General features: G+C 58.0%; 60 protein-coding genes (1 of these 60 cut by a window edge). 21 read left to right on the forward strand and 39 right to left on the reverse strand.

Going from position 1 to position 55684, the window contains the following annotated elements:
- Window positions 1–115: 115 nt before the first annotated feature.
- From fusA to fkpA, 8 genes are all read right to left on the reverse strand, one after another.
- The gene (gene fusA / locus EV102420_RS14520; RefSeq protein ID WP_042393029.1) at window positions 116–2230 is read right to left on the reverse strand and encodes an elongation factor G; all 2115 of its coding nucleotides are present in this window, start codon (window positions 2228–2230) and stop codon (window positions 116–118) included.
- Between the two features lie 93 nt (window positions 2231–2323).
- Complete coding sequence (gene rpsG / locus EV102420_RS14525) at window positions 2324–2794, reverse strand: 30S ribosomal protein S7 (protein ID WP_004106370.1); 471 nt, start codon at window positions 2792–2794, stop codon at window positions 2324–2326.
- A 95-nt stretch (window positions 2795–2889) separates the two neighbouring features.
- Entirely contained in the window at window positions 2890–3264 is a 375-nt protein-coding gene (gene rpsL / locus EV102420_RS14530; RefSeq protein WP_000246815.1) for a 30S ribosomal protein S12, read from the reverse strand.
- Between the two features lie 125 nt (window positions 3265–3389).
- Window positions 3390–3677, reverse strand: coding sequence for a sulfurtransferase complex subunit TusB (gene tusB / locus EV102420_RS14535; protein WP_042393032.1), 288 nt, complete (start codon window positions 3675–3677; stop codon window positions 3390–3392).
- 7 nt (window positions 3678–3684) lie between these two features.
- Window positions 3685–4044, reverse strand: coding sequence for a sulfurtransferase complex subunit TusC (tusC, locus tag EV102420_RS14540; protein WP_042393035.1), 360 nt, complete (start codon window positions 4042–4044; stop codon window positions 3685–3687).
- Entirely contained in the window at window positions 4044–4430 is a 387-nt protein-coding gene (tusD, locus tag EV102420_RS14545) for a sulfurtransferase complex subunit TusD (protein ID WP_042393039.1), read from the reverse strand. The genes tusC and tusD overlap by 1 nt, the downstream gene beginning before the upstream one ends.
- Window positions 4430–5152: a helix-turn-helix transcriptional regulator gene (locus EV102420_RS14550; RefSeq protein WP_042393043.1), complete on the reverse strand. Its 723-nt coding sequence runs from the start codon at window positions 5150–5152 to the stop codon at window positions 4430–4432. The genes tusD and EV102420_RS14550 overlap by 1 nt, the downstream gene beginning before the upstream one ends.
- A gap of 165 nt (window positions 5153–5317) precedes the next feature.
- Window positions 5318–6148, reverse strand: a complete 831-nt coding sequence (gene fkpA, locus EV102420_RS14555) for an FKBP-type peptidyl-prolyl cis-trans isomerase (protein WP_042393044.1) — start codon at window positions 6146–6148, stop codon at window positions 5318–5320.
- A 214-nt stretch (window positions 6149–6362) separates the two neighbouring features.
- Here fkpA and EV102420_RS14560 point away from each other — a divergent pair, with 214 nt between their 5' ends.
- Window positions 6363–6581: a protein SlyX gene (locus EV102420_RS14560; protein ID WP_042393046.1), complete on the forward strand. Its 219-nt coding sequence runs from the start codon at window positions 6363–6365 to the stop codon at window positions 6579–6581.
- Between the two features lie 144 nt (window positions 6582–6725).
- Here the strand turns inward: EV102420_RS14560 and slyD are convergent, their stop codons facing one another.
- From slyD to kefG, 4 genes are all read right to left on the reverse strand, one after another.
- Window positions 6726–7313: a peptidylprolyl isomerase gene (gene slyD / locus EV102420_RS14565; RefSeq protein WP_042393048.1), complete on the reverse strand. Its 588-nt coding sequence runs from the start codon at window positions 7311–7313 to the stop codon at window positions 6726–6728.
- A 94-nt stretch (window positions 7314–7407) separates the two neighbouring features.
- Window positions 7408–7608, reverse strand: a complete 201-nt coding sequence (locus EV102420_RS14570) for a YheV family putative zinc ribbon protein (protein ID WP_042393050.1) — start codon at window positions 7606–7608, stop codon at window positions 7408–7410.
- 12 nt (window positions 7609–7620) lie between these two features.
- A complete protein-coding gene (gene kefB, locus EV102420_RS14575; RefSeq protein ID WP_042393052.1) occupies window positions 7621–9429 on the reverse strand; it encodes a glutathione-regulated potassium-efflux system protein KefB in 1809 nt (602 codons plus the stop codon).
- Window positions 9429–9980: a glutathione-regulated potassium-efflux system ancillary protein KefG gene (gene kefG / locus EV102420_RS14580; protein WP_042393053.1), complete on the reverse strand. Its 552-nt coding sequence runs from the start codon at window positions 9978–9980 to the stop codon at window positions 9429–9431. Before kefG ends, kefB begins: the two co-directional genes overlap by 1 nt.
- 139 nt (window positions 9981–10119) lie before the next feature.
- Between kefG and EV102420_RS14585 the strand changes: the two genes are divergently transcribed.
- Together EV102420_RS14585 and EV102420_RS14590 are read left to right on the forward strand one after the other, a co-directional pair.
- Window positions 10120–12024: an ABC transporter ATP-binding protein gene (locus EV102420_RS14585; protein ID WP_042393054.1), complete on the forward strand. Its 1905-nt coding sequence runs from the start codon at window positions 10120–10122 to the stop codon at window positions 12022–12024.
- Window positions 12025–12028: 4 nt separating this feature from the next.
- Window positions 12029–12961: a LysR family transcriptional regulator gene (locus EV102420_RS14590; RefSeq protein WP_042393055.1), complete on the forward strand. Its 933-nt coding sequence runs from the start codon at window positions 12029–12031 to the stop codon at window positions 12959–12961.
- Here the strand turns inward: EV102420_RS14590 and mdcH are convergent.
- The 8 genes from mdcH to mdcA all read right to left on the reverse strand — a co-directional run bounded on the left by mdcH (window position 12951) and on the right by mdcA (window position 19994).
- Window positions 12951–13847, reverse strand: coding sequence for a malonate decarboxylase subunit epsilon (gene mdcH / locus EV102420_RS14595; protein ID WP_042393057.1), 897 nt, complete (start codon window positions 13845–13847; stop codon window positions 12951–12953). The two genes, EV102420_RS14590 and mdcH, sit on opposite strands and share 11 nt — an antisense overlap.
- A complete protein-coding gene (locus tag EV102420_RS14600) occupies window positions 13847–14458 on the reverse strand; it encodes a malonate decarboxylase holo-ACP synthase (RefSeq protein ID WP_042393059.1) in 612 nt (203 codons plus the stop codon). Before EV102420_RS14600 ends, mdcH begins: the two co-directional genes overlap by 1 nt.
- Before the next feature lie 2 nt (window positions 14459–14460).
- A complete protein-coding gene (locus EV102420_RS14605; RefSeq protein ID WP_042393061.1) occupies window positions 14461–15420 on the reverse strand; it encodes an AEC family transporter in 960 nt (319 codons plus the stop codon).
- 126 nt (window positions 15421–15546) lie between these two features.
- On the reverse strand, window positions 15547–16347 hold the full coding sequence (gene mdcE, locus EV102420_RS14610) for a biotin-independent malonate decarboxylase subunit gamma (RefSeq protein WP_042393063.1): 801 nt from the start codon (window positions 16345–16347) through the stop codon (window positions 15547–15549).
- Window positions 16347–17180, reverse strand: a complete 834-nt coding sequence (locus EV102420_RS14615) for a biotin-independent malonate decarboxylase subunit beta (RefSeq protein WP_042393065.1) — start codon at window positions 17178–17180, stop codon at window positions 16347–16349. The genes mdcE and EV102420_RS14615 overlap by 1 nt, the downstream gene beginning before the upstream one ends.
- Entirely contained in the window at window positions 17173–17472 is a 300-nt protein-coding gene (gene mdcC / locus EV102420_RS14620) for a malonate decarboxylase acyl carrier protein (RefSeq protein WP_042393066.1), read from the reverse strand. The genes EV102420_RS14615 and mdcC overlap by 8 nt, the downstream gene beginning before the upstream one ends.
- Window positions 17473–17481: 9 nt before the next feature.
- Window positions 17482–18339: a triphosphoribosyl-dephospho-CoA synthase gene (locus EV102420_RS14625; protein ID WP_042393067.1), complete on the reverse strand. Its 858-nt coding sequence runs from the start codon at window positions 18337–18339 to the stop codon at window positions 17482–17484.
- Window positions 18339–19994, reverse strand: coding sequence for a malonate decarboxylase subunit alpha (gene mdcA / locus EV102420_RS14630; RefSeq protein ID WP_042393068.1), 1656 nt, complete (start codon window positions 19992–19994; stop codon window positions 18339–18341). Before mdcA ends, EV102420_RS14625 begins: the two co-directional genes overlap by 1 nt.
- Before the next feature lie 268 nt (window positions 19995–20262).
- Between mdcA and EV102420_RS14635 the strand changes: the two genes are divergently transcribed.
- The 3 genes from EV102420_RS14635 to EV102420_RS14645 are packed head-to-tail and all read left to right on the forward strand — an operon-like array spanning window position 20263 to window position 22421.
- Window positions 20263–21279: a hydrolase gene (locus tag EV102420_RS14635; RefSeq protein WP_042393070.1), complete on the forward strand. Its 1017-nt coding sequence runs from the start codon at window positions 20263–20265 to the stop codon at window positions 21277–21279.
- A complete protein-coding gene (locus EV102420_RS14640) occupies window positions 21280–21498 on the forward strand; it encodes a YheU family protein (protein ID WP_042393072.1) in 219 nt (72 codons plus the stop codon). It abuts the gene before it with no gap.
- Between the two features lie 53 nt (window positions 21499–21551).
- A complete protein-coding gene (locus EV102420_RS14645) occupies window positions 21552–22421 on the forward strand; it encodes a phosphoribulokinase (protein WP_042393074.1) in 870 nt (289 codons plus the stop codon).
- Between the two features lie 51 nt (window positions 22422–22472).
- Here EV102420_RS14645 and EV102420_RS14650 read toward each other — a convergent pair whose 3' ends face one another.
- Window positions 22473–22877, reverse strand: coding sequence for an OsmC family protein (locus EV102420_RS14650; protein WP_042393076.1), 405 nt, complete (start codon window positions 22875–22877; stop codon window positions 22473–22475).
- A gap of 308 nt (window positions 22878–23185) precedes the next feature.
- On the opposite strand from EV102420_RS14650, the gene crp reads away from it, so the two are divergent.
- Entirely contained in the window at window positions 23186–23818 is a 633-nt protein-coding gene (crp, locus tag EV102420_RS14655; protein ID WP_000242758.1) for a cAMP-activated global transcriptional regulator CRP, read from the forward strand.
- Between the two features lie 52 nt (window positions 23819–23870).
- Window positions 23871–25952 (forward strand): YccS/YhfK family putative transporter, encoded by a 2082-nt coding sequence (locus tag EV102420_RS14660; RefSeq protein WP_042393078.1) that lies wholly within the window; start codon window positions 23871–23873, stop codon window positions 25950–25952.
- On the opposite strand, the gene argD is transcribed toward EV102420_RS14660, so the two are convergent.
- Window positions 25949–27169 (reverse strand): bifunctional acetylornithine/succinyldiaminopimelate transaminase, encoded by a 1221-nt coding sequence (argD, locus tag EV102420_RS14665; RefSeq protein WP_042393080.1) that lies wholly within the window; start codon window positions 27167–27169, stop codon window positions 25949–25951. The two genes, EV102420_RS14660 and argD, sit on opposite strands and share 4 nt — an antisense overlap.
- A 92-nt stretch (window positions 27170–27261) precedes the next feature.
- Window positions 27262–27834 carry an aminodeoxychorismate synthase component 2 gene (gene pabA / locus EV102420_RS14670; protein WP_042393082.1) on the reverse strand — a complete coding sequence of 191 codons (573 nt, stop codon included), beginning with the start codon at window positions 27832–27834 and terminating at the stop codon, window positions 27262–27264.
- A 128-nt stretch (window positions 27835–27962) separates the two neighbouring features.
- On the opposite strand from pabA, the gene EV102420_RS14675 reads away from it, so the two are divergent.
- Together EV102420_RS14675 and EV102420_RS14680 are read left to right on the forward strand one after the other, a co-directional pair.
- Window positions 27963–28328 carry a type II toxin-antitoxin system RelE/ParE family toxin gene (locus EV102420_RS14675; RefSeq protein WP_042393084.1) on the forward strand — a complete coding sequence of 122 codons (366 nt, stop codon included), beginning with the start codon at window positions 27963–27965 and terminating at the stop codon, window positions 28326–28328.
- Window positions 28306–28629, forward strand: a complete 324-nt coding sequence (locus tag EV102420_RS14680; RefSeq protein ID WP_042393086.1) for a helix-turn-helix domain-containing protein — start codon at window positions 28306–28308, stop codon at window positions 28627–28629. Before EV102420_RS14675 ends, EV102420_RS14680 begins: the two co-directional genes overlap by 23 nt.
- A 52-nt stretch (window positions 28630–28681) precedes the next feature.
- On the opposite strand, the gene EV102420_RS14685 is transcribed toward EV102420_RS14680, so the two are convergent.
- The 3 genes from EV102420_RS14685 to ppiA all read right to left on the reverse strand — a co-directional run bounded on the left by EV102420_RS14685 (window position 28682) and on the right by ppiA (window position 30116).
- The gene (locus EV102420_RS14685) at window positions 28682–29275 is read right to left on the reverse strand and encodes a putative adenosine monophosphate-protein transferase Fic (protein WP_042393087.1); all 594 of its coding nucleotides are present in this window, start codon (window positions 29273–29275) and stop codon (window positions 28682–28684) included.
- Window positions 29265–29435, reverse strand: coding sequence for a FicA/YhfG family antitoxin (gene ficA / locus EV102420_RS21515; protein ID WP_072015277.1), 171 nt, complete (start codon window positions 29433–29435; stop codon window positions 29265–29267). Before ficA ends, EV102420_RS14685 begins: the two co-directional genes overlap by 11 nt.
- Before the next feature lie 108 nt (window positions 29436–29543).
- Window positions 29544–30116, reverse strand: a complete 573-nt coding sequence (gene ppiA / locus EV102420_RS14690) for a peptidylprolyl isomerase A (protein ID WP_042393089.1) — start codon at window positions 30114–30116, stop codon at window positions 29544–29546.
- Between the two features lie 282 nt (window positions 30117–30398).
- Here ppiA and tsgA point away from each other — a divergent pair, with 282 nt between their 5' ends.
- From tsgA to cysG, 5 genes are all read left to right on the forward strand, one after another.
- Window positions 30399–31583 carry an MFS transporter TsgA gene (gene tsgA / locus EV102420_RS14695; protein WP_042393092.1) on the forward strand — a complete coding sequence of 395 codons (1185 nt, stop codon included), beginning with the start codon at window positions 30399–30401 and terminating at the stop codon, window positions 31581–31583.
- Between the two features lie 283 nt (window positions 31584–31866).
- Window positions 31867–34410 carry a nitrite reductase large subunit NirB gene (nirB, locus tag EV102420_RS14700; RefSeq protein ID WP_042393094.1) on the forward strand — a complete coding sequence of 848 codons (2544 nt, stop codon included), beginning with the start codon at window positions 31867–31869 and terminating at the stop codon, window positions 34408–34410.
- Window positions 34407–34733: a nitrite reductase small subunit NirD gene (nirD, locus tag EV102420_RS14705; RefSeq protein ID WP_042393096.1), complete on the forward strand. Its 327-nt coding sequence runs from the start codon at window positions 34407–34409 to the stop codon at window positions 34731–34733. Before nirB ends, nirD begins: the two co-directional genes overlap by 4 nt.
- A gap of 210 nt (window positions 34734–34943) precedes the next feature.
- The gene (nirC, locus tag EV102420_RS14710) at window positions 34944–35750 is read left to right on the forward strand and encodes a nitrite transporter NirC (protein ID WP_042393098.1); all 807 of its coding nucleotides are present in this window, start codon (window positions 34944–34946) and stop codon (window positions 35748–35750) included.
- 39 nt (window positions 35751–35789) lie between these two features.
- Entirely contained in the window at window positions 35790–37163 is a 1374-nt protein-coding gene (cysG, locus tag EV102420_RS14715; RefSeq protein ID WP_042393100.1) for a siroheme synthase CysG, read from the forward strand.
- 112 nt (window positions 37164–37275) lie between these two features.
- Here cysG and trpS read toward each other — a convergent pair whose 3' ends face one another.
- The 12 genes from trpS to EV102420_RS14775 all read right to left on the reverse strand — a co-directional run bounded on the left by trpS (window position 37276) and on the right by EV102420_RS14775 (window position 47328).
- Window positions 37276–38280: a tryptophan--tRNA ligase gene (gene trpS / locus EV102420_RS14720; protein ID WP_042393101.1), complete on the reverse strand. Its 1005-nt coding sequence runs from the start codon at window positions 38278–38280 to the stop codon at window positions 37276–37278.
- Window positions 38273–39037, reverse strand: a complete 765-nt coding sequence (gph, locus tag EV102420_RS14725; RefSeq protein ID WP_042393103.1) for a phosphoglycolate phosphatase — start codon at window positions 39035–39037, stop codon at window positions 38273–38275. Before gph ends, trpS begins: the two co-directional genes overlap by 8 nt.
- Window positions 39030–39707, reverse strand: a complete 678-nt coding sequence (gene rpe / locus EV102420_RS14730) for a ribulose-phosphate 3-epimerase (RefSeq protein WP_042393104.1) — start codon at window positions 39705–39707, stop codon at window positions 39030–39032. Before rpe ends, gph begins: the two co-directional genes overlap by 8 nt.
- 17 nt (window positions 39708–39724) lie before the next feature.
- Entirely contained in the window at window positions 39725–40549 is an 825-nt protein-coding gene (gene dam, locus EV102420_RS14735) for an adenine-specific DNA-methyltransferase (protein ID WP_042393106.1), read from the reverse strand.
- Between the two features lie 65 nt (window positions 40550–40614).
- Window positions 40615–41946, reverse strand: a complete 1332-nt coding sequence (gene damX, locus EV102420_RS14740; RefSeq protein WP_042393108.1) for a cell division protein DamX — start codon at window positions 41944–41946, stop codon at window positions 40615–40617.
- Window positions 41947–42037: 91 nt separating this feature from the next.
- Complete coding sequence (aroB, locus tag EV102420_RS14745; RefSeq protein ID WP_042393110.1) at window positions 42038–43126, reverse strand: 3-dehydroquinate synthase; 1089 nt, start codon at window positions 43124–43126, stop codon at window positions 42038–42040.
- Window positions 43127–43180: 54 nt separating this feature from the next.
- Complete coding sequence (aroK, locus tag EV102420_RS14750; RefSeq protein ID WP_003861630.1) at window positions 43181–43702, reverse strand: shikimate kinase AroK; 522 nt, start codon at window positions 43700–43702, stop codon at window positions 43181–43183.
- A 306-nt stretch (window positions 43703–44008) separates the two neighbouring features.
- Window positions 44009–45250, reverse strand: coding sequence for a DNA uptake porin HofQ (gene hofQ / locus EV102420_RS14755; protein WP_042393113.1), 1242 nt, complete (start codon window positions 45248–45250; stop codon window positions 44009–44011).
- Window positions 45159–45566: a HofP DNA utilization family protein gene (locus EV102420_RS14760; protein ID WP_042393115.1), complete on the reverse strand. Its 408-nt coding sequence runs from the start codon at window positions 45564–45566 to the stop codon at window positions 45159–45161. The genes hofQ and EV102420_RS14760 overlap by 92 nt, the downstream gene beginning before the upstream one ends.
- The gene (locus EV102420_RS14765; protein ID WP_115084471.1) at window positions 45556–46023 is read right to left on the reverse strand and encodes a HofO family protein; all 468 of its coding nucleotides are present in this window, start codon (window positions 46021–46023) and stop codon (window positions 45556–45558) included. The genes EV102420_RS14760 and EV102420_RS14765 overlap by 11 nt, the downstream gene beginning before the upstream one ends.
- Window positions 46007–46546: a PilN domain-containing protein gene (locus EV102420_RS14770; RefSeq protein ID WP_042393117.1), complete on the reverse strand. Its 540-nt coding sequence runs from the start codon at window positions 46544–46546 to the stop codon at window positions 46007–46009. Before EV102420_RS14770 ends, EV102420_RS14765 begins: the two co-directional genes overlap by 17 nt.
- A complete protein-coding gene (locus EV102420_RS14775; protein WP_042393119.1) occupies window positions 46546–47328 on the reverse strand; it encodes a type IV pilus biogenesis protein PilM in 783 nt (260 codons plus the stop codon). Before EV102420_RS14775 ends, EV102420_RS14770 begins: the two co-directional genes overlap by 1 nt.
- Window positions 47329–47448: 120 nt before the next feature.
- Here EV102420_RS14775 and mrcA point away from each other — a divergent pair, with 120 nt between their 5' ends.
- Complete coding sequence (gene mrcA, locus EV102420_RS14780; protein ID WP_042393121.1) at window positions 47449–50001, forward strand: peptidoglycan glycosyltransferase/peptidoglycan DD-transpeptidase MrcA; 2553 nt, start codon at window positions 47449–47451, stop codon at window positions 49999–50001.
- Between the two features lie 94 nt (window positions 50002–50095).
- Here the strand turns inward: mrcA and nudE are convergent, their stop codons facing one another.
- The gene (gene nudE / locus EV102420_RS14785; RefSeq protein WP_042393123.1) at window positions 50096–50656 is read right to left on the reverse strand and encodes an ADP compounds hydrolase NudE; all 561 of its coding nucleotides are present in this window, start codon (window positions 50654–50656) and stop codon (window positions 50096–50098) included.
- A gap of 268 nt (window positions 50657–50924) precedes the next feature.
- On the opposite strand from nudE, the gene EV102420_RS14790 reads away from it, so the two are divergent.
- The 5 genes from EV102420_RS14790 to pckA form a co-directional block, all read left to right on the forward strand.
- Window positions 50925–53072 carry an intracellular growth attenuator family protein gene (locus tag EV102420_RS14790; protein WP_042393124.1) on the forward strand — a complete coding sequence of 716 codons (2148 nt, stop codon included), beginning with the start codon at window positions 50925–50927 and terminating at the stop codon, window positions 53070–53072.
- A 62-nt stretch (window positions 53073–53134) separates the two neighbouring features.
- Window positions 53135–53803: a GMP/IMP nucleotidase gene (gene yrfG / locus EV102420_RS14795; RefSeq protein WP_042393128.1), complete on the forward strand. Its 669-nt coding sequence runs from the start codon at window positions 53135–53137 to the stop codon at window positions 53801–53803.
- Between the two features lie 10 nt (window positions 53804–53813).
- Complete coding sequence (gene hslR / locus EV102420_RS14800) at window positions 53814–54215, forward strand: ribosome-associated heat shock protein Hsp15 (RefSeq protein WP_042393130.1); 402 nt, start codon at window positions 53814–53816, stop codon at window positions 54213–54215.
- A 23-nt stretch (window positions 54216–54238) separates the two neighbouring features.
- Complete coding sequence (gene hslO, locus EV102420_RS14805) at window positions 54239–55117, forward strand: Hsp33 family molecular chaperone HslO (RefSeq protein WP_042393133.1); 879 nt, start codon at window positions 54239–54241, stop codon at window positions 55115–55117.
- Window positions 55118–55470: 353 nt separating this feature from the next.
- Window positions 55471–55684: the 5' end (the start) of a phosphoenolpyruvate carboxykinase (ATP) gene (pckA, locus tag EV102420_RS14810; protein ID WP_042393135.1), read on the forward strand. Its footprint extends 1406 nt past the window's final position; only the first 214 of its 1620 coding nucleotides appear in the window; it begins with the start codon at window positions 55471–55473; its stop codon lies beyond the right edge, outside the window.

Here is a 55684-nt window from a genome sequence, read left to right on the forward strand (position 1 = left end):
AACGTTAACGTGGGGTTTTGTACGTTCAAATTTTTCTTTAGACACGGCTATATTCCTTACTATAGTGCTCTCCCCTTCTGGAGAGAGCACGGGACTTAGGTTTTAACCCTGCGGCTTATTTACCACGGGCTTCAATTACGGCCTGAGCAACGTTGTTCGGCGCATCATCATACTTCAGGAATTCCATGGAGTAAGATGCACGACCTTTAGTCAGTGAACGCAGCTGAGTTGCATATCCGAACATTTCAGACAGCGGAACTTCAGCGTGGATCTGAACGCCAGTAGCGTTAGATTCCTGACCTTTCAGCTGACCACGACGACGGCTAAGGTCACCGATAACGTCACCGGTGTTCTCTTCCGGCGTCTCTACTTCAACCTTCATGATCGGCTCAAGCAGAACTGGTTTTGCTTTCTTAAAGCCATCTTTAAAGGCGATAGACGCAGCCAGTTTAAACGCCAGCTCAGAGGAGTCAACGTCATGGTAAGAACCGAAGTGCAGACGCACGCCCAGATCCACTACCGGGTAACCCGCCAGCGGGCCAGCTTTCAGCTGTTCCTGGATGCCTTTATCAACGGCAGGGATGTATTCGCCAGGAATTACACCACCCTTGATGTCGTTGATGAACTCGTAACCTTTCGGGTTAGAGCCCGGCTCCAGCGGGTACATGTCGATAACAACATGACCGTACTGACCACGACCACCAGACTGCTTGGCGTGTTTGCCTTCGATATCGGTAACTTTTGCGCGAATCGCTTCACGGTAAGCAACCTGAGGTTTACCGACGTTCGCTTCAACGTTGAATTCACGCTTCATACGGTCAACGATGATGTCGAGGTGCAGCTCACCCATGCCCGCGATGATAGTCTGGTTAGACTCTTCGTCAGTCCAAACGCGGAATGACGGGTCTTCTTTAGCCAGACGGCCCAGAGCCAGACCCATTTTTTCCTGGTCAGCTTTGGTTTTCGGCTCAACGGCGATGGAGATTACCGGCTCAGGGAATTCCATACGCTCCAGAATGATCGGGTGATCCGGGTTACACAGGGTGTCACCGGTGATCACGTCTTTCAGACCGATTGCTGCAGCGATGTCGCCCGCGCGAACTTCTTTGATCTCTTCACGTTTGTTAGCGTGCATCTGAACGATACGACCGAAACGCTCACGTGCAGATTTCACGGAGTTCAGTACGGTATCACCAGAGTTAACCACACCGGAGTACACACGGAAGAAGGTCAGGTTACCTACGAACGGGTCGGTAGCGATTTTGAACGCCAGCGCCGCGAACGGCTCGTCATCACTTGCGTGACGCTCAGCCGGGGTATCTTTACCGTCATCCAGCATGCCGTTGATCGCCGGAACATCTACCGGAGATGGCAGGTAATCAATTACCGCATCCAGCATCGCCTGAACACCTTTGTTCTTAAATGCAGAACCACAGGTTACCAGGATGATTTCGTTGTTCAGAACGCGCTGACGCAGAGCAGTTTTGATCTCTTCTTCAGTCAGTTCTTCACCGCCCAGGTATTTCTCCATCAGCTCTTCAGAAGCTTCAGCAGCGGATTCGATGAGGTTCTGGTGCCATTCTTCAGCCAGATCCTGCATGTCAGCCGGGATATCTTCGTATTCGAAGGTAACGCCCTGGTCGGCATCGTTCCAGTTGATGGCTTTCATTTTCACCAGGTCAACAACACCGGTGAAACCTTCTTCAGCACCAATCGCCAGCTGCAGCGGAACCGGGTTCGCGCCGAGACGGGATTTGATCTGACCAACAACTTTCAGGAAGTTCGCACCCATACGGTCCATTTTGTTAACGAACGCGATACGTGGAACTTTATATTTGTTTGCCTGACGCCATACGGTTTCAGACTGCGGCTGAACACCACCAACTGCGCAGTAAACCATTACCGCACCGTCAAGAACACGCATGGAACGTTCTACTTCGATGGTGAAGTCAACGTGGCCCGGGGTGTCGATGATGTTTACGCGATGCGGTTCATACTGCTTCGCCATACCAGACCAGAATGCAGTGGTCGCTGCGGAGGTGATGGTAATACCACGCTCCTGCTCCTGCTCCATCCAGTCCATAGTTGCCGCGCCGTCGTGTACTTCACCGATTTTGTGGTTTACACCGGTGTAGAACAGGATACGTTCGGTAGTAGTGGTTTTACCGGCGTCGATGTGCGCACTGATACCGATGTTACGGTAGCGTGCAATGGGTGTTGTACGAGCCATTTGATTCCTCTATTGCCTTAGCGTTCATGTTATGTAGCCCAAAGCGGGCAGCTTACATAAAGCGCCCGCTTGGTGACTATTACTCCGAAGGGATTACCAACGGTAGTGTGCGAACGCTTTGTTGGCTTCTGCCATACGGTGAACGTCTTCACGTTTCTTAACTGCAGTACCTTTGTTGTCTGCAGCATCAGAAAGTTCGTTCGCCAGGCGCAGAGCCATGGATTTATCACCGCGTTTACGAGCAGCTTCAACGATCCAACGCATTGCCAGAGCATTACGACGAACCGGACGAACTTCAACTGGAACCTGATAAGTAGAACCACCAACGCGGCGAGACTTAACTTCTACAGTCGGGCGCACGTTGTCGAGAGCGACTTCGAAAGCTTCCAGTTCATTTTTACCAGAGCGCTGAGCCAGGGTCTCAAGAGCACTGTATACGATTGCTTCTGCAGTAGATTTTTTACCATCTACCATCAGGATATTTACAAATTTAGCCAGCAGTTCTGATCCGAACTTAGGATCCGGCAGGATTTTACGCTGACCAATGACGCGACGACGTGGCATGGAAATACTCCGTTGTTAATTCAGGATTGTCCAAAACTCAAAGAGTTTAGTTTGACATTAATTTAAAACGTTTGGCCTTACTTAACGGAGAACCATTAAGCCTTAGGACGCTTCACGCCGTACTTGGAGCGAGCCTGCTTACGGTCTTTAACGCCTGAGCAGTCAAGTGCACCACGAACGGTGTGGTAACGAACACCCGGAAGGTCTTTAACACGACCGCCACGGATCAGGATCACGGAGTGCTCCTGCAGGTTGTGACCTTCACCACCGATGTAGGAGGTAACTTCGAAACCGTTAGTCAGACGCACACGGCAAACTTTACGCAGTGCGGAGTTTGGTTTCTTAGGAGTGGTGGTATATACGCGAGTACATACACCACGTTTCTGCGGGCAGGCTTCCAGTGCAGGCACGTTGCTTTTCGCAACTTTGCGTGCACGTGGTTTGCGTACCAGCTGGTTAACTGTTGCCATTAAATAGCTCCTGGTTTTAGCTTTTGCTTCGTAAACACGTAATAAAACGCCCTCATACAATATGAGGACGCGGAATTTTAGGGCTGTGCTCAAAAGGTGTCAAGAAATATACAGCAGATCTCACACTACCAGGCGATCTGGGCGGCGTGTTTTACCGTCAGGCTAACGAAATCAGTATAGCTAACCAGGACGATTCTGTTCGAAATTTGACCAGAAAGAGCGCGGGCATCAACGTCTTCCTGTAGAGCATGAACAGTTATGGGGGCAGCCAGCAGTAAATCAAGGTAGTGACCTCCTACAACCGCCGCCGTGACGCCATCAGAGAGCAGCAGCAGGTCATCCCCCTCCTGCAACGTGCGCATCAGCGCGGCCATGTCGCACTGCCAGGGAGAGTGACGAAGAGTATGCAGCATAACAGCCTCAAAACGTCATAACGACGTCATAGCGATGTAGACACTCGCGCAGCGCTTCGGGTTCCAGCGGCTGGGCATCGAGAATAAAAGAATTTGAGGCGTTCAGTCCGCGTTCGCGCAGCGAGGCCGCGCACAGCCAGAGCTGTTCGATGTCATAGAGCGGCAGCACCTTAAAGGTGGCGATATAGTCGCGCGCAAGGATATCGCCAGGACGCTGGTTGGCCAGCAGCTGAAAAACGCCGTCGCCAAGGAAAAAGACGCCAATCTCCTCGGTCAGGGCCGACATTGCCAGTAGCGCGTCCAGCCCTTCCCGTCCCGCAGACGAGCCATGCGGTGCGGAGTTAAAAACAAATGCCACACTTTTCATCAGAACTGCACCACGCGATCGCAGGTTAACGCCGCCTCGGCCAGCGCGCCTAAGCCGCTGAGAGAGAAACCCGGTTGAAGATTGGCACTGGCCAGGCCAGCACGCTGCGCTTCGCTCTCATCGGTGACGCCACGCCGCAGCGCTGCCGCCACGCAGATATGCAGTTCAACCTGATGCTCAAGGTGCAGCGTCTGCCAGGCCCGAACCAGATCGAACTCGTCGCTGGCAGGGGCAGTCAGCTGGTTGGCGTTATAGACCCCTTCCCGGTAGAAAAAGATGCTCGCCAGTTCGTGACCCGCAGCCAGCAGTGCCTGGGCAAACTGCCACGCGGTGCTGGCCTGCTGCGTACCGTAGGCAGGCCCCGTCACCATTAAGGCAAAACGCATTACTTATCCTGCCCCTGGAAGTCGCCGCTCTTGAACTGGCGAATGTAGAGGTAGACCGTATGCTTAGAGATATTCAACCGATCGGCCACTTGGTTAATCGCATCTTTGATATCAAAAATGCCCTTTTCGTAGAGGTTCAGCACAATCTGACGGTTCTTCGCGTTGTTAGACACGTTACGATCGGCATTCACCTCTTCAATGGTGAACTCCAGGGTCTGCATCACCAGATCGTCCACCGAGGAAGCAAAGTTCACGGCAGAGCCGACGTCCGGCGTCTCCGGCGGAATAAAGGTGTTCATGATCTGCGAGAAGGGAACATCAAGGTTCATGTTGATGCACAGCAGGCCAATGACCCGGTGCTCGCGATTGCGGATGGCAATGGTGACCGACTTCATCAGCACGCCGCTTTTGGCGCGGGTGAAGTAGCACTTCGAGACGCTGCTGTCTGCGCCCGTCATGTCGTGCAGCATGCGCAGGGCAAGATCGGTGATCGGCGAGCCAATCTTACGCCCGGTGTGTTCACCGTTAGCAATACGAATGGCGGAGCATTTGAGATCCTGCAAGGAGTGCAAGACGATTTCACAGTGGGCACCAATGAGCATCGCTAACCCATCGACCACCGCTTCGTAGGATTTCAGGATATCGAAGTCGGTCTGATCAAAAGGCCGTTGATCCAGCAGATCGAGCTCGCTGGTTTCGTTGGTTAATAGCGACCTGGACATGAAAAAAAACACTCCTTTTCAGGAGCCTGTCGTTATGTTTTCAGGGCAGGCTCATCATTTACAGGGACATCTAAATTAATACAGCGCACAGGGCGCTGCCAGTGTTAATTATACCTGCCCTGTAATAAAAAACCGCCGCCTGGTTAGGCGGCGGCTGTCAGCGTATTACTTTTTATCCGCTGCGGCAGGTTGCTCTGCCGGTGCTGCCGCGTCCGGTTTCGGCTGCGCATCCGCTTTCGGCGCCGGTTTGATATCCAGCAGCTCTACGTCGAAGACCAGCGTAGAGTTAGCCGGGATACCCGGAACGCCGGTTTTACCGTAGGCCAGTGCCGGTGGGATCACCAGCTTGATTTTGCCGCCTTTCTTGATGTTTTTCAGGCCTTCGGTCCAGCCTGGGATCACACCATCGAGGCGGAAGGAGAGCGGTTCGCCACGGGTGTAGGAGTTATCAAACTCTTTACCATCGATCAGCGTACCCTTGTAGTTAACCACCACGGTATCGCTATCTTTCGGTGCATCGCCGGTCCCCTCTTTCTCTACTTTGTAGAGCAGGCCGGTAGAGGAGGTTTTCACGTCCTTCTCTTTAGCAAAGGTGTCGCGGAAGGCTTTGCCTTTGGTTTCGTTCTCAGCCGCGTCCTTCTCCATCTTCTCCTGAGCAGCACCCTTCACGCGTGCTTCAAACGCCTGCAGAGTCTGTTCGATCTCCTGGTCGGAGAGCTTGCTCTTGTTAGCAAAGGCGTCCTGGACGCCAGCGATCAGCTGAGCCTGGTCCAGCTTGATGCCCAGTTTTTCCTGTTCTTTCAGGGAGTTTTCCATATAACGACCCAGTGACGCGCCCAGCGCATAGGCTGATTTTTGGTCGTCGTTTTTGAATGCCGCTTTGCTGTCGGTGGTTGCCGGGGCTTTAGCCGGAGCGTCAGCAGCAAAAGAAAGAGGTGCATTCAGCGCAACGGCCATCGTGGTCGCCAGCAGCGTGACTTTAAACAGTGATTTCATCCATATCTCCAGGGCCGGGGGCAAATTACCCCAGGGTTTGCGTATTTGAAAAACGTACTATAAATCGTTGTGGGAGAAATCTATATAACGACATTCCCGATTGTTGCCTCTTTTGTGACTATTTTTGTTTAAATTAGTTTCTTAAGGATGTCAGGTGGGCTGCGCAGCCACGTAAAGTTGCGTAGAATCCGGGCTAAAACAGATGAGGTGAAACATGCAGAATATGACGCTGGAAGCGCGGCTGGCAGAGCTGGAGAGCCGTCTGGCTTTTCAGGAGATTACGATCGAGGAGCTTAACCAGACGGTCACCGCCCACGAGCTGGAGATGGCGAAGCTGCGGGACCTGATGCGCCTCGTTACCGAGAAGCTGAAAGCCAGCCAGCCTTCCCATATGGCCTCTCAGTCAGAAGAGACGCCGCCGCCCCACTATTGATTTTTAAAACGCGAGACGTAAAAAAAGCGGGAGAATATTCCCGCTTTTTTGTGCCCGGTGGCGCTTCGCTTACCGGGCCTACACGCCAATGCTAAACCGTAGGCCCGGCAAGTTTACGCCGCCGGGCGTGGTTAGCTTAGACGATTAGTGGCAGCCGCAACCGCCGTTACCACAACCGCCTTTACCATGACCGTGGTCATGATCGTGGCCGTGACCACCGCAGCAGCCGTCGCCGTGTTCATGGTCGTGACCATGATCGTGGCCGTGCGGGCCGTGAACGTGGCCGTGGGCCAGCTCTTCTTCGGTCGCTTCACGAATGGCAACGACTTCAACGTTGAACTTCAGGTTCTGGCCAGCCAGCATGTGGTTACCGTCAACCACGACGTGGTCATCTTCCACTTCGGTGATCTCAACCGGTACCGGACCCTGGTCAGTTTCAGCCAGGAAGCGCATGCCTACCTGCAGTTCGTCAACGCCCATGAAGACGTCTTTCGGTACGCGCTGCACCAGGTTCTCGTCGTACTGACCGTAAGCGTCGTTTGCGCCCACCGCCACGTCAAATTTGTCGCCAGGTTCGTGACCTTCCAGCGCGGACTCCAGACCAGAGATCAGGGAGCCGTGACCGTGCAGGTAGTCCAGCGGCGCACTTACCGGAGACTCATCAACCAACACACCGTCTTCTGTACGTACCTGATAGGCCAGGCTGACCACCAGGTCTTTTGCTACTTTCATGATATCTCCTGAGCGTGGGTAAATTGCTGGCGCAGATTGTAACGGAATTCTGCCCCTGTGTACCCTTAAGCTTAAAAAAAGCTAGGGCATATCGCTAGTCTGGATGAAAAATCCCGATCACTTGCTCTTCTTTGCGAACGTGCTCACGGGCCTCTTTATCCGCCTCGCGCATCTGGTGGCCGCACTTAACGCACTCAACAATATCGACATTATTTTCGCGCCACATCGCCAGCGTGTCCTGAGCCTGACAGGCTGGGCACTTGGCACCCGCGATAAAACGTTTACGTATCGCCATACTTTTTACCCTCTATTCAAACTCGTCCCAGCCATCCGGCTGCCGGCGCTCCTGTTGCATTTCACGCTGGAAAATCTCTTCCAGCTCGCGCCGCGCCTCCCGGACGCGGGAGATCTGCTGTGTATCAGTATGCACCACCGGCATCAGTTCGCGCAGCATCCGCATATCAAGACGACGAAAATGCAGCTGCGCTCGCTGCGCCTGGTGAGGATGCATACCCAGCGAGACCAACGCCTTACGCCCCAGCTCCAGCGCACTGGAGAAAGTCTCACGGGAGAACTGCGTCACCCCCGCCTGGAGCAGCTCGTGCGCCTCAAAACGTCCCCGTGCCCGAGCAAGAATGGCCAGGTGCGGGAAATGCTGCTGGCAAATGGCGACCAGCTTCATGGTGTCTTCCGGCTCGTTGCAGGTAATAACGATCGATTCCGCCGCCTCCGCGCCCGCCGAGCGCAGCAGCTCGACCTGAGTCGCGTCGCCGTAGTAGACCTTATAGCCATATTTGCGCATCAGGTTCACCGCGCTGATATCGCGCTCCAGTACGGTGATGCGCATCTTGTTGGCCATCAGCAGGCGACCAATCACCTGGCCGAAGCGGCCAAAGCCGACGATGATCACCTGCGGCTTGTCATCTTCAACCCACTGGGCTTCCCCCTCCTCCTCCGGGCTGTTGAAGCGCCGGGAGAGTCCCTTATCAATGCCTTTCATCAGCAGCGGCGTGGTCATCATCGACAGGGTGACCGTCACCAGCAGCAGCGCCATCTGATCGTTATGGAATAGCTTTTGCGAGGAGGCGGTCGAGAAGAGCACAAAGGCGAACTCACCGCCCTGGCTGAGCACGCCGGCGAACTGCATCCGCTCCGAGCTTCGTAGACCATAGAGGCGCGCCAGCAGATAGAGCACCGTGGTTTTTACCGCCACCAGAATGACGACTGCCGCGATAACCCACGGTAGATGGGTATAGAGCACGCCCAGGTTAAGCGCCATGCCTACTGAGATAAAGAATAGCCCCAGCAGCAGACCTTTGAACGGATCGATGGCCGACTCCAGCTCGTGGCGGTACTCGCTCTCGGCCAGCAGCACCCCGGCGATAAAGGTGCCGAGCGCCATCGACAGCCCCAGCGCGTCCATAAACAGCGCCGAGCCGAGCACCAGCAGCAGCGTGGCGGCGGTAAAGACCTCCCGCACCCCGGAGGCGGCAATAAAGCGGAACACCGGGCGCAGCAGATAGCGACCACCCACCAGCATCCCGGCGAAGGCGATCACCTTCATGCCAATCTTGATCCAGTCGAAGTGGTCATCGCCGCTGCCCGCCAGCAGCGGCACCAGCGCCAGAGCCGGGATCACCGCCAGATCCTGGAACAGCAGCACCGAGAATCCCAGCTGTCCCGCCTCGCTGCGGTTCATCCCCTTGTCGCGCATGAGCTGGAGCGCCATCGCGGTTGAGGACATCGCGAGGCCAATGCCGCCAATCACCGCCGCCTGCCAGGCGAAGTCGGTCAGCATCAGCAGCCCGGCGAGGATCGCAGCGCTGAGCAGCACCTGTGCCGCCCCGACGCCGAAGATCGACTGCCGCAGCTGCCACAGCTTTGACGGGTTGAGCTCGAGGCCGATAATAAACATCAGAAACACGACGCCCATCTCAGAGAAGTGGAGGATCTCATCAACGTCGCTGATAAATCCCAGCCCCCATGGGCCGATAGCAATGCCCGCCAGCAGATAGCCCAGCACTGCGCCAATGCCCAGCCGGGCAGCCAGCGGTACGGCGACTACGGCGGCAAACAGAAACAGTACGCCCGCCAGCAGCAGATCGGTTCCTTCCATTAGCGACCTCCCGTCGCGGTGGGTGATGCCAGCCAGTCGCCGTAGGCCTTAGCATGGCTGGCCAGTTCCTCTTTCGGCTGGCGGCGCGCCCAGTAGACAATAAACGGCGTCATCCACTGCATATGGCACATGGCTGCCGTCAGCTCAAAGGGACGCAGGATATCGCTAAGGGGGTAGCGGTTAAGACCGTCGTAGCGATAGGCGCTCTCCGGCTCGCCGGTGGTGATCACGCAGCGCCAGCGCTTGCCCGCCAGCTGGTTGCCTCCCGGTCCGCTGGCGAAGCCGCGGGTCAGAACGCGATCCAGCCACTCTTTGAGCAGCGCCGGACAGCTATAGGTGTAGAGAGGATACTGAAAGACGATGACGTCGTGCTCGCGCAGCAGCGCCTGCTCGCGAGGGATATCGATAAAAAAGTCTGGATAGTGCGCATAGAGATCGTGCACTGTCACATTGTCGAGTTGCATTGCCGGCTTAAGCAGCACCCGGTTAGCTACCGAGTCCTGTGATTCCGGATGGGCATACAGCAGCAGCACTTTGGCTGTCTGGGACATCGCTCCCCTCCCGGTTATGTTTTAATGATTTTGTGTATCGTTGTCGTTTCGGGCTACCATTGCGCCCTGGTGCGGCATTATAGGCGCACTCCACATTATCATAATGACAAATTAACATAGTCGGAACATACGGCGCTCTATGATTGTTTTCTCCTCACTACAAATTCGTCGCGGCGTGCGTGTCCTGCTGGATAACGCCACCGCCACCATCAATCCCGGCCAGAAAGTCGGGCTGGTGGGTAAAAACGGCTGCGGGAAATCTACCCTGCTGGCGCTGCTGAAAAATGAGCTTACCGCCGACGGTGGCAGCTTCACCTACCCTGCCAACTGGCAGCTGGCGTGGGTGAATCAGGAGACCCCGGCCCTCAGCGAGCCCGCCATTGACTATGTTATTGATGGCGATCGCGAGTATCGCCAGCTGGAGGCCCAGCTCAACGACGCCAACGAGCGTAACGACGGCCATGCCATTGCTACCGTGCACGGCAAGCTTGACGCTATCGACGCCTGGACTATTCGCTCCCGCGCCGCCAGCCTGCTGCACGGGCTAGGATTCTCTACCGAGCAGCTTGAACGCCCGGTAAGCGACTTCTCCGGTGGCTGGCGTATGCGTCTCAACCTTGCCCAGGCGCTGGTCTGCCGCTCGGATCTGCTCCTGCTCGATGAGCCCACCAACCACCTCGATCTCGATGCGGTGATCTGGCTGGAGCGCTGGCTGAAGAGCTATCAGGGTACGCTGATCCTCATCTCCCACGACCGTGACTTCCTCGATCCGGTGGTGGATAAAATCATCCATATCGAACAGCAGAGTATGTTCGAGTATACCGGCAACTACAGCTCGTTTGAGCGCCAGCGCGCAACTCGTCTGGCGCAGCAGCAGGCCACCTACGAGAGCCAGCAGCAGCGCGTGGCGCACCTGCAAAGCTTTATCGACCGCTTCAAAGCCAAGGCCAGCAAGGCCAAGCAGGCCCAGAGCCGGGTGAAGATGCTGGAGCGCATGGAGCTGATTGCCCCGGCGCACGTGGATAACCCCTTCCACTTCAGCTTCCGTGCGCCGGAGAGCCTGCCCAACCCGCTGCTGAAGATGGAGAAGGTCAGCGCGGGCTACGGCGATCGCACCATTCTGAATTCGATCAAGCTCAACCTGGTGCCGGGCTCGCGTATTGGTCTGCTCGGGCGCAACGGCGCGGGTAAATCGACGCTGATCAAGCTGCTGGCGGGCGAGCTTGCTCCTACCGGCGGTGATATTGGCCTCGCGAAAGGCATTAAGCTTGGCTACTTCGCCCAGCACCAGCTGGAGTTCCTGCGGGCGGACGAGTCACCGTTGCAGCACCTGGCGCGCCTTGCCCCGCAGGAAGCGGAGCAGAAGCTGCGGGATTATCTGGGCGGCTTCGATTTTCATGGCGACAAGGTCACAGAGAACACCCAGCGTTTTTCCGGCGGTGAAAAGGCCCGGCTGGTGCTGGCCCTGATCGTCTGGCAGCGCCCGAACCTGCTGCTGCTCGATGAGCCAACCAACCACCTGGATCTCGACATGCGCCAGGCCCTGACCGAAGCGCTGATCGAGTTTGAAGGCGCGCTGGTGGTGGTGTCGCACGATCGTCACCTGATCCGCTCCACCACCGACGATCTCTACCTGGTCCACGACGGCAAAGTCGAGTCGTTCGACGGCGATCTGGAGGATTATCAGCAGTGGCTCAGCGACGTGCAGAAGCAGGAGAATCAGCCTGCCGAGACAGCGAAGGAGAGCGGCAACAGCGCCCAGGCACGTAAAGACCAGAAGCGCCGGGAAGCGGAGCTGCGTACCCAGACCCAGCCCCTGCGCAAAGAGATCGCCCGTCTGGAGAAAGAGATGGAGAAACTCAATGCCCAGCTAGCGAAGGCCGAAGAGAAGCTTGGCGACAGCGGCCTGTACGATCAGAGCCGCAAGGCCGAGCTGACCGAGTGTCTGCAGGCCCAGGCCAGCGCGAAGTCGGGCCTGGAGGAGTGTGAGATGGCGTGGCTTGAAGCCCAGGAGCAGCTTGAAGGCATGCTGCAAAGCGAGTAACGCCATGGACATCGCCAGCGACATCACCTTCCGCAAGCTAACCATCTTCATGACCTTTATGGAGAAGGGTAACATCGCCCGCACCGCCGAGGCGCTGGAGATCAGCGGCGTCAGCGTCCACCGGGCGCTGCACACCCTGGAGGAGAGCGTCCGCTGTCCGCTGTTTGTGCACAAGGGACGCAACCTGCTTGCGCTGCCTGCAGCCTGGACGCTGCTGGAGTATTGCCAGGAGGTGACGCAGCTGATGGCCCGCGGCCTTGAGGAGACGCGCAAGACGGCGGGCGTTGGCCAGGGTCGACTGCGGGTGGGCACGCTCTACTCGCTCACCCTGGAGACGGTGCCGCGCCTGCTTATGGGGATGAAGCTGCGGCGGCCGGAGCTGGAGATTAACCTGACGATGGGCTCCAACGACATGCTGCTGCAGAAGCTGGAGGACGGCGAATTGGATGCAATCCTCATTTCGCTCTCTGATAACCAGGTTGATCTGGCCCAGTTCGAAGTGCTGCCGCTGTTTCACGACGATATCTTTCTTGCCGCACCGGCCTGCGCTACGCTGAATACCGGCGAGCTGGCGGATCTACGCGACTACCGTCAGCAGAAGTTTGTCTCGCTGGCGGAGGGGTTTGCGACCTACGCCGGGTTCCAGGAAGCGTTTCACATCGCTGGCTTTGAGCCTGAGATCGTGACCCGCGTGAATGATATCTTCTCGATGCTTAGCCTGGTGCAGGCCGGGGTGGGCTTTACCCTGATGCCGGGGCGGATGAAAAAGGTGTATGAGAGCTCGGTACAGCTGCTGAAATTAGCAGAGCCGTACCAGATGCAGCAGCAGATTGGCATTGTCTTTGCCCGCAGCCGCGAGCACGATCCCAACCTGCTGGCGCTGGCCGCCGAAGGGCGCATGTACGCCCGTAGTCTGGAACAGAACGTTACGCCCTGAGACGCTTCGCCAAATGGGCGACAACGTCTACTCCGCTGCGTTCAAGAGAGACCGTCTCCCCTTCCCACGCTGCCTGACGGGTTAAGCAGGTCAGAATGCCGCCCGGCGGCATCTCAATGGCCAGCCGCGCCTCGCGCTCGTTGGCGGCAACCATTGCTTCCTGCCAGCGCACCGTCCGCGCCATGTTCATCGCCAGATCGTCTGCAATGCGCTCCGGCTGCCACAGCACGCGGGCGGTACTGCCGCTAAGATAGGCGCAGCGGGGACGAGAGAGCGTCACCCCGGCAAAGGCCTGCGCCAGCTTCTGCGCGGGGGCATTCAGCAGCTCGCAGTGCGACGGAACGCTCACCGCCAGACGCTGGGCTTTCGTTGCTCCCTTCGCCCGCGCCTGCTGTGCCACCTGGGCCATCTCCTCATCGCGCCCGGCGATAACGATCTGCGTCTCGGCATTGAGATTGGCAATGTAGGTGCCGCTGCCCGCTACCAGCGCCTCCACCTGCGTCAGGGTTAGTCCCATGATCGCCGTCAGGCCGTAGCCGTGCGGGTAGGCCTGCTCCATCAGATCGCCGCGCAGCGCCACGAGGGTTAACGCATCGTTGAAATCCAGCGCCCCGGCGATGACTGCCGCTGGATAGGCGCCAATTGATAATCCACTGACCAGATCCGGCTCAATGCCGCGGCGCTGCATCTCTCGCGCCCAGGCGACGCCGGCAATCAGCAGGGAGAGCTGCACCGCGCGGGTATGCTTTAGCGCCTCAGGGCTGTCGAGGGTGTCGGCCTCTGCGCCCAATACTTCACGCGCCTCGGCCATCTCGTGACCGGGCAGATGTTGCAGCATACCGGGGCGCTGAGTCCCCTGTCCGGGAAAGGTAAACAGAATTTTCATCATTCCTCCCTGTGCCAGGGATCGCTGACCAGACGCGGGCCCCGGCTGGTTTTAAGCAAGACGCGCCCGTCGCGCAGCCATTCGTTGAGGGCAAAGCCGCCGAGCGGGGTATCGACCTGGGTATCGACCCGACACAGCGCATCGGTCAACGGCGTCTGCCAGCGGAGCAGTAGCTCGCGAGAGAGCGGCTGCGGCGCGCGGATCAGCAGGTCAAGATCGCTGCTGGCGTGGATCACTGGAATGCCGGTGGCCAGCGCATAGCCGCTGCTGCCGGTAATGCCCCAGACCCACGGCCACGCCTGCTGGGCAAGCTGAAACGCCACCTGCACCGGCGGCTGCGAGATAAACGGCGAGCGCAGCAGATCGTTACTCTCTACCAGCTGTTCTGGGGAGACCACGCGCACCACCTGCGTCGCGTCGGTCCAGCCTGCCGCGCGCTGGTCGCGGCGGATACCGCGCACCCCAACCGGAATGCGCTCCCCGTCCACGTCACGCCGCACCACCACCGGTAAGCCTGGGTGCCATACCGTCGCTACCCAGGGTTCATCAACCCCGGCGAGCGCCTCGCGGTTTGTCAGCCAGATAAGATCGTGGGGGCGCAGCGTAGTCATGGTTACATTCCTGAAGTCAGCGAGATAAACAGCGGCAACGACAGGATACACAGTACGGAGCTTAACAGCAGCACGGCTTCTGCATCCGGGGACTGCACGCCAAAGCGGTTACCGAATACCACGCCGAAGAAGCCCGCTGAGAGCGCAATCATCAGGATAGCGGTGATGGCCACGGAGCCGGAGAGGCCAAGGGCCAGCACGATACCCCAGGCAATCGCGGGCTGGATCAGCAGCTTGGCGATGGTTGAGGTGATCACCATGGTGTTGATTTGCAGTTTACGGGCCGAGAGGATCACCCCGGTCAGGAACAGCGCAGCGGCGGTAGCAGCCAGACCCAGCGGTTTGATCGCCGCCAGCACCAGCTCCGGCATTTTAATGCCAATCGCAGAGAGAATGACCCCCAGCAGCGGCCCCATAACAATCGGTTTTTTAATCGAGCGCCACATCAGTACCGGCAGCATAGAGAGCGTAGAGCCGCTGTTGTTGCCTTCAGCACGCGCTTTTTCACGCTCAAGGATCAGCAGGCAGAAAGGTGTCATCAGCACGGAGCCGCAGGCGATTGAGACCGCGACGGAGAGTGACGTTGACGGGCCTTCACCCAGCACGCTACCCAAAATCGGCAGGCCCAGCGCGGCGTAGTTCGGCAGCGCAACGGTCAGCGTGAGCACGGCGGCATCCTGCGGTGACTTTTTAAAGACTTTTGTCGCCAGGAAGTAGATCGCGGCATAGGTGATCCACATCGCCAGCGTCAGAACCAGAATCAGCGGCGACTGCGCGACGATGCCGGTCCACGGGGTCTGCACCGTAGCGCTAAACAGCGCGGCGGGCAGAGCAAAATCCATCACAAAGATATTGAGCAGGGAAACGTTTTTATTATCGACCATCTTTGCTTTGCCGGCCCAGAAGCCCAGCAGCATGATGATAAAAATCGGTGCGAGAGCATGAACAATTACGTAAGTCATAAAAAATCACCTGTGGTTAAAAGTTTTAGCACTGGCGCGATGATTGTTATTTTTCAGGGCGTCGTTCTCCTCGCGGGCGCAGCGAATGCGCCCACGGGGACTTACCTCTGGCAGGTCTCTCTTTTCTTACCAGCTTGCTCGCATGCGTTCGCGCACGAGGGCTGAACTGCGGCGATTGTCAGCACCCAGACGGCTTTTCAGCGTAGGATCCTGTCGAGCGTCGTTAATGGCCTGTTGCAGGGCGGTTTTCACCAGGGCCAGATCGTGTTCTGAGGGGGCATCCGGATTGCTGATATCCAGTAGGTTTTCCAGCAGCCCGAGCGTGGCGTAGTTGCTGATGTCGTAGGCCATCGGCGGAATGGTTGCCGCCAGTTTTTCCAGCGCTTCAACGGTACGTAGAGTGATACGCGCGGCAGACTCTTTACCCATCGCGTGGATCAGCACGCCGTTATCATTAAAGGCGATCAGGCGGTTTGCCTGGTAGCCGTGCGCCAGAAACGCACCGGACATCGCTTTACCGACGATAAGGCCAATCACCGGATGGCCCGCCAGACGTGCATTGGCATAGGCCGCAGCGGCCCCGGCCAGCGCCTGATGGATACCAAAACCCTCTTCGCGGCGGCCATAGGCCTGGCTTGCCACGTCAATCACCGCCACAATCGGGCGCTTCACGGCGTTATGGGCATCGGCAGCGATGGTTTCGCTCACCACTTTTGCCAGGGTCCAGCCTTCCAGCAGACCCACTTCACCTTTAGTGGCACGCGGATAGTGGTTATTCGCATCCGGTACAACCGCGATAAAGCGCATGGCTTCACCATTTAGTTCACCATCAGCAGCCTGTACGGATGGGCACAGCCCTTCCAGACGTTTGGCGTTGGGCACCAGGGTTTCCAGCCATAATTCGCCGCGGCTTATTGAATGACTCATTATTTATCCTCCCGGGCAAAGAGCGCTTTAATTTGTTCTGCATCCGCCTGTTTTGCGGTATCGAAATGGCTCAGACGATCCAGATACCAGGCGTAGTTGTCGGTACGGTGTTTTTCCGGTACGCCCTTGGCGATGAAGTCATTCATCGCGCCTTTTACGGCGTTGATGCCGTCGCCAACCAGCGCATCGACGAGTCCGCTCTGATAGCGCACTTCGCCGCCGGTCATGCTCCAGATAAACGGCCGGTCGCGGGAGTCGTACTCTTCAATCCCCGCCTCCTGTTCAATAACCTGCGGACCGTTCAGACCGAGGCGCGCCTCGCGGGTGACAAGCAGGTAGCTGCACAGCGCGGCAGCAATCGACATCCCGCCGAAGCAGCCCACGGTACCCGCCACGATGCCAATAACCGGCGTATAACGACGCAGATCGACAATCGCTGCATGGATATCGGCAATCGCCGCCAGACCGAGGTTGGCCTCTTGTAAACGTACCCCGCCAGTCTCCAGACACAGCACGGCCTGGGTAGGAGTACCGTTGCGGTTATCTTCCGCCGCCAGCTCCAACGCTGCCGCCATCTTCGCACCGGAGACTTCGCCCATGCTGCCGCCCTGGAAGGTGCCTTCAATAGCCACTACTACGGCGGGTTGGCCGTTGATGGTGCCTTTAGCCACCACCATGCCGTCGTCAGCCTGCGGTACGATGCCCTGTGGCCCCAGCCACGGTGAGATGATGCCTTCAAACGGATCCAGCAGTTCGCGATAGCTGCCCTCATCCAGCAGGGTACGAGCACGCTCACGCGCTTTTAATTCGATAAAGCTGCGGTCATCACGCATGGCTCACCTCCTCAAAGACCTGTTCGATACGAATGCGGGCTACGCCAGGCGTCGCCCCAAAATCGTGGATCACCAGCTTGCCGGCGGGCAGGCTGCCTACCAGGGTAAGGCGGTTAAATAGCGCTTCCCAACGTCCACGGCTGTTGTCCACGGAGGTGGTAATATCAATAGTCAGCGTCTCGCCCGGCGCGGCGGTGAATAACACCTCCATATCGCCGGATCCAACAACGCCTGCCAGCGCTTTGCCGCTTAGCGTGCGGCTGGCGGGCACAGAGATTGTGATCTGTTCCATAACATCCTCTTAATGCTTTAAATAGGGCGATTCGACACGGTCGAGAAACAGAGTGGCAGCGAGCAGATCCGCTGCACCACCCGGCGAGGCGTTGAGCATCAGCATCTGGCGATCTAATCTTGCCAGCGCCTGCTGCCCTGCCAGCTGCGCGGTGCCGCCCGCATTGAGTACGGCACGTGCACCGAACTGCATGACCTCAAGCCCCTCCATCCCGGCACGGGACAGTACACAGGTGTCGGTCAGAGAGGTCATAATGGCCATCAGGGCATCAAGCCTGGCATGCGTTTCGTTACAGCCGTTCAGTCGGCTCTGCCGCAACTGCGGCAGGGCATACTGCATGATGTGCGGAAACGCCTGCTGGGCCTCTTCCCGTGCACCCGGCACGCGATAGCGGTGGGTTGCACGCAGCCCTTTACTGAAGACCTTCGGGGCAGCGTCATCTGGCAGCGTCGCCAGATCGGCGGCAGTGCGGGTAACCGTCTGCGCGTTGCCCTCGCCACCGAGCATCGCCACCGCGCTGACCAGCAGCCCTAGCGCCCAAATCGCGCCCCGGTGGGTATTGACGCCATGGGTGGCTGCCATCATCTGCTGCTCGCCTTCGCGGCCGAGTCGTCCAATCGTTTGTCTAAGCGCAATGTCCGCTGGCCGCTGCCAGCTCTGCTGCGCCAGGGCATGAAACGTCGGGGTCAGGCTGCGCGCCGAGCGCTCCATCAGCGCTAGCGACAGGTCGTGATGCGCGCCGTTTCCCCGGCTGTCCACAAGACCGGGCTTCGGGCTTAAACGTGCTTCGTCAATCAGACACTGGGTGGCGGTATGCGCCAGCCATTCGGCACCGCCCTGAGCCTGAATCTGTGGCAGATGTTTCATTACCAGCTCCGGAATTTTGCAGGTGGGTTATAAAGACCGTCAGACCACTCCACCAGATCCGACACGCTACCGGCGGCCAGCAGCGAACGGGTGGCGTCGGTGCGGCGGATGCCGATATCTTCCGGATAAACCACTTTGCCGCTGCGGCGCAGGTCGGCGACGCGTTTCGCGTCAACGCCAAGGCCAATATCGGTGATCCCAGCAACGGCAGCGACCATCGCCCGACGCTCTTCCATGTTTTCGGCACGGTAGAGGTAAGCGATACCCTCTTCGGTCAGGACGTGGGTCACGTCATCGCCGTAAATCATCACGGGAGCCAGCGGCATGCCAGATGCTTTTGCCACGTCAACAGCATCGAGTTTTTCCACAAAGGTCGGTTTTGAACCTGCCTGGAACGTTTCGACCATCTGCACCACCAGTTTTTTACCGCGCTGCATCGGATCGGGTTCGGTGATCATGTTGAGCCACGCCGGTGTGGCATGGCGACGACCGTGTGGATCGTGGCCCATGTTTGGCGCACCGCCGAAACCGGACAGGCGACCACGCGTTACCGTTGAGGAGTTGGCATAGCCATCAACTTGCAGGGTCGAACCGATGAACATATCGACCGCGTACTGCCCTGCCAGCTGGCAGAAGGCGCGGTTGGAGCGCATCGAGCCGTCGGCCCCGGTAAAGAAAATATCCGGACGGGCGCGGATGTACTCTTCCATCCCCAGTTCGCCACCGAAGCAGTGCACGCTCTCCACCCAGCCGCTCTCAATCGCCGGGATCAGCGTCGGATGCGGGTTCAGGGTCCAGTGCTTACAGATTTTGCCTTTCAGGCCGAGTTGTTCGCCGTAGGTGGGCAGCAGCAGCTCAATGGCGGCGGTGTTGAAACCGATACCGTGGTTCAGGGACTGCACCTGGTGCTCAGCGTAGATACCTTTGATGGCCATCATCGCCATCAGGATGTGTTCCTGTTTGATGAGGCGCGGATCGCGGGTAAACAGCGGTTCGATAAAGAACGGTTTGTCCGCTACTACCACGTAGTCGATCCACGATCCGGGAATGTCGACACGCGGTAAATCGCATTCGTCATCCACCAGCTCGTTGACCTGCGCGATGACGATACCGTCGCGGAACGCCGCGGCTTCAACCAGCGCTGGCGTATCTTCGGTGCTCGGCCCGGTATAGAGGTTACCTTTGCGATCGGCCTTATAACCGGCGATCAGCGCCACGTTCGGCGACAGGTCAACATACAGTCGGGAATAGAGTTCGATGTAGGTATGAATCGCACCGATCTCCAGCTGGCCGTCTTCCAGCAGCTGCGAAATGCGCAGGCTTTGCGTACCAGAGAAAGAGAAATCCAGCTTGCGGGCAATGCCCTTTTCAAAGATGTCGAGGTGTTCGCTGCGGCCAACGCTTGGCATGATCATATGCAGATCGTGCACTTTCTGCGGGCTGACTTGTGCAAGGGAGCGGGAAAGAAAATCCGCCTGTTTTTGGTTGTTGCCTTCCAGCACCACTTTGTCGCCGGGTGCAATGAGTTTTTCCAGCATGGCGACCAGGTCGTCGGTCGGCAGCACTTTGCCTTCTACCGGGACAGAAGCCAGACGACGCTGTTTCTCAGTGCGTCGTGTGTTCCAGACCCGTGCAGGCGTTTGCCCAGATAACATTATTAACCTCCTGATTCAGCAATCGTTTTGATTTGCTTAACGCTGAAGCAAGTGTGCGCGCTGTTGAAAAATGCATCAATAAAGCTGTTGGCAGGATCGTTAGCCTGAGAGTAACGATCAAAATATGGATTTGTGATTCAGATCAGCCCAGAGGGTAGAAAAATGCGTTACGCCAGGGGGAAGCGGCAGTAGTGACCCATTTTCATAAACATAATTTATTCGTAGAGGTATAGTGTTCGGCAGATAACTGAAAAATAACTCGCACGACATGACCCAAATAACACCCTTACTGCTTCCCGCTGCGGCGGAAGATAACGTTGAATTCCGCCCGATGCCGGGGGCAAGCAACCCGCACTTGCAGACCATGCTGCCGCGTATTTTGCGCCGCCGTCTGCAGTTCACCGCTCAATGGCAGCGCCTTGAGTTGCCCGACGGCGACTTTGTCGATCTGGCATGGAGCGAAGATCCGCAGCAGGCAAAAGATAAGCCCCGGCTGGTGGTCTTTCACGGTCTGGAGGGCAGCCTGCACAGCCCCTACGCCCATGGCTTAATCCACGCTGCCAAACAGCGCGGCTGGCTTGGGGTGGTGATGCACTTTCGCGGCTGCAGCGGCGAGCCTAACCGCCTAAACCGCATCTATCACTCCGGCGAAACCGAAGATGGCAGCGCGTTCCTGCACTGGCTGCATAATGAGTTGGGCCCGGCCCCGACGGCGGCAGTGGGTTACTCCCTCGGCGGCAATATGCTTGGCTGCCTGCTGGCTAAAGCCGACGACAGCCTGCCGCTCAACGCGGCGGTGATTGTCTCAGCGCCGCTGGTGCTGGAGGCCTGTAGTCTCCATATGGATAAGGGTTTCACACGCTTCTATCAGCATTACCTGCTCAACCTGCTGAAAGCCAACGCCACGCGCAAGCTCAAGGCCTATCCCGGCTCTCTGCCGATCGATCTCGCCCAGCTCAAGCGCGTGCGTCGCATCCGTGAGTTTGATGACCTGATCACCGCGAAGGCGCACGGGTTCGATGATGCCATCGACTACTACCGCCGAAGCAGCGCCATGCCGGTCCTGCCGCAGATCCGCAAGCCGACGCTAATTATCCATGCCAAAGACGATCCCTTTATGGATCACCACGTCATTCCGGCGGCGGGCCATTTACCCGCTAATATTGAGTATCAGTTGACCGAACATGGCGGCCATGTTGGCTTCGTTGGCGGCACGCTGCGCCGCCCTGAGATGTGGCTTGAAAAGCGCATCCCCGACTGGCTGGCACCCTATCTGGAGGCATAGATGATTATTCCCTGGCAAGAGGTTCCACCCGAGACGCTCTACAGCCTGATTGAGAGCTTTGTCTTGCGTGAAGGCACCGATTATGGTGAACATGAGCGTTCGCTTGAGCAAAAGGTTGCCGACGTAAAGCGTCAGTTGGAAACGGGTGAGGCCGTGCTGGTGTGGTCAGAGCTACACGAGACGGTCAATATTATGCCCCGTAAACAGTTTCGCGAATAACGCTGCGTCAGGCGATCCGCCCTCTTCTGCTGCTTATCAGGGAGTCGTTCGCTATGTCAGCCAAACATCCGGTGATTGCTGTGACAGGTTCCAGCGGTGCAGGAACCACCACCACCAGCCTCGCCTTTCGTAAAATTTTTTCTCAGCTCGGGCTACGCGCCGCTGAGGTGGAGGGCGATAGCTTCCACCGCTATACCCGTCCGGAGATGGATATGGCGATCCGCAAGGCACGCGATGCCGGGCGGCATATCAGCTACTTTGGCCCGGACGCCAACGATTTTGGCCTGCTGGAGCAGACCTTTATCGAATATGGCCACAACGGCACCGGGCAGGCGCGCAAGTATCTGCACACCTACGACGAAGCCGTGCCATGGAACCAGGTTCCGGGCACCTTTACGCCGTGGCAGCCGCTGCCGGAACCCACCGATATTCTCTTTTACGAAGGGTTGCACGGCGGCGTGGTGACGCCCCAGCACGACGTGGCGCGCCATGTCGATCTGCTGGTGGGGGTGGTGCCGATTATCAACCTGGAGTGGATCCAGAAGATGATCCGTGACACCAGCGAGCGCGGCCACTCCCGAGAGACGGTGATGGACTCGGTGGTGCGCTCGATGGATGACTATATCAACTTCATTACGCCGCAGTTCTCCCGCACCCACATCAACTTCCAGCGCGTCCCCACGGTCGACACTTCAAACCCTTTTGCCGCCAAAAATATTCCCTCGCTGGACGAGAGCTTTGTGGTGATCCACTTCCGCGATCTGGAGGGGATCGATTACCCCTGGCTGTTGGCGATGCTGCAAGGCTCGTTTATCTCCCATATCAACACCCTGGTGGTACCGGGCGGCAAAATGGGGCTGGCGATGGAGCTGATCATGCTGCCGCTGGTGCAGCGGCTGATGGAAGGCAAGAAGATTGAATAAAATAGTGCGCGTCATGTAGGCCCGGTAAGCGCAGCGCCACCGGGCATAAAATCATCCCTCAACCACCTCGTAGGAGTGGGTGATGTTGACCGCTTTCTCCAGCATCAGCGCCACGGAGCAGTACTTCTCCGCCGAAAGATCCACCGCGCGGGATACTGCCGCATCCTTCAGCTCTTTGCCAGTAACGATAAAGTGCAGGTTGATGTGGGTGAAGAGACGCGGGGCCTCTTCCCGGCGCTCGGAGGTCAGCTTCACTTCACAGTCGGTCACGCTATGACGGCCTTTCTGCAGAATCGACACCACGTCGATGGCGCTGCATCCGCCTGCTGCCATCAGCACCATCTCCATCGGGCTGGGGGCTTTATCCCCGGAGTTGCCGTCCATTAATACCTGATGACCAGAGGCGGATTCGCCGAGGAACGTTAACCCTTCAACCCATTTTACGCGTGCTTGCATTTTCATCACTCCAGAGTGGCAATTTTCCCGACAGATTACGCGCGCCGAGTAAAACGCGCAACGGAAGGCGACATCCATCAAGCTGAAGCGAGACACCAGGAGACACACGGCAAAAGCTATGCTAAAACAGTCGGGATGCTACGGTAATGTATTGACATTATGCAGGTATGCAGAGGACTTCAACCATTACAGGCCGCACGCTTATATTGACGGCCCCCTTCCCAGGATTCGGGAAGCATATGATTGCAACCCCAGCCGCCGGATGCGTCCCGCGACTGGCGCCAGCTTATAACAGAGGATAACCGCGCATGGTGCTTGGCAAACCACAAACAGACCCGACTCTCGAATGGTTCTTGTCTCATTGCCACATTCATAAGTACCCATCGAAGAGCACGCTGATTCACCAGGGTGAAAAAGCGGAAACGTTGTACTACATCGTCAAAGGCTCAGTGGCAGTGCTCATCAAGGACGAAGAAGGGAAAGAGATGATCCTCTCTTACCTGAACCAGGGCGACTTTATCGGTGAACTGGGCCTGTTTGAAGAGGGCCAGGAGCGCAGCGCATGGGTACGGGCGAAAACCGCCTGTGAAGTGGCCGAAATTTCCTATAAAAAATTCCGTCAGCTGATCCAGGTCAACCCGGATATTCTGATGCGTCTCTCGTCGCAGATGGCACGCCGCCTGCAGGTCACCTCTGAGAAAGTGGGTAACCTCGCCTTCCTCGACGTGACCGGCCGCATCGCGCAGACCCTGCTGAACCTGGCTAAACAGCCGGACGCCATGACCCATCCGGACGGGATGCAGATTAAAATCACCCGCCAGGAGATCGGCCAGATCGTCGGCTGCTCCCGTGAAACCGTGGGCCGTATTCTGAAGATGCTGGAAGATCAGAACCTGATCTCCGCGCACGGCAAAACCATCGTCGTCTACGGAACGCGTTAAGCTTTAAGAACGGCGGATCGCCTCTGCGGACGCCGTTTTTGCTCTCTCCCTCATGTGGCGCAGGTTAATCTACCACCCCGAAGTTAACTACGCACTGCGGCAAACGCTGGTGCTGTGCCTTCCCGTGGCCATCGGTCTGGCGCTGGGTCATCTTCAGCATGGTCTACTGTTCTCGCTGGTGCCCGCCTGCTGCAACATTGCCGGTCTTGATACTCCGCACAAACGCTTCTTTAAGCGCCTGATTATCGGCGGCTCGCTGTTTGCCGGCTGTAGCCTGGCGGTGCAGCTGCTGCTGGGGGCCAACGTTGCGCTCCCGCTGATCCTCGCCGGGCTGGCAATGCTGCTGGGCGTCACGGCGGAAATCAGTCCTCTACACGCACGCCTGCTGCCCGCTTCGCTTATCGCCGCCATCTTTACCCTCAGCCTGGCGGGCAATATGCCGGTCTGGGAGCCGCTGCTCATCTACACCCTGGGCACGCTCTGGTACGGCGCGTTTAACTGGTTCTGGTTTTGGCTGTGGCGCGAGCAGCCCCTGCGCGAATCGTTAAGCCTGCTCTACCGCCAGCTCGCCGACTACTGCGAGGCGAAGTACAGCCTGCTGACGCAGCACGCCGATCCGGAGAAGGCCCTGCCGCCGCTGCTGGCGCGCCAGCAAAAGGCGGTGGATCTCATCAGCCAGTGCTATCAGCAGCTGCATATGCTCGCCGCCAACCAGCATAACGACTACAAGCGTCTCCTGCGGGCGTTTCAGGTGGCGCTGGATCTGCAGGAGCACATCTCGGTCAGCCTACACCAGCCGGAAGAGGTGCAGAAGCTGGTGGAGCGCAGCCACGCCGAAGCGGTGATCCGCTGGAATGCGCAGGTGGTCGCCGCCCGGCTTCGGGTGCTGGCGGACGACATTCTGTACCATCGCTACCCGACCCGCTTCACCATGGAGAAGCAGATTGGCGCCCTGGAGAAGATCGCCCGCCAGCATCCGCAAAATCCGGTTGGCCAGTTCTGCGCCTGGCACTTTAGCCGTATCGCCCGCGTGCTGCGCACCCAGCGCCCGCTCTATACCCGCGACCTGATGGCCGACCAGCAGCGCCGCCAGCCGCTGTGGGAAGCGCTCAAGAGCTATCTGTCGCTGAAATCTCCGGCGCTGCGCAATGCCGCCCGCATCAGCGTTATGCTGAGCATCGCCAGCCTGATGGGCAGCGCCCTGCATCTGCCGAAGCCCTACTGGATCCTGATGACGGTGCTGCTGGTTACGCAGAACGGCTACGGCGCTACCCGGGTGCGTATTTTACACCGGGCGGCAGGCACGCTGGCGGGGTTAACGGTTGCTGGCGTTGCTCTGCACTTCCATGTTCCGGAGGGGTATACCCTGCTGGGCATGCTGTTTATCACGCTCATTAGCTACCTGATCATTCGCAAAAGCTACGGCTGGGCGACGGTAGGGTTCACCATTACGGCGGTGTACTCGATTCAAATTCTGACCCTGAGCGGCGAGAACTTTATCGTTGCCCGACTGATCGATACCCTGATTGGCTGTCTGATTGCCTTCGGCGGGATGGTCTGGCTCTGGCCGCAGTGGCAGAGCGGGCTGCTGCGGAAAAACGCCCATGATGCGATTGAGAAGGATCAGGATGCGATTCGTCTGATCCTCAGCGACGATCCGCAGCCCACGCCGCTGGCCTACCAGCGGATACGGGTCAACCAGGCGCACAACGCCCTCTTCAACTCGCTGAATCAGGCGATGCAGGAGCCGGGGTTCAATACCCACTATCTGGCAGATATGAAGCTCTGGGTGACCCATAGCCAGTTTATCGTCGAGCATATTAACGCCCTGACGACGCTGGCCCGGGAGCACGCCATGCTGACGCCGGACCTGGCCCAGCGCTATCTGGAGTCATGCGAAATTGCGCTTCAGCGCTGCCAGCAGCGGCTGGACTATGACGGGGCCGGAGCATCCGGGGACGCGAATATTCTTGAAGCGCCGGAGACGCTCACCCACGGCCCAATGAGCCCAATGGAGATGCACCTCCAGCGTATTATCGGGCATCTGAACAGCATGCACACCATCTCGTCGGTGGCATGGCGTCAGCGCCCGCATCATGGCATCTGGCTTAATCGCCGGTGGAGTAAAGACTAGGCCCGCGCGATGTTGGCTACCGCTACGGCAAAGCGCTGCATGCCTTCATCAATATCCTGCTCGCTGACAACCAGCGACGGGGCAAAGCGCATCACGTCCGGCCCGGCGTTCAGCACCATCACCCCTTCGTCAGCAGCAGCGTAAAGCAAATCGCGGGCGCGCCCCTTGTACTGCGGTTTTAGCTCGGCACCAATCAGCAGGCCCATGCCGCGAATATCGCTGAACACGTCAAACTGCTCGTCGATCTGCTGCAAATGGTTGACGAAGCGCTGGCGCTTCTCGCTAACGCCTTGCAGCACCTCAGGCGAGCTAATGATGTCAAAGGCTGCACCTGCCACCGCGCAGGCCAGCGGGTTGCCGCCGTAGGTCGAGCCATGGGAGCCGACGTGGAACGCGCTAGCGATCGCCTCAGTAGTCAGCACGGCGCTGATGGGGAAACCGCCGCCCAGTGCCTTGGCGCTGGTGAGGATATCTGGCGTTACGCCGTAGTGCATGTAGGCAAAGAGATCGCCGCTGCGCCCCATTCCGCACTGCACTTCATCAAAAACCAGCAGCGCCTGGTGCTGGTCGCACAGCTCGCGCAGGCCCTGTAAGAATTCTGGCGTGGCGGCGGTCACGCCCCCTTCCCCCTGTACCGGCTCAACCACCACTGCACAGGTGTGATCGTCCATCACCGCTTTCACCGCATGAAGATCGTTGAACGGCACGTGGATAATATCAGCGGGTTTCGGTCCGAAGCCGTCAGAGTATTTCGGCTGGCCGCCGACCGAGACGGTAAACAGCGAGCGTCCGTGGAAGGCGTTATGGAAGGCGATGATTTTGGTTTTGTACGGACTGTGGCGCGTAGAAGCGTAGTAGCGCGCCAGCTTAAAGGCGGTTTCGTTGGCCTCGGTGCCGGAGTTCATAAATAGCACGCGCTCGGCAAAGGTGGAATCGATAATCTTGCGCGCCAGGCGCAGCGCTGGCTCGTTGGTAAAGACGTTGCTGGTATGCCACAGGGTTTCGCCCTGGCTTTTCAGCGCCTCCACCAGCGCAGGATGGCAGTGGCCCAGTGCCGTAACGGCAATCCCGCCCGCGAAATCAACATACTCCTTGCCCTGCTGATCCCACACTCGACTGCCTTTGCCCTTCACCGGGATAAACTCCGCCGGTGCATAAACGGGCAGAATTACTTCGTCAAATGTTGCGCGCGTAACTGCGTTCTGTTCAGTTGCCATGTCATGCCCATCCGTTATATGCAGTGATTATATACAGCAATGATTATGAAAATATAATCATAAAATATGCATAAAAAATCAGTGCATGGCAACTAAAAATCGGTCTGGTTAAGAAAGTTTGCCAGCAGCGCGTGCCCCTGCTCGCTCAGGATACTCTCCGGGTGGAACTGCACGCCATGCAGATCCCACTCCCGATGACGAATCGCCATAATCTCCTGCGTATCGCTCCAGGCGGTCACCTCGAAGCAGTCTGGCAGCGTCGCGGGATCGATTAGCAGCGAATGGTAGCGGGTGACGGTAAGCGGATTATTGAGCCCATGAAACACGCCCCGGCCGCTGTGGGTAATAGGCGAGGTTTTGCCATGCATCACCTTCTGCGCCCGCACGATGGTTGCGCCAAAAACCTGAGCAATCGCCTGGTGGCCGAGGCAGACGCCGAGGATCGGCAGCTTACCGGCGTAGTGGCGGATGACCGCCAGCGATATGCCCGACTCGTCCGGCGTGCAGGGGCCAGGCGAGATTACGATCTTCTCCGGAGCCAGCGCCGCGATATCGGCGAGGGTTATCTCATCGTTGCGCTTCACCACGACCTCAGCGCCGAGCTCGCAGAAGTACTGATAGAGGTTCCAGGTAAAGGAGTCGTAGTTGTCGATAAGCAGGATCATGGTAAGTCACTTGATAACTATCTTTGCGACATTGTACGCAGCCTGAGAAATTCTGACTATGACCTACTGAAAGAAGTGCTTACTATTGCACTAAGTGCTACAGTAAAGTGAACAGGGATGTGAATCAAATGCGGGTTTTTAAAACAAAATGGTTCAGTAAAACGGCAAAAAACCATGCCATCAAGGACGATGAATTATGTCTGGCTATCAACGCTGTATATGAAGGAAAAGTCGATGACCTTGGCGGCGGCGTCTATAAAAAGCGCCTGAACCATAATCGCGATCGCGCCATTATCCTGGCTAAAGGTGGGAGGAATTGGTTTTACACTTTCCTGTATGCCAAACAGGATATGGCAAATATCACTCATGAAGAACTCACAGGCTTTCGAACACTCGCAAAGCATTACGCGTGCCTGAAAACTGAAAAACTGAGCTTGTTAATTGACGCTAAAGAGTTGCTGGAGATTTGTCATGACCGCAAAAGAGAAATTTAAAAGCACCGCTTTTGAAGCGATTCATAGCGCTGCTGCGGGATTACACAGCGTAGATGCCATTTCTCAGGAAACAATGCGTAGCTTTGATAAAGCCTGCATCGGTCAGGTAGATGACATCCAGCCGGATGAAATCAAAAAGCTGCGGGAGAAGTTTAACGTTAGCCAGCCTGTTTTTGCCCACTATTTAAATACCAGCGTTTCAACCATACAAAAATGGGAAAGCGGGGCTAAAAGGCCGAATGGGTTATCGCTAAAGCTGTTAAGTGTTATACAAAAGCATGGGCTGGACATATTGATATAGATATGTCCGCCCCTGCGTAGGCCGGATAAGCGCAGCGCCATCCGGCAACGTTTTACTCCGCTTCGCTCACCACGTGGGTAAAGATAGCGATCAGTGCCGAGAGGTCGCCCATTGCGCCACTCTGGTTGGCTGCACTCCAGGCCTCTGGCTCAATGCCGCGCCAGTCCAACAGGTAGCCTGCATGGATCGCCAGCTGTTCGAAGAAGATCCGCTCGGCAATGCCGTTGCCGATGCGGAACGGGTGCAGGACGTTAATTTCGCAATAGTAGTGTGCTAAACGCTCGATAAACGCGGTTTTCTCCAGGCCCTGCAACCAGTCCTCATCTTCCAGCGCCTGCATCAGGGCGTTGCCCTCGTTCTCGATATAGTCAAAATTACAGAAGCGCGTATCGCCCTGATAGATGTTGACCTCACGGATCTCACCGGCCCATTCAAAGATATCCTGGTAGAGATGACGATGGATGGCGCAGAGGTGCGGCAGGCCCCGGGCAACGGGACCCAGCTCCAGCGTCGCGGCACGCAGCGCGGTAAACTCATATGCCGTCTCTTCGAGCTGTTTCGCCTGATGGATGCCCAGCCGGTTGCTCATCACGTTGCGGCCGGCGTAGAAGTACGGGTCGCGCCCGTCACCAAACTTATCGCTCATGCTGCCTCCGCAGCGCCTCAAGGCGCGCCTCTGCTTCTTCTGCGTTGAGCGTTACCAGGGCGCACTCCACCCCTTCCAGCGCCCTGCTGGCCTGGAAATTGACATTACGCTGCTGCTCCCAGAGACGGGATTTTTGCCGTTCGGTGAGTTTTTTCGCCATTGTGTCTCCCTGATGATGTGCGTCATTTGCCACAAGTATAAGCGGCATTTTCACGTTACGCAGGGAAGCAGGCAGAGCACGGGCAGGCGATGCCCGTGCAAAAAAGCGTTAGGGCAGAACTTTTGCGGAGAGAATAACCACCGGTTTTGACGGCACATTCTGATACGGGCCGACGTTGTGGGTCTGTACTTGGGAGATCTTGTCTGCGATATCCATGCCTTTCACAACTTTACCAAAAACGGCGTAGCCGAAGTCGCGCTGGCCGTGATCGAGGAAAGCGTTATCCGCCACGTTGATGAAGAACTGGCTGGTGGCGCTGTCTTTGTCAGCGGTACGGGCCATGGAGATGGTGCCGCGGGTGTTGCGCAGGCCATTATCCGCTTCGTTCTTGATCGGCGGGTTCGGCTGCTTCTGCTGCATCTGCTCGTTAAAGCCGCCGCCCTGCACCATAAAGCCGGGGATCACGCGGTGAAAGGTGGTGTTGTTATAGAAGCCGCTGTTCACATAGTCGACAAAATTTTTCACCGATACCGGGGCTTTCTGGCTGTTCAGCTCCAGCTCGATGTTACCGGCAGAGGTGGTTAACAGAACGTGAGGGTCGCCTTTTGCCGCGAGGGCTGCGGGTGAAATTGCAGAGAGAGCAAAGATAGCCGCCACAGCCGCCAGAGTCGTTTTAACCATGTGAATTCCTAACAGTGAACAGAGAAGAGAGCGAGTCGCTTGATTCTAAAGAGCATGCCGCCCCCAGGCCAGCGCTTTACTCAATTTTACGAATTTGAAACAGATGTGTCTGCACCTGGTTATGCGGTAATACGGTGAAAATTTGTGACACATTTCAAAATAAACTGTGCAACGTGAACGATTTTCACTTTTAAAGATTTAAATGTGTCACCCGAACGCATAAAATCTGCCCGTTCACGGCGCAGTCAACGCGCTTTACACTTCTATTCACAGGCCAGTCTCATGACTAACAGCAACAGAATTAGGCTCACATGGATCAGCTTCTTCTCCTACGCCCTTACCGGTGCGTTGGTGATCGTCACCGGTATGGTGATGGGCGATATCGCGAAGTACTTCGATCTTCCGGTTTCCAGCATGAGCAACACCTTCACCTTCCTGAACGCAGGGATCCTGATCTCTATCTTCCTGAATGCCTGGCTGATGGAGATCGTACCGTTAAAAACCCAGCTGCGTTTTGGCTTCGTGCTGATGGTGCTGGCCGTCGCCGCGCTGATGCTGAGCCACAGCCTGGCGCTCTTCTCCGCCGCGATGTTCGTGCTGGGGCTGGTGAGCGGTATCACCATGTCCATCGGCACCTTCCTGGTGACCCAAATGTATGAAGGTCGCCAGCGTGGCTCTCGCCTGCTGTTCACCGACTCCTTCTTCAGCATGGCCGGGATGATCTTCCCGATGGTAGCCGCGTTCCTGCTGGCCCGCAGCATTGAGTGGTACTGGGTCTACGCCTGCATTGGTCTGGTCTACGTTGCCATCTTCGTACTGACCATCGGCTGCGAGTTCCCGGCGCTGGGCAAGCATGCGGCCCCAAGCGACAAGCCGGTAGTGAAAGAGAAGTGGGGCGTTGGCGTCCTGTTCCTCTCTATCGCCGCGCTCTGCTACATCCTCGGCCAGCTGGGCTTTATCTCCTGGGTGCCGGAGTATGCCAAAGGTCTGGGCATGGACGTCAGCGGTCAGGGCAAACTGGTCAGCGACTTCTGGATGTCTTACATGGTCGGCATGTGGGCGTTTAGCTTTATCCTGCGCTTCTTCGACCTGCAGCGTATTCTGACCGTGCTGGCAGGATTGGCGACCGTGCTGATGTATCTCTTCATCACCAGCAGCCCGGAACATATGGCATGGTTTATTCTGGCTCTGGGCTTCTTCTCCAGCGCCATCTACACCACCATTATCACCCTTGGCTCCCAGCAGACCAAAGTGGCTTCGCCGAAGCTGGTTAACTTTGTCCTCACCTGCGGCACCATTGGTACCATGCTGACCTTCGTGGTTACCGGCCCTATCGTGGCCAACAGCGGCCCACAGGCGGCGCTGATGACCGCTAACGGCCTCTACGCCGTGGTATTCGTCATGTGCTTCGCGCTGGGCTTCGTAACTCGCCATCGTCAACACAACACCACCGCCTCCGCGCACTAAGTTATTCCCGCCCCTTTTCGTCCTGAAAAGGGGCTCATTCCCTCCCCTCCAATAGTTTAATCCCATTAATCTTTAGGGGTAATTCTCCCTGCGCAAAAACCCTATTTTTTGTATGTTATTTGCTCTATGCCGAAAAGCCAGCCAATTCCGTGACTTAGAAAAAAGCTGTTAAATCAGCAATATACTCCTTAGGGAGTAGGTAAAGGTGAACTTGATTTGCATCAATAAACGCCACAGCTGAATCGTTAAGGTAGGCAGTAATAGAAAAGAAATCGAGGCAAAAATGAGCAAAGTCAGAATCGCTATTATCGGTAACGGCATGGTCGGCCACCGTTTTATTGAGGATCTCCTCGATAAAGCTGACGCTGCCCGCTTCGACATTACCGTGTTTTGTGAAGAGCCGCGGAAAGCCTACGACCGCGTCCATCTCTCTTCCTACTTCTCTCACCACACCGCCGAAGAGCTCTCCCTGGTACGCGAAGGCTTCTATGAGAAGCACGGCGTTAAGGTGCTGGTGGGCGAACGTGCTATCACTATCAACCGCCAGGAGAAGGTGATCCACTCTAGCGCGGGCCGCACGGTCTATTACGATAAGCTGATTATGGCCACCGGCTCCTATCCATGGATCCCGCCGATTAAAGGCTCCGAAACCCAGGATTGCTTTGTTTATCGCACTATCGAAGATTTGAACGCCATTGAAGCCTGCGCGCGCCGTAGCCGCCGGGGCGCAGTGGTGGGCGGTGGCCTGCTCGGTCTGGAAGCCGCCGGGGCGCTGAAGAACCTCGGCGTTGAAACCCACGTCATTGAGTTCGCGCCGATGCTGATGGCCGAGCAGCTTGACCAGATGGGCGGCGAGCAGCTGAAACGTAAAATTGAGAGCATGGGCGTGCGCGTGCACACCAGCAAAAATACCCAGGAGATCGTCCAGGAGGGCGTCGAAGGGCGCAAGACCATGCGCTTTGCCGACGGCAGCAGCCTTGAGATCGACTTTATCGTCTTTTCAACCGGTATTCGCCCACGCGACAAGCTGGCGACCCAGTGCGGCCTGGCAACGGCCCAGCGCGGTGGGATCATGGTGAACGACACCTGTCAGACCTCCGACCCGGATATCTACGCCATCGGCGAGTGCGCCAGCTGGAACAACCGCGTCTACGGTCTGGTCGCGCCGGGCTATAAAATGGCGCAGGTGGCGGTGGACCATATCCTCGGCACTCCGAACGCCTTTGAAGGGGCGGACCTCAGCGCCAAGCTGAAGCTGCTGGGCGTGGACGTGGGCGGCATTGGCGATGCCCATGGCCGCACGCCGAACTCCCGCAGCTACGTCTACCTCGACGAGAGCAAAGAGGTCTACAAACGCCTGATCGTCAGCCCGGATAATAAAACCCTGCTCGGTGCGGTGCTGGTAGGCGACACCAGCGACTTTGGCAATTTACAGCAGCTGGTGCTGAACGCCATTGAGCTGCCGGAAAACCCGGATGCGCTGATCCTGCCCGCCCACGCGGGCAGCGGCAAACCCTCAATCGGCGTCGATAAGCTGCCGGACAGCGCGCAGATCTGCTCCTGCTTCGACGTGACCAAAGGCATGCTGATCTCGGCCATCAACAAAGGCTGCCATACGGTAGCGGCGTTGAAGGCAGAAACCAAAGCCGGTACCGGCTGCGGCGGCTGTATTCCGCTGGTGACTCAGGTCCTGAACGCTGAGCTGGCGAAACAGGGTATCGAAGTGAACCACAGCCTGTGCGAACACTTTGCCTACTCTCGCCAGGAGCTGTACCACCTGATCCGCGTGGAAGGGATCAAAACCTTCGACGAGCTGCTGGCAAAACACGGCAAGGGCTACGGGTGTGAAGTGTGTAAACCCACCGTCGGCTCCCTGCTGGCCTCCTGCTGGAACGAATACGTTCTGAAGCCGCAGCATACGCCGCTGCAGGATACCAACGATAACTTCCTTGCCAACATCCAGAAAGACGGCACCTACTCGGTGATCCCGCGTTCTGCCGGCGGCGAAATCACTCCGGAAGGGCTGATGGAGGTGGGCCGTATCGCCCGCGAGTTTAATCTGTATACCAAAATCACCGGCTCACAGCGTATCGGCCTGTTCGGCGCGCAGAAAGATGACCTGCCGGAGATCTGGCGTCAGCTGATTGAAGCCGGGTTCGAAACCGGTCATGCCTATGCCAAAGCGCTGCGCATGGCGAAAACCTGCGTCGGTTCAACCTGGTGCCGCTACGGCGTGGGCGACAGCGTGGGCTTCGGCGTCGAGCTGGAGAACCGCTACAAAGGCATCCGTACTCCGCACAAAATGAAGTTTGGCGTCTCCGGCTGCACCCGCGAATGCGCGGAGGCTCAGGGTAAAGACGTGGGCATCATCGCCACTGAAAAAGGCTGGAACCTTTACGTCTGCGGTAACGGCGGGATGAAACCACGCCATGCGGATCTGCTGGCAGCGGATCTCGACCGCGACACGCTGGTACGCTACCTCGACCGCTTTATGATGTTCTATATCCGCACCGCCGACAAGCTGACCCGTACCGCCTCCTGGCTGGACAATCTGGAAGGCGGCATCGAGTACCTGAAGAGCGTGATTATCGACGACAAGCTTGGCCTGAACAGCCAGCTGGAAGCAGAGATGGCCCGCCTGCGCGACGCCGTTATCTGCGAATGGACCGCTACCGTTAACGATCCGCAGGCGCAGGTGCGCTTCAAACACTTTATCAACAGCGATCGCCGCGACCCGGCGGTACAGATTGTACCGGAACGTCAGCAGCATCGCCCGGCCACGCCGTATGAGCGTATTCCGGTCACTCTGGTGGAGGAAACCGTATGAGCCAGTGGAACACCGTCTGTCAGCTCGCTGACATCGTACCGGCAACCGGCGTCTGCGCCCTGCTGAATAACCAGCAGATCGCGATTTTCCGCCCGCGGGCTGATGAGCAGGTCTATGCCATCAGCAACATCGATCCCTTCTTTGAGGCCAGCGTGCTGTCACGCGGCATCATCGCCGAGCACGACGGCGAACTGTGGGTTGCCAGCCCGCTGAAGAAACAGCGCTTCCGCCTGCGCGACGGCCTGTGCATGGAGGATGCGGACCACTCCGTAGCCCGCTTCGATGCCCGGGTTAAAGACGGCGAAGTACAGATTAAAGCGTAATACCCCAGCGGGGGTGCAATGCCCCCGCCCGTTAACTTTCTCTTTTTGTTTGAATTTTCTTTTCTAACTTTTTTACACAAAATCATTTGAGTTGCATCGCGGCGGCAACTGAACGAATCCCCAGGAGCATAGTTAACTATGTGACTGGGGTGAGAGAAGGCAGCCAACAAAGAGGCAGCTCGAAGGATGAAGTGTACAAGGATAATCATCATGTTCACCGACACTATCAACAAGTGTGCGGCTAACGCTGCGCGCATTGCACGCCTCTCTACACATAATCCGCTGGGCTTCTGGATCAGCTCCGCAATGGCCGGGGCCTACGTGGGCCTGGCGATTATCCTCATCTTTACCCTTGGCAACCTGCTTGACCCGGCGGTACGTCCGCTGGTCATGGGTGCGACCTTTGGTATCGCGCTGACGCTGGTGATCATCGCCGGTTCCGAGCTGTTTACCGGCCACACCATGTTCCTGACCCTGGGCGTGAAAGCGGGCACCATCAGCCACGGCCAGATGTGGACGATCCTGCCGCAAACCTGGCTAGGAAATCTGGTGGGTTCGGTACTGGTGGCCCTGCTCTACTTCTGGGGTGGCGGCAGCCTGCTGTCGGTCGATACCAGCCTGGTACACACCGTGGCGCTGGCGAAAACCAGCGCGCCCGCCAGCGTCCTGTTCTTCAAGGGGGTGCTCTGCAACTGGCTGGTGTGTCTGGCGATCTGGATGGCGATCCGTACCGAAGGCGCGGGAAAATTCCTTGCTATCTGGTGGTGCCTGCTGGCGTTTATCGCCTCTGGTTACGAGCACTCGGTCGCCAACATGACCCTGTTCGCCCTCTCCTGGTTTGGGCATCACAGCGACGCCTACACCCTGTCCGGTATTGGACATAACCTTTTGTGGGTAACCCTGGGGAATACTTTATCCGGAGCCATATTTATGGGGCTGGGATATTGGTATGCTACCCCTCGCGCAGAGCGTCCTACACCTGCTAAAAACGCCGCGCAGGAAACCGTTAGCCCTTAAAGCGAGTTAGCGCTTAAAAACTACAACGAGGTTTATGTCGTGCACCATCTTCCTATTTTTTGCCAGTTACGCGATCGCGACTGCCTGCTCGTCGGCGGTGGCGATGTCGCAGAGCGTAAAGCCCGCTTGCTTCTGGAAGCCGGTGCGCGCCTTACCGTCAATGCGCTGCACTTCGATCCGCAGTTTACCGCGTGGGCGGACGAAGGCATGGTCACTCTGGTAGAGGGCCACTTTGATGAGGCGCTGCTCGATCCCTGCTGGCTGGTGATTGCCGCGACCGACGACGATGCGGTCAATCAGCAGGTCAGCGATGCGGCGGAAGCGCGCCGTATCTTCTGTAACGTGGTTGATGCGCCGAAAGAGGCGAGCTTTATCATGCCGTCGATTATCGACCGCTCGCCGCTGATGGTAGCGATCTCCTCTGGCGGCACCTCGCCGGTACTGGCGCGCCTGCTGCGGGAAAAGCTGGAGTCGCTGCTGCCACTGCACCTCGGCAAAATTGCTGGCTACGCCGGCACCCTGCGCGGACGAGTGAAAGCCACCTTCGCTACCATGGCCGAGCGCCGCCGCTTCTGGGAGAAGTTTTTCACCAACGACCGTCTTGCTCAGTATCTGGCCAACAGCGATCGCCTTGCCATCGACAACGAGACGGAGTCGCTGTTTAACACGCCGCTCGATAACCGGGGGGAAGTGGTGCTGGTTGGCGCGGGGCCGGGCGATGCCGGGCTGCTAACGCTGAAGGGCCTCCAGCAGATCCAGCAGGCGGACGTGGTGGTCTACGACCGTCTGGTCTCGGACGACATTATGAACCTGGTGCGCCGCGACGCCGACCGTATTTTTGTCGGTAAACGTGCGGGCTACCACTGCGTGCCGCAGGAGGAGATTAACCAGATCCTGCTGCGCCAGGCGCAGTCCGGCAAGCGCGTAGTGCGCCTGAAGGGCGGCGATCCGTTTATCTTTGGTCGCGGCGGCGAAGAGCTGGAGACGCTGTGCCATGCGGGGATCCCCTTCTCCGTGGTGCCGGGCATTACCGCCGCCTCAGGCTGCTCCGCCTACTCGGGCATTCCGCTGACCCATCGCGACTACGCTCAAAGCGTGCGGCTGATCACCGGCCACCTGAAAACCGGCGGCGAGCTGGACTGGGAGAACCTGGCCGCAGAGAAGCAGACCCTGGTGTTCTATATGGGGCTAAATCAGGCCGTAACGATCCAGCAGAAGCTGATCGAGCACGGGATGCAGGCGGATATGCCGGTGGCGCTGGTGGAGAACGGCACGGCGGTACAGCAGCGGGTCGTGAGCGGGGTATTGAGCGAGCTGGGTACGCTGGCGCAGCAGGTTGAGAGTCCGGCGCTGATTATCGTTGGTCGCGTCGTCGCCCTGCGCGACAAGCTGAACTGGTTCTCGCACCACTAATAATAGTCATCGTAATCATCGTAGGCCGGGCAAGGCAACGCTGCCGCCCGGCGTTACTGCATCAGCAGAGAAACGCCCGGCGGCGCTGCGCTTACCGGGCCTACAGTACTCTTTACGGCTTAGCAACAAAGCCAATCGCTTCGTATACCGCTTTCAGCGTCTCTGCGGCGCGGGCGCTGGCTTTCTCGGCACCCTCTTTCATAATGCGCTGCAGGAAGGCTTCATCATTACGGTAGCGGTGGTAGCGCTCCTGAAGCTCGGTCAGCATGCCGGAGACCGCATCCGCAACTTCACCCTTCAGGTGACCGTACATTTTACCTTCGAAGTGCTGCTCCAGCTCGGCAATGCTCTGCCCAGTCACGCCAGAGAGGATATCCAGCAGGTTAGAGACGCCCGCCTTCTCCTTCACGTCGTAGCGCACCACCGGCGGCTCTTCGGAATCGGTTACCGCACGCTTGATCTTCTTCACCACCGACTTTGGATCTTCCAGCAGGCCGATAACGTTGTTGCGGTTATCGTCAGACTTGGACATCTTCTTGGTCGGCTCCAGCAGGGACATCACGCGCGCGCCGGATTTCGGAATGAACGGCTCCGGTACTTTGAACACGTCGCCGTAGATGGCGTTGAAGCGTTGGGCGATATCGCGGCTCAGCTCCAGATGCTGCTTCTGATCCTCACCGACCGGGACCTGGGTGGTCTGATAGAGCAGGATATCTGCCGCCATCAGCACCGGGTAGTCAAACAGGCCGGCGTTGATGTTCTCAGAGTAGCGCGCTGACTTGTCTTTAAACTGGGTCATGCGGCTCAGCTCGCCGAAATAGGTGTAGCAGTTCAGCGCCCAACCGAGCTGCGCATGCTCCGTCACGTGGGACTGAACGAAAATGGTGCTCTTCTCGGGATCGATTCCGCAGGCCAGGTAGAGCGCCAGCGTATCCAAAGTGGCCTTACGCAGCTTCTCTGGATCCTGACGGGCGGTAATGGCGTGGAGATCCACGATGCAGTAGATGCAGTCGTAGTCATCCTGCATGGTTACCCACTGACGCAGCGCACCCATATAGTTGCCGATGGTCAGTTCACCTGAGGGCTGTGCGCCACTAAAGACGATGGGCTTAGTCATTTTTCTGTTCCTGATGTTCACTATATGGAAGCCCAAGCGCGGGCAGTAACTCTTTGAAATGGTCGAAGATGTGATCCGGCTCGCTCAGGGCGATGGCTTCGCCGTAGTTATAGCCGTAGGTGAGGCCCACGGCACAGCAGCCAGCCGCCTTCGCCGCCTGAATATCATTCCGCGAATCGCCGACAAACAGCAGCGCCTGCGGTGCCACCCCTAGCTTCTCAGCCACCCGCAGCAGCGGCTCCGGGTGCGGCTTTTTATTTTTGACGTCGTCACCGCCGATCACCAACGTGAAATAGCGGGCGATATCCAGCGCCTCTAGCAGGGGAGCAACAAACGGCGTCGGCTTATTGGTTACCAGCGCCAGCGGATAGCCCTCTTCATGCAGGGCGGCCAGGGTAGCGGCGACGTCCGGGAAGAGAAAGCTGCCCTTTTCAACCACGTCGGCATAGTAGCGATCGAAAAGCTTGCGCAGAATGCGGGCCTGCTCCTCTTCAGGAATGGCCGCGTGATCGATAGCCGGTTTGCCCGCCATCGCACGCTGGCTGGCATGCTCCTGACGAGACCATGCCAGCGCACGCTGCATCAGCACGTCAGCGCCGTTGCCGATCCACGTCACCACCCGCGCCTCACCGGCGGCGGGCAGCTCCAGGGCATAAAGCGCCTGGTCTACGGCGTGGGTCAGACCCGGGGCGCTATCAACCAGCGTACCGTCGAGATCGAAGGCAATAGCCTGAATTCCGTCGATTTTTTTAGCCATGATGAACCTTTGCCAGCTCGCTGCGCATTTTATCGATCACGCTACGGTAGTCCGGCTGGTTAAAAATGGCCGAGCCCGCAACAAACATATCTGCGCCCGCGGCGGCAATTTCACCGATGTTATCCGCCTTCACGCCGCCGTCAACTTCAAGGCGAATGTCGTAGCCGGAGGCATCAATGCGACGGCGCACTTCGCGCAGCTTGTCGAGCGTATGGGGAATAAAGGATTGGCCGCCAAAGCCGGGGTTAACGGACATCAGCAGGATCACATCAAGCTTGTCCATGACGTAGTCAAGCCAGCTCAGGGAGGTCGCCGGGTTGAATACCAGCCCCGCTTTACAGCCATGCTCTTTGATCAGCTGCAGCGAGCGGTCGACGTGCTCGCTGGCTTCGGGATGGAAAGTAATAATGCTCGCCCCTGCGGCAGCGAAATCCGGGATCAGCCGGTCTACCGGTTTCACCATCAGGTGGACGTCAATGGGGGCGGTGATGCCATAGTCGCGCAGGGCTTTCAATACCATCGGCCCCATCGTCAGGTTAGGGACGTAGTGGTTATCCATGACGTCAAAATGCACCACGTCGCCACCGGCTGCCAGCGCGTTAGCGGTGTCCTCGCCCAGGCGGGCAAAGTCAGCCGACAGAATTGAAGGGGCAATCAAATACTGTTTCATCCGCATCTCCTTGAGAACTATTTTTTGTCTGCCGGGCGATAGAGCGCCAGCAGTTCGTCCACCTTTTTGCGTGTGCCACCGTTGCTGCTGATGCTGCGGCGCACTTTAACCTGAAAATGCGTCGCGGCTTTGTACCACTCACGGGTGTCCGGCGTATCGTGATTCGAAATTAACACTGGGATTTGCTTGCTGACCAGTATTTCCGCCATCTCTGCCAGACGTACCTGCTCTAGCGGACTAAAGCTATTGGTATGGTAGGCGGTAAAGTTCGCCGTCGCGGAGAGCGGTGCATAGGGCGGATCGCAGTAGACCACGGAGTTAGCGTCGGCGAGCTCCATGCACGCCTCATACGAGAGGCAGCGAAACTCCGCGTTCTGGGCCTTTTCAGCAAAGTGGTACAGCTCGGCTTCCGGGAAGTAGGGCTTTTTATACCGGCCAAAGGGCACGTTAAACTCGCCGCGCAGGTTATAGCGGCACAGGCCGTTATAGCCGTGGCGGTTAAGATATAAAAACAGCACCGCACGCCGCAACGGATCCCGACACTGGTTGAACTCGGTACGCAGCCGGTAGTAGACCTCAGCATGGTTATGCTGCGGCGTAAACAACTCGCGGGCGTTGAGGACGTACTCATCGGTGCGGGTTTTGACGATATTGTAGAGACCGATCAGATCGCTGTTAATATCCGCGAGGATATAGCGAGAAAAGTCGGTATTCAGAAATACCGACCCGGCCCCGACGAAGGGTTCAATGAGGCACTCACCCGGTGGTAAATGCTTTTTAATGTCGTCGAGCAGGGGGTATTTCCCCCCTGCCCATTTCAGAAAAGCGCGATTTTTTTTCATGCTGACTAACTAATGACACCCTTTGCAGCTGGGGCGTAAGCCCGACAGCATTTGCGCTTTACTCATTACTTGAGATCGGCCTGCACCTGATGCAGCGGCTTCGCCCACGGGTTTTTCGCCTGCACGTCGGCTGGCAACGTAGAGACGGCGCGTTTAGCATCATCTTTCGACGCATAGACACCGCTCACCAATACGTACCACGGCTGACCGTTACGCGAGGTCTGATAAACCACGAAGTTTTTCAGATTCTCTTTCTTCGCCCACGCGTTCAGGTTGTTGTAGTTCGACGAGCTGCTCAGCTGCAGCGTGTAGTGGCTGCCCGGTGCTGACTTCAGGGAACCCACGTTGCCGGTAGAGGCGTTGGCCGTGGCCGCAGGCGCTGCTGCCGGTGCGGTGGCGGCTGGCGCTGGGGTCGTGGCAGGCTTCGCCGACTGGGTCGGTGCCGTTGCTGTTACCGCTGCAGACGGCTTCGCCGCAGGGGCTGCGCTGGCCGTTGCTTTTGGCTGGGCCGTGCTCGCCGCTGGCGCAGTGGTGGCCGCCGTCTCGGTGCGCTTCGGCTGGACTGCTGCTTTCGGCGCGCTCTGGGCTGGCTTCGGCTCGATTACCGTCTGCTGGCGCTCGGTGCGCGGTGCTGCACGATGCTCGGTTGCGGAGGCCTGACGCTCAGACGCGGCGGTCTGGCGCGACTCTGCTGCTTTCGCGTTATGTACCGGCGCAACGGTAGCAGGCTCGGTTGGCAGAGTGGAGTTCACCGCCACGCTGTCTACCTGGTTTTGGTTCTGCGGCTGCGCCAGGGCGTTGTTCAGATCGCCCTGCACTTCAACACGCTGCTGTCCTTCCGGCGCGGCAGGCGTCTGCCCCTGGGTTGGCGTAGAGGCGATGGGTGGCAGAGAGACATCCTGCGGATTACCTGCCGTCTGCTCAGCCGAGGTCGTGCCCGGTGCAGGCTGCGTGCCGTTGGCCTGGTCGGCGGCGTTATCTGACAGATTGACGCTCTTCTCCGAGGAGGCCTGTTCGCTGCCGGACTTATCGGCAGGGGACTTCAGCGCAGAGCCGATGCCCACGATCAGCAGGAGTAGAACCAAGATCCCCAGCCCCATCATCAGGTACTGGCGGGAAGCAGGTTTAGCGGCAGGGGCTTTTTTACGCTTGCGAGGGCGACGCTCTACGCGCTCCTCATCCACGGCGCTCTCTTCCAGCTCCTCTTCCTCATAGCTTTCGTCAACCTCTTCACGTGCTTTACGCGTCCGTGAAGGGCGACGATCGTCAGCGTCCAGATCGACATCGTCGAAGTTGATCTGCGGATCGCTGTCGCGGTCAGAAGACTGGCGCGTACGACCAGGGCGACGATCGCTGGGATCGGTTTTCAGCTCGTCTTCTGGTTTGAATTCATCCATTTAACACCCCACTCAAAGGCTAATGCCAACCACTCGTGCGCATTGCCCAAAGTTAAACACCACGACTGGCGTGGCCAGACCTTTTTCGTTTTCACGCCTGCTGGCAATCAGCAATGGCGCCAAGAACAACATCGTGTGGCACTCCGCCACGGACTTCACTCTTCCCTATCGCCAGCGGCAGGACTAAACGCATCTCGCCCGCCAGCACCTTTTTGTCGCGCAGCATGTGAGGAATATACGCCGCTGCGGACATCTCCCGCGGACCGTTGACCGGCAGGCCAGCGCGCGTGAGTAAGGTAATGATTCGCTGCGTATCGTCCCGGCTGAATTGACCGAGGCGTTCAGCCGCGCGTGCTGCCATGACCATTCCCGCCGCCACCGCTTCACCGTGCAGCCAGTTACCGTAGCCCATTTCAGCTTCGATAGCGTGACCAAACGTGTGGCCCAGGTTGAGTAAAGCACGTAAGCCGGTCTCGCGCTCGTCCGCAGCGACAACTTCGGCTTTTAGTTCACAACAGCGGCGAATGCAGTAGGCCATGGTGGGACCGTCGAGGCGCAAAAGCGCATCGAGATTCTCTTCCAGCCAGCCAAAGAACGCGGCGTCAAGAATGATGCCGTACTTGATGACTTCAGCCAGGCCAGAGGAGAGTTCGCGCGCGGGAAGCGTCGCCAGGCAGTCGAGATCGACGACCACCGAGGCGGGCTGGTAGAACGCGCCGATCATATTTTTGCCAAGAGGGTGATTCACCGCCGTCTTGCCGCCAACGGACGAATCGACCTGAGAAAGGAGCGTGGTGGGCACCTGAATAAAGCGCACGCCACGTTGATAGCTCGCAGCCGCAAAGCCGGTTAGATCGCCTACCACGCCGCCGCCAAGAGCCACCAGCGTCGTATCGCGCCCGTGAGGTTTCTGCAACAGGGCGGTGAAAACCGTATCCAGTACCGCCAGGCTTTTGTACTGCTCACCGTCCGGCAGCACGACGCTGTCAACCCGCACACCCGCCTGTTCAAGAACATGGCGGATTTTTTCAAGATAGAGCGGAGCCAGCGTCTCGTTAGTGACCAGCATCACCTGGTCGCCTGACTTCAACGGCAAGAAGGAAGCTGGATCGTTAAACAAACCAGCCGCGATGGTGATTGGGTAACTACGTTCCCCAAGAGTGACGGTAATCCTCTCCATGACGCGACATCCACCTTAATTGCGTAAACCTGCAGGCGTTATAGTAAGCCAGAATCAGTTGCTTTCCAGCATATGAATAATCTGGTTTGCGACTACTTTTGCGCTCTGATCGTCTGTGCGAATGGTGACGTCGGCAATCTCTTCGTAGAGAGGATTCCGTTCGTCGGCCAGCGCTTCGAGAACTTCTCGCGGCGGCGTCTCCACCTGTAACAGGGGACGCTTTTTATCGCGTTGAGTACGAGCCAGCTGCTTTTCGATAGTGGTTTCCAGATACACCACTACGCCACGGGCGGAGAGACGATTACGGGTTTCGCGGGATTTCACAGAGCCGCCGCCTGTCGCCAGCACAATGCCCTGCTTCTCGGTCAGTTCGTTAATGACCTTTTCTTCGCGATCGCGGAAACCTTCTTCACCTTCTACATCGAAGACCCAGCCCACATCAGCTCCGGTTCGTTTCTCAATCTCTTGATCAGAATCGTAAAATTCCATATTGAGTTGTTGAGCTAACTGACGCCCAATAGTGCTTTTGCCGGCACCCATAGGCCCAACCAGAAAGATATTGCGTTTCTCTGCCATTTTTTCGGTACTACTATAAGACTATTCGTTAATGGTAAACCCACTTCGCAGACACCTGGCGGAGCAGGACATGAACTGAAACCTCATATGCGTAAGTTCGAGAATCAGACTGAAAATTATCTCAATACTCGCGCTGTTTTGGCAACTGAATAAATCACCAACCTTGCGAAGAGGCCAATTGAGGTAAGACGGGAGTAGCTGACGCTCAAAATCGGTACTCCTTGTAAGCTAATTCATCTCTCACGTCAAACACCTGAGTTCAGTTCATGGCAAAAATCATCATATTTGGGTCGTATCCTTCATGCCTTAATGCAGCGGCATAAGGCGTGGCGTGATGAAAACCACCAGCTCGCGCCGCTCGTTATCGTTACCGTCGTGGCGAAAAAGGCGGCCCAGCCAAGGTACGCTGCCCAGCCCAGGCACGCTCTCGCTGCCGGATTTATTCTGTTGCTGAAAGATGCCGCCCAACGCCAGCGTATCGCCGCTGCCGACTTCGACCTGGGTTTCGATCTCCTGCTTATCAATAGCCAGCACTTCGCCATCCGCCTGCTGAAGCACCTGACCGGGCATATTCTGGCTGATATGCAGTTTCAAACGCACCCTGCCGTCCGGCAGTACCGTCGGCGTGACCTCCATGCCCAGCACCGCCTCCTTGAACTCGACCGAGGTCGCGCCGCTCTCACCGCTGGAGACCTGATAGGGAATTTCGCTCCCCTGCTTGATGCTGGCAGGCTGCTGATGGGAGGCCAGCAGGCGCGGGCTGGCAATGATTTCCAGCTGCTGCGCCTGCTCGAGGGCCGACAGCTCGACGTCCAGCATGCGGCCATCGATGCGTCCGATATTAAACCCCACGCGCGTCGTGGCATCGCTCACCGAGAGATCGCTGCTGAGCGTAGTGAGATCGCCAATCTTCCCTGCCGCCTGCGCCTCGGCCAGCGTCCACTTTACCCCGAGCTCGCGCAGGCTTTTTTCATTAATCGTTACAATATGTGCCGCCAGTTCTACCTGGGCGACGGGCAGATCCATCTCTGCGATCCAGCGCGCTATAGCCTGTATCGACGCCGCATTGTCACGGAGCAGCAGGCGGTTCATGCGTTTGTCGGCCATCATCGAGCCCTGCGGGCTGAGCAGCTTTCCTCCTGCCTTGGCCAGCTCTTCCGCCTCGGCATAGCGTAGCGTAACGCTCTTCTCCACCAGCGGCAGAGCGCTCTGCTGCTTCGCCTTGTCGGCCTCACGCTTCTCCTGCTGCTGCTCTCCCCACGCCTGGGTATGCACCTGGAGAACGCTGCCCTCTTTCTGCACGATCAGTGCCGCGCTGGCGATCACCGTTTGCAGAGCCTGCTTCCACGGAACGTCTACCAGATGCAGAGAGATCGTGCCGCTGACCTCTGGCGCAACGATAAGGTTGTACCGCCCCAGCTCTGCAAGTGTTTGTAGCACCTGCACCACCGGAACATCATCGACGACCAGCGTCACCGGGACCGGGCTTTTTGCCCATGCTGGCAGCATGCTGAGAAGCAGCCCTGCTGCCGTTATCCATTTTTTCATCCTTAGCTCCTTGTCGCTGCCACTGCCACTGCGCCGGTTCGCAGCCTGCCGCGGTGGTAATGTGCAACGTCTGCTCAGTGACCGAGACAACCTGCCAGCCGGGCGGCAGGCGCTCTCCCGCCGCCGCTCTGATCCACCGTCCCTCGGCGTTACGCAGCACGCCCCGGCGGTGCCCATTAACGTCAATAAAACCCTGGTAGCGCCACTGGGCCAGCGTCGCCGTCTGACAGCGGTCCGGCAGCGGCTGAAAAGGATCGCGCATGCCGAGCAGCAGCGGCAGCACAAGCAGCCACGCCCGGCGTGAGTCAGGAACCATCGCTGCTCTCCAGCTCAAGGCGCAGATGCAGCACGCCCTCTTTTAGCGCCAATGAAAAGGCGGTGGCCTGCATACGCTGTTCGGCGAGGCGGGCAAAGGTCTCGGGGACATCCTGCCACCCGGTTTGCAGCACCAGCTCACCGCCGTGGGCGTTCGGATGCCAGCTCAGCAGCCGGGCGCTGCCGGTCTGGAAAGCCAGCGCGGAAAAAGCACGCTCGGGCAGGATCGCGGTCGTCGCCTGCTCCTCTGCCTGGCGCAGCGGCATCGCGCTTGCCCACAGCTGGCTGCGGCTCTGCTGCTGGGCTCGGATCTCAGTCAGCCGCTGCGTCTGCTCGCGCATGCACGGGCGTACCGCCAGCAGCCAGGCCAGCACGGTGCAGCCTAAGGCCATTGTCAGCCAGATGGCTCCCCGGCTACGGGCAGAGAGCGAGAGCCAACGCTCAGGGTTGAGGTGCATGGGGCACGTCCAAAAGCAGAGTGTAATTAAATTGCCAGCGTCCCTGCGCATCCCGCGAGGCGGCACCGGGCTTATCCATTCGCAGGCCGGGGATCGCGTTTAACGCCTTTTCCAACTGACCTAGCGCCATAAAACTCACCGCATAGCCTGCCAGCGACAGCGTGCCCTGCTGAAAGCGCAGCTCGCTCAGCCAGACCTGCTCTGGCAGCATGTCAGCCAGACGGGTTAACGTCTGCTGCCACTCCCGCGTGGCCTGTAACCGCTGGTCACGCTGCTGTCGGGCCTGCCGCTCTGCCTGCTGGGCAAGCAGGCGCGCATGTCGCTGGGCCAGCCCTACCTGCAATGTTACGCCCGCCTGCTGCACCTGCCTTAGCCGCTGGTTCTCCTGTAGCGCGTGCATTCGCAGCATCGCGGCCAGCAGCACAATCAGCAGCACGGTAGCAGAGAAGATCGTTATCCAGACCCGCAGGCAGCGGCGCTGCTGCCGGGCACGCCAGGGAAGAAAGTTAACCGCCTGCGCCACTACTCACCTCCCAGCGCCAGGCCAATGGCGACCGCCCAGGCCGCGCCGTTTTCCGGTAGCGGTGGGGACAGCCGGGCAATGGCGCTCCAGGGATCGAAGCTGCCCGGTCCGGCATCGCAAAGCGTGCCCTCCGCCAGCGGCAGGCCCAGCAGCTGGGCCAGATCGTCAAAGGTACCGGCCTCTTCATGGGCGCGCCGTCCCCAGCCGCTGCGCGTTGCCCACAGCCACTGGGAGGCGTCACGCCAGGCCAGCCAGCGCAGCGGCGGGGCAAGCAGCGGGATAAAGCGCTGTAGGGCACAGGCGTCAGGGGTGATGGCCGAGAGATGCAGGTTAAGGTTATCCGCCAGCGTCATCAGGGCGGCAACGTCACTGTTCTGTGCCGCCGTCACGCTCCAGGCGCGCTGTACGCTGTCATCGGTGTAGTCGATGCGCAGGTCGTCGGCAGGCATGCCCAGCTCGCGGGCGAAGTTGTTGGTCACCCACTGTAGCTGGGCGCTTTCGCCTAGCCGGACGGTAGGACGTGGAAGCCGCTTTTGCAGCGTACGCCTGGCCGGAAAAGCGAGGCTAATCTGGTGCCTGCGCGGCAGGGTTTTACTCCACCCCTGCAGCGCCATCTGGAGGCGTTCGGGCTGCCTGATCTGCCCGTCGATAATCGTCCCCGCCTCCAGGGGCAGCTGCCACCAGCGGCGCAGTGCAGAGCAGGATTTTTCCTGCATCAGCGCGATGGCATAGACGCCATCCTGCTGAATATGAAGGCCTATTCGCCAGCGACTGATTGCCATAAATCGCGATCTCCTTATCGTTCGTCGGGGTGACGGCTATATCAATGCATCAGGCTTGCCTTTATACTACGCCGCGATTGTTTATAAACTGCCCAAAGAAAACTAAATGGGAAATCTCCGGTGAAGTTCGTAAAGTATCTATTTATCCTTGCAGTTTGTTGCATTCTGCTGGGAGCAGGCTCGGTTTATGGCCTCTACAAATTTATTGAGCCACAGCTGCCTGACGTCGCCACGCTGAAAGACGTGCGGCTGCAAATTCCGATGCAGGTGTACACCGCCGACGGCGAGTTGATTGCGCAGTACGGCGAAAAGCGCCGCATTCCGCTGACCCTGGATCAGATCCCGCCTGTTATGGTTAAAGCCTTCATTGCCACGGAAGACAGCCGTTTTTATGAGCATCACGGCGTCGATCCGGTGGGGATTTTCCGTGCCGCCAGCGTCGCGCTCTTCTCCGGCCACGCTTCTCAGGGCGCGAGTACCATTACGCAGCAGCTGGCGCGTAACTTCTTTCTCAGTCCGGAAAAGACCCTGATACGTAAGCTGAAAGAGGTTTTCCTGGCGATCCGCATTGAGCAGATGATGAGCAAGGATGAGATCCTTGAGCTTTACCTGAACAAGATCTACCTCGGCTACCGCGCCTACGGCGTGGGTTCGGCGGCACAGGTCTATTTTGGTAAGTCAGTCGACCAGCTGACCCTGAGCGAGATCGCGGTGATTGCCGGGCTGCCAAAAGCACCCTCTACCTTCAACCCGCTCTACTCTCTCGACCGGGCCACCTCGCGGCGTAACGTGGTGCTGGCGCGGATGTTGAGCGAAGGCTATATCAGCCAGTCGCAGTACGACAGCGCCCGCAGTGAAGCCATTGATGCCAACTATCACGCGCCGGAGATCGCCTTCTCCTCCCCTTATCTCTCGGAGATGGTGCGCCAGGATATGGTGTCGCGCTACGGCGAGAAGGCCTATGAGGATGGCTATCGGGTCTACACCACCATCACGCGGAAGACACAGGAGGCGGCCCAGAAGGCGGTACGCGACAACGTGATGGATTACGACATGCGTCACGGCTATCGCGGACCGGCAAACGTGCTGTGGAAGCTGGGCGAAAGTCCCTGGGATAGCAAAAAAATCACCGACTCTCTGCGGGCGCTGCCGACCTATGGGCCGCTGCTCCCTGCCGTGGTGATGCAGGCCAATGCCCAGGAAGCGACAGCGATGCTGGCCGACGGCACGTCAGTGTCGCTGCGCATGGACGGCGTGCGCTGGGCACGTCCTTTCCGCTCGGATACCGCTCAGGGCGCGACGCCGCGCCGGGTGACCGATGCGGTACAGGCCGGACAGCAGATTTGGGTTCGCCAGGTGAACGACGCCTGGTGGCTGGCGCAGGTGCCGGACGTGAACTCGGCTCTGGTCTCCATCAATCCGCAGAACGGAGCGGTGATAGCCCTGGTCGGCGGCTTTGATTTCAACCAGAGCAAATTTAACCGCGCCACCCAGGCGCTGCGCCAGGTCGGCTCCAACATCAAGCCGTTCCTCTATACCGCCGCGATGGACAAAGGGCTGACGCTGGCGAGCATTCTTAACGACGTGCCGATTTCACGCTGGGATGCGGGCGCAGGCTCCGACTGGCGGCCGAAAAACTCGCCGCCGGAGTATGCCGGTCCTATTCGTCTGCGCCAGGGGTTAGGCCAGTCGAAAAACGTGGTGATGGTGCGGGCCATGCGGGCGATGGGCGTCGATTACGCTGCGGAGTACCTGCAACGCTTCGGCTTCCCGGCCCAGAACATTGTTCACACCGAGTCGCTGGCGCTCGGCTCCGCCTCCTTCACCCCACTGCAGGTCGCGCGCGGCTATGCGGTCATGACGAACGGCGGCTTCCTGATCGACCCGTGGTTTATCAGCAAGATCGAAAACGACCAGGGCAAGGTGCTGTTTGAAGCGCAGCCGAAGGTGGCCTGTGCGGAGTGCGATATTCCGGTGATCTACGGTGAGACGCAGAAGTCCAATGTGCTGGAGAACAGCAACGTTGAAGACGTCTCCGTGTCGCAGGAGCAGCAGAACCTCACCGTGCCTATGCCGCAGCTTGAGCAGGCCAACCAGGCGCTGGTGGCGCAGACCGGCGCGCCGCAGTATGCGCCGCATGTGATCAACACCCCGCTTTCGTTCCTGATTAAGAGCGCGCTGAACAGCAACATCTTTGGCGAACCGGGCTGGCAGGGTACCGGCTGGCGTGCCGGGCGCGATCTCAAGCGCAACGATATCGGCGGCAAAACCGGCACCACCAACAGCTCGAAAGATGCCTGGTTCTCCGGCTACGGTCCTGGCGTCGTCACCTCGGTGTGGATTGGCTTTGACGATCACCGCCGCGATCTGGGCCGTACCACCGCCTCCGGCGCGATTAAGGATCAGATCTCAGGCTATGAAGGGGGGGCGAAGAGTGCCCAGCCGGCATGGGATGCCTTTATGAAAAGCGTGCTGGACGGCGTGCCGGAAGCACCGCTCACGCCGCCGCCGGGTATTGTGACGGTGAATATCGATCGCAGCACCGGACAGTTGGCTAACGGGGGCAACAGCCGTCAGGAGTACTTCATTGAAGGCACGCAGCCAACCCAGCAGGCGGTGCATGAGGTGGGTACAACCCTTATCGATAACGGCGAGACGCACGAGCTCTTCTAGCGTGTAAAATGCCGGGTGGCGGCTTCGCCTGACCCGGCCTACATTTTGTCGAGGTAGGCCCGGCAAGCGTTAGCGCCGCCGGGCGTGACTGAATTTACAGCCGTCCCTGCCCTTTCAGCCATTCGCGCACTAAAAATAGCGCGCTCACGTTGCGGGCCTCGTTGAAATCCGGGTCTTCCAGCAGATCCATCAGATGTGCCAGCGGCCAGCGCACCTGCGGCAGCGGCTCTGGCTCATCCCCTTCCAGCGACTCCGGATAGAGATCTTCCGCAACCACAATGTTCATCTTGCTGGAGAAGTAGGAGGGCGCCATGCTGAGCTTTTTCAGGAAGGTCAGCTGGTTAGCACCAAAGCCGATCTCCTCTTTCAGCTCACGGTTCGCCGCCTCATAAACGCTCTCGCCAGCGTCAATAAGCCCTTTCGGGAACCCGAGCTCGTAGGATTCAATGCCGACGGCATATTCACGGATCAGCATCACGTGCTCATCGACAATGGCGACAATCATAACGGCTTCACGGGTCGAGGGGCGCATACGCTCGTACACGCGGCGAACGCCGTTACTAAATTCCAGGTCCACGCTTTCGACGTTAAACAGGCGAGATTTAGCGACCGTTTCTACGTTAAGAATGGTGGGTTTTTGCAATGATTTGCTCATTCTGATGGGTCTTTAGAGTGAAAACTTTCATCATTGTGCGGCAAACCGCACGGTTTCGGCAACGGCAATTGCCTTTTATTTACATTTATGCAACTTAGAGTTGTGGCATTAATCATTTAGCCAGGAAAGTCAAGAGATTGAAATAAAACTAAGAATTTGCTGATATGGTCCACGACACGGCTTTGTTACCATCGCGCGCTGCTACTATTCGCTTCGCCAACAAGGTGCACCGACTACACCTCTGTAAGAAAAGTAAGATGGGAAAAGCATGAGCACCATTTTGATTTTTATCGCTGCTATGCTGGCCTGCGCTCTCCTTGCAGGGTGGTTCTTAAGACGACGTTCGCACCGTCGCTTCCGTCTGCCGTACCTGCCAGATTTTGCCGGGGCGGCGAACCGTAAGCTTACGCCGGAAGAGCGGAGCGCGGTTGAAGCCTATATCGAGACGCTGTCCCGTACTCAGCAGGCGCCTGGCCTGACGGGTGCCACCGCCGCACCGATCTCCCTCACCCTGAATGCGCAAAGCAATACGGTGCTCTCCGTTACCCACTCGATCACGCGCTACGGCATTAACAGTGACGATCTCAATAAATGGCGCTACTTCCTCGACTCGGTTGAAGTGCATCTGCCGCCGTTCTGGGAGCAGTATATTACCGACGAGAACGTGGTTGAGCTTATCCGTACCGATACGCTGCCGCTGGTGATCTCCCTCAACGGCCATACGCTGAGCGACTCTATTCATGAAGCACGCGGCTACGCGCTGGAGCTGCCGTCCACTACCCAGACGTCGATTCGTGGTGAAGAGAGCGAACAGATTGAGCTGCTGAACATTCGTCAGGAGACGCGGGAGGAGTATGCCCTGAGTCGCCCAGACGGCCTGCGGGAAGCGCTGTTGATTGTGACCTCATTCCTGCTGTTCTATTTCTGCCTCGCCACGCCGGATGTTTTTGTGCCGTGGATGGCCGGGGGCGCGGTCATGCTGCTCGCCGCCGGGCTGTGGGGGATCTTCGCTCCACCGGCGAAAAATACCCTGCGCGAGATCCACTGCCTGCGCGGCACGCCCCGCCGCTGGGGGCTGTTTGGCGAGAACAACCAGGAGCAGATTAATAATATCTCGTTGGGGATTATCGATCTGATCTATCCCCGCCACTGGCAGCCCTACATTACGCAGGATCTGGGTCAGCAGACCGATATTGATATCTATCTCGACCGCCACGTCGTGCGCCAGGGGCGGTTTTTATCCCTGCATGACGAAGCGATCAACTTCCCCTTACAGCACTGGCTGCGCAGCGCGATTATCTCCCTCGGTGCCTTGGTGGTGCTGGTTCTGCTGCTGATCTGGGTGCCGCTGGATATGCCGGTTAAATTCACCCTGTCGTGGATGAAAGGTGCCCAGACCGTCGAGGCCACCAGCGTCAGCCAGCTGGAGCAGGCCGGGCTGCGGGTAGGCGATACCCTGAGCATCCACGGCACCGGCATGTGCAATATCCATATGCAGGAGAACTGGCGCGGGCGGCAAAACTCGCCTTTCTCACCGTTCGACTGCTCGCAAATCATCTGGAACGACGCACCGCCGCTGCCGCTGCCGGAATCCGATATCGTCAATAAAGCGAACGCGCTGATCCAGGCGGTAAACCGCCAGCTGCACCCCTCCAGCGAGGAGGATTCCCACGTTAGCGCCGCGCTGCGTTCGGCGATTCAGAAGTCGGGCATGGTGCTGTTAGATGATTTCGCCGAGATCGTGCTGAAAACGCAGGACCTCTGCTCTGCCGAAGATGAATGCGCCCGGCTTAAGAATGCGCTCGTTAACCTCGGCAACACCAAAGACTGGGACACGCTGACCAAACGCGCCAGCGCGGGCAGGCTCAGCGGCGTAAACGTGCTGCTGCGTCCGGTTAGCGCCGAATCGCTCGATAATCTGGTGACCACCTCGACCGCCCCCTTCCTGCTGCGCGAGACCTCACGCGCTGCCCAGGCGCTTAACAGCCCGGCACCGGGTGGGTTTGTGATCGCCAGCGATGAAGGCAGCGAGCTGGTGGATCAGCCCTGGCCGCCCATCGCCCTGTATGATTTCCCCCCTCAAGAACAGTGGAACGAGTTCCAGCGGCTGGCGCAAATGCTGATGCAGACCCCGTTCAGCGCTGAAGGCATCGTCACCAATATCTATACCGATGCCAACGGGACGAAGCATGTCAGCCTGCACCGGATGCCATCCAGCGCCGGGCTGTGGCGCTATATTGGTACCGCCCTGCTGCTGCTGGCGATGATCCTCTGCACCCTCTATAACGCCGTTCAGGCGGTACGCCGCTACCAGCGTCACCGCTCACGCCTTGCCGATATTCAGGAGTATTACGACAGCTGCCTGAACCCGCAGCTGCTGCAGGCCTCCGATAGCCCATCCGATCGCTTTATCTGATAAACGCAGTGCGCGCCGGGGTATGCTACCCTGTCGCGCTTATCCGCTCGCAGGAGTCTCTCATGCATATTGATATCAACTGGCAGGACGTGGAGACCGTGCTGCTGGATATGGACGGCACGCTGCTAGATCTGGCGTTTGATAACTACTTCTGGCAGACGCTGGTCCCGGAAACCTTCGGTGCCACACGCGGCCTGACGCCGTTGCAGGCACAGGCGCAGATGCAGGCGGAGTATCATGCCGTGCAGCATACGCTAAACTGGTACTGTCTGGACTACTGGAGCGAACGTCTCGGCCTTGATATTTGTGCCATGACCACGGCCGAGGGTCCGCGTGCCGTTATGCGGGAAGATACCGTGCCCTTCCTGGATGCGCTGAAGGCCTGCGGCAAGCGTCGAATTCTGCTCACGAACGCGCATCCGCACAATCTGGCGGTGAAGCTTGAGCATACCGGACTGGGCGCACACCTTGATTTATTACTTTCTACCCACACATTTGGTTATCCGAAAGAGGATCAACGCCTGTGGCAGGCCGTTGTTGACGCTACCGGTCTGAACCCGGAGAAGACGCTGTTTATCGATGACAGCGAGCCGATTCTGGATGCGGCGGCGGCATTCGGTATTCGTTACTGCCTCGGCGTCACCAACCCTGACTCCGGGCTGGTGGAGAAGCGCTATCAGCGCCATCCCGGACTCAACGACTATCGCCGCCTGATCCCCTCACTGAAGTGAAGGAGATGCGATGAAAGAGAAGCCCGCGCAAGAAGTCCGCTTAGACAAATGGCTCTGGGCGGCGCGCTTTTACAAAACCCGAGCCCTGGCCCGCGAGATGATCGAGGGTGGCAAGGTGCACTACAACGGGCAACGCAGCAAGCCGGGGAAAACCGTCGAGCTGAACGCCATCCTGACGCTGCGTCAGGGAAATGATGAACGCACGGTGGTGGTGAAAGCCATCACCGAGCAGCGCCGACCGGCAAGCGAGGCGGTGGCGCTGTATGAAGAGACGGCGGAAAGTATTGAAAAACGCGAGAAGATGGCGGTAGCCCGCAAGCTGAACGCGTTAACGATGCCGCACCCGGAGCGCCGCCCGGATAAAAAAGAGCGCCGCGACCTGATGAAATTTAAATACGGTGATGACGAGTAGTCGTCGCCCCTAGAGAGATAATTATGGCCCAACACGACCAATTACACCGCTATCTGTTTGAAAACTACGCTGTGCGTGGCGAGCTGGTAACGGTATCCGAAAGCCTGCGACAGATCCTTGAAAACCACAGCTACCCGCAGCCAGTGAAAAATATCCTCGCGGAGCTGCTGGTGGCCACCAGCCTGCTGACCGCCACGCTGAAGTTTGCCGGAGACATTACCGTCCAGCTGCAGGGCGATGGCCCGATGAGCCTGGCGGTGATCAACGGCAATAACAAACAGCAGCTGCGCGGTGTGGCGCGTGTTCAGGATGAGATCGCAGACGATGCCGATCTGAAAGCGCTGGTCGGCAACGGCTATCTGGTGATCACCATTACGCCGGAAGAGGGCGAGCGCTATCAGGGCGTGGTCGGTCTGGAAGGCGATACGCTGGCGGCGTGCCTGGAAGACTACTTCATGCGTTCAGAACAGCTGCCGACCCGCCTCTACATCCGCACCGGCGAGGTCGACGGCCAGCCAGCCGCTGGGGGCATGCTGTTGCAGGTGCTGCCAGCCCAGGATACCGACTCTAATGACTTCGAGCACCTGGCGACGCTGACCGACACCATCAAAACGGAAGAGCTGCTTACCCTGCCGGCCAACGACGTGCTGTGGCGTCTGTATCACGAAGAAGAGGTAACGCTCTACGATCCGCAGGACGTTGAGTTCAAGTGCACCTGCTCCCGTGAACGCTGCGCCGGGGCGCTGAAAACCCTGCCGGATGAGGAGATTGAGAGCATCCTCGCAGAGGAAGGTGAAATCGATATGCATTGCGACTACTGTGGCAGCCACTATCTGTTTAACGCGATGGATATCGCCGAAATCCGCAACAACGCCTCCCCTGCCGATCCGCAGGTACACTGATTATTCTCCCTCTCAGCGCGTCGCCCGACGGCGCGCTGCTTTCCCCTATTTTTTCCCGCAATATAAGCCGCTCTGGCCAAGTATCTCCTGAAACCATTACGTAATTTTGTTACCAGAAAGCGATTACACTCACAATCTTACCGATAAATTGACCTGCATTTTCCCTTTATGAAGCATATTCGCTATGCATGAGATGAATCCTGCCATAATTTGTCTCGCTTGCGGGACATGTAACCACTTTTTCACCAGCGAAGGCGTGTCTGGATACCTAAATCTATGAGCCTCGTCGCGGTTAACCCCCACAGAATAACCCTACAATCGCAGGCAATACATATTGGCTAAGGAGCAGTGACATGCGCGTTAACGGTTTAACCCCGCAGGATCTCATGGCTTATGGTATCAATGATGTTCAGGATATCGTCTATAACCCCGACTACGATACGCTATATCAGGAGGAACTCCGTCCAGACCTGGAGGGATTTGAGCGGGGTATACTGACGAATTCAGGTGCTGTCGCCGTCGATACCGGTGTGTTTACCGGGCGTTCGCCGAAAGATAAGTACATTG

This window comes from Pseudescherichia vulneris NBRC 102420, assembly GCF_000759795.1.
GTDB classification, from domain to species: domain Bacteria; phylum Pseudomonadota; class Gammaproteobacteria; order Enterobacterales; family Enterobacteriaceae; genus Pseudescherichia; species Pseudescherichia vulneris.

Bases quoted from the DNA above. Each gene is read 5' to 3' on its own strand.
- EV102420_RS14760 (WP_042393115.1), bottom strand. From the start codon at position 45,566: ATGGTTCCTGACTCACGCCGGGCGTGGCTGCTTGTGCTGCCGCTGCTG.
- EV102420_RS14550 (WP_042393043.1), bottom strand. From the start codon at position 5,152: ATGTCCAGGTCGCTATTAACCAACGAAACCAGCGAGCTCGATCTGCTG.
- tsgA (WP_042393092.1), top strand. From the start codon at position 30,399: ATGACTAACAGCAACAGAATTAGGCTCACATGGATCAGCTTCTTCTCC.
- rpe (WP_042393104.1), bottom strand. From the start codon at position 39,707: ATGAAACAGTATTTGATTGCCCCTTCAATTCTGTCGGCTGACTTTGCC.
- EV102420_RS14675 (WP_042393084.1), top strand. From the start codon at position 27,963: ATGCGGGTTTTTAAAACAAAATGGTTCAGTAAAACGGCAAAAAACCAT.
- pabA (WP_042393082.1), bottom strand. From the start codon at position 27,834: ATGATCCTGCTTATCGACAACTACGACTCCTTTACCTGGAACCTCTAT.
- EV102420_RS14640 (WP_042393072.1), top strand. From the start codon at position 21,280: ATGATTATTCCCTGGCAAGAGGTTCCACCCGAGACGCTCTACAGCCTG.
- trpS (WP_042393101.1), bottom strand. From the start codon at position 38,280: ATGACTAAGCCCATCGTCTTTAGTGGCGCACAGCCCTCAGGTGAACTG.
- EV102420_RS14685 (WP_042393087.1), bottom strand. From the start codon at position 29,275: ATGAGCGATAAGTTTGGTGACGGGCGCGACCCGTACTTCTACGCCGGC.
- nirB (WP_042393094.1), top strand. From the start codon at position 31,867: ATGAGCAAAGTCAGAATCGCTATTATCGGTAACGGCATGGTCGGCCAC.
- nudE (WP_042393123.1), bottom strand. From the start codon at position 50,656: ATGAGCAAATCATTGCAAAAACCCACCATTCTTAACGTAGAAACGGTC.
- rpsG (WP_004106370.1), bottom strand. From the start codon at position 2,794: ATGCCACGTCGTCGCGTCATTGGTCAGCGTAAAATCCTGCCGGATCCT.
- kefG (WP_042393053.1), bottom strand. From the start codon at position 9,980: ATGTCCCAGACAGCCAAAGTGCTGCTGCTGTATGCCCATCCGGAATCA.
- EV102420_RS14585 (WP_042393054.1), top strand. From the start codon at position 10,120: ATGATTGTTTTCTCCTCACTACAAATTCGTCGCGGCGTGCGTGTCCTG.
- EV102420_RS14765 (WP_115084471.1), bottom strand. From the start codon at position 46,023: ATGCACCTCAACCCTGAGCGTTGGCTCTCGCTCTCTGCCCGTAGCCGG.
- dam (WP_042393106.1), bottom strand. From the start codon at position 40,549: ATGAAAAAAAATCGCGCTTTTCTGAAATGGGCAGGGGGGAAATACCCC.
- hslO (WP_042393133.1), top strand. From the start codon at position 54,239: ATGGCCCAACACGACCAATTACACCGCTATCTGTTTGAAAACTACGCT.
- ppiA (WP_042393089.1), bottom strand. From the start codon at position 30,116: ATGGTTAAAACGACTCTGGCGGCTGTGGCGGCTATCTTTGCTCTCTCT.
- nirD (WP_042393096.1), top strand. From the start codon at position 34,407: ATGAGCCAGTGGAACACCGTCTGTCAGCTCGCTGACATCGTACCGGCA.
- mdcH (WP_042393057.1), bottom strand. From the start codon at position 13,847: ATGAAAATTCTGTTTACCTTTCCCGGACAGGGGACTCAGCGCCCCGGT.
- EV102420_RS14560 (WP_042393046.1), top strand. From the start codon at position 6,363: ATGCAGAATATGACGCTGGAAGCGCGGCTGGCAGAGCTGGAGAGCCGT.
- mdcA (WP_042393068.1), bottom strand. From the start codon at position 19,994: ATGTTATCTGGGCAAACGCCTGCACGGGTCTGGAACACACGACGCACT.
- fkpA (WP_042393044.1), bottom strand. From the start codon at position 6,148: ATGAAATCACTGTTTAAAGTCACGCTGCTGGCGACCACGATGGCCGTT.
- EV102420_RS14790 (WP_042393124.1), top strand. From the start codon at position 50,925: ATGAGCACCATTTTGATTTTTATCGCTGCTATGCTGGCCTGCGCTCTC.
- hofQ (WP_042393113.1), bottom strand. From the start codon at position 45,250: ATGAAAAAATGGATAACGGCAGCAGGGCTGCTTCTCAGCATGCTGCCA.
- rpsL (WP_000246815.1), bottom strand. From the start codon at position 3,264: ATGGCAACAGTTAACCAGCTGGTACGCAAACCACGTGCACGCAAAGTT.
- crp (WP_000242758.1), top strand. From the start codon at position 23,186: ATGGTGCTTGGCAAACCACAAACAGACCCGACTCTCGAATGGTTCTTG.
- EV102420_RS14660 (WP_042393078.1), top strand. From the start codon at position 23,871: ATGTGGCGCAGGTTAATCTACCACCCCGAAGTTAACTACGCACTGCGG.
- fusA (WP_042393029.1), bottom strand. From the start codon at position 2,230: ATGGCTCGTACAACACCCATTGCACGCTACCGTAACATCGGTATCAGT.
- EV102420_RS14570 (WP_042393050.1), bottom strand. From the start codon at position 7,608: ATGGCGATACGTAAACGTTTTATCGCGGGTGCCAAGTGCCCAGCCTGT.
- hslR (WP_042393130.1), top strand. From the start codon at position 53,814: ATGAAAGAGAAGCCCGCGCAAGAAGTCCGCTTAGACAAATGGCTCTGG.
- tusC (WP_042393035.1), bottom strand. From the start codon at position 4,044: ATGAAAAGTGTGGCATTTGTTTTTAACTCCGCACCGCATGGCTCGTCT.
- EV102420_RS14775 (WP_042393119.1), bottom strand. From the start codon at position 47,328: ATGGCAATCAGTCGCTGGCGAATAGGCCTTCATATTCAGCAGGATGGC.
- EV102420_RS14615 (WP_042393065.1), bottom strand. From the start codon at position 17,180: ATGCGTGATGACCGCAGCTTTATCGAATTAAAAGCGCGTGAGCGTGCT.
- damX (WP_042393108.1), bottom strand. From the start codon at position 41,946: ATGGATGAATTCAAACCAGAAGACGAGCTGAAAACCGATCCCAGCGAT.
- EV102420_RS14650 (WP_042393076.1), bottom strand. From the start codon at position 22,877: ATGCAAGCACGCGTAAAATGGGTTGAAGGGTTAACGTTCCTCGGCGAA.
- kefB (WP_042393052.1), bottom strand. From the start codon at position 9,429: ATGGAAGGAACCGATCTGCTGCTGGCGGGCGTACTGTTTCTGTTTGCC.
- mdcC (WP_042393066.1), bottom strand. From the start codon at position 17,472: ATGGAACAGATCACAATCTCTGTGCCCGCCAGCCGCACGCTAAGCGGC.
- EV102420_RS14590 (WP_042393055.1), top strand. From the start codon at position 12,029: ATGGACATCGCCAGCGACATCACCTTCCGCAAGCTAACCATCTTCATG.
- tusB (WP_042393032.1), bottom strand. From the start codon at position 3,677: ATGCTGCATACTCTTCGTCACTCTCCCTGGCAGTGCGACATGGCCGCG.
- argD (WP_042393080.1), bottom strand. From the start codon at position 27,169: ATGGCAACTGAACAGAACGCAGTTACGCGCGCAACATTTGACGAAGTA.
- EV102420_RS14635 (WP_042393070.1), top strand. From the start codon at position 20,263: ATGACCCAAATAACACCCTTACTGCTTCCCGCTGCGGCGGAAGATAAC.
- gph (WP_042393103.1), bottom strand. From the start codon at position 39,037: ATGGCTAAAAAAATCGACGGAATTCAGGCTATTGCCTTCGATCTCGAC.
- EV102420_RS14600 (WP_042393059.1), bottom strand. From the start codon at position 14,458: ATGACTACGCTGCGCCCCCACGATCTTATCTGGCTGACAAACCGCGAG.
- EV102420_RS14680 (WP_042393086.1), top strand. From the start codon at position 28,306: ATGACCGCAAAAGAGAAATTTAAAAGCACCGCTTTTGAAGCGATTCAT.
- aroK (WP_003861630.1), bottom strand. From the start codon at position 43,702: ATGGCAGAGAAACGCAATATCTTTCTGGTTGGGCCTATGGGTGCCGGC.
- EV102420_RS14625 (WP_042393067.1), bottom strand. From the start codon at position 18,339: ATGAAACATCTGCCACAGATTCAGGCTCAGGGCGGTGCCGAATGGCTG.
- mdcE (WP_042393063.1), bottom strand. From the start codon at position 16,347: ATGAGTCATTCAATAAGCCGCGGCGAATTATGGCTGGAAACCCTGGTG.
- nirC (WP_042393098.1), top strand. From the start codon at position 34,944: ATGTTCACCGACACTATCAACAAGTGTGCGGCTAACGCTGCGCGCATT.
- yrfG (WP_042393128.1), top strand. From the start codon at position 53,135: ATGCATATTGATATCAACTGGCAGGACGTGGAGACCGTGCTGCTGGAT.
- EV102420_RS14645 (WP_042393074.1), top strand. From the start codon at position 21,552: ATGTCAGCCAAACATCCGGTGATTGCTGTGACAGGTTCCAGCGGTGCA.
- tusD (WP_042393039.1), bottom strand. From the start codon at position 4,430: ATGCGTTTTGCCTTAATGGTGACGGGGCCTGCCTACGGTACGCAGCAG.
- EV102420_RS14605 (WP_042393061.1), bottom strand. From the start codon at position 15,420: ATGACTTACGTAATTGTTCATGCTCTCGCACCGATTTTTATCATCATG.
- slyD (WP_042393048.1), bottom strand. From the start codon at position 7,313: ATGAAAGTAGCAAAAGACCTGGTGGTCAGCCTGGCCTATCAGGTACGT.
- aroB (WP_042393110.1), bottom strand. From the start codon at position 43,126: ATGGAGAGGATTACCGTCACTCTTGGGGAACGTAGTTACCCAATCACC.
- ficA (WP_072015277.1), bottom strand. From the start codon at position 29,435: ATGGCGAAAAAACTCACCGAACGGCAAAAATCCCGTCTCTGGGAGCAG.